At 61.3% G+C, this 57,671-nt stretch carries 48 protein-coding genes, 2 tRNA genes and 1 pseudogene (1 of these 51 only partly in view); 29 read left to right on the top strand and 22 right to left on the bottom strand.

Translation table 11 applies throughout. From position 1 onward, the window contains the following. Positions 1–94: 94 nt before the first annotated feature. Positions 95–964 carry a class I SAM-dependent methyltransferase gene (locus tag CUJ91_RS07640; protein ID WP_107707661.1) on the bottom strand — a complete coding sequence of 290 codons (870 nt, stop codon included), beginning with the start codon at positions 962–964 and terminating at the stop codon, positions 95–97. A gap of 57 nt (positions 965–1,021) precedes the next feature. Further along, entirely contained in the window at positions 1,022–1,555 is a 534-nt protein-coding gene (locus CUJ91_RS07635) for a GNAT family N-acetyltransferase (protein ID WP_006048768.1), read from the bottom strand. A 1,545-nt stretch (positions 1,556–3,100) separates the two neighbouring features. Between CUJ91_RS07635 and CUJ91_RS07630 the strand changes: the two genes are divergently transcribed. Genes CUJ91_RS07630 through CUJ91_RS07620 form a run of 3 tightly spaced genes read left to right on the top strand, consistent with a single transcriptional unit; the run spans position 3,101 to position 6,227 of the window. After that, positions 3,101–3,835 (top strand): Crp/Fnr family transcriptional regulator, encoded by a 735-nt coding sequence (locus tag CUJ91_RS07630; protein ID WP_006048767.1) that lies wholly within the window; start codon positions 3,101–3,103, stop codon positions 3,833–3,835. A gap of 35 nt (positions 3,836–3,870) precedes the next feature. Continuing rightward, positions 3,871–5,265 carry an undecaprenyl-phosphate glucose phosphotransferase gene (locus tag CUJ91_RS07625; protein ID WP_107707660.1) on the top strand — a complete coding sequence of 465 codons (1,395 nt, stop codon included), beginning with the start codon at positions 3,871–3,873 and terminating at the stop codon, positions 5,263–5,265. A gap of 2 nt (positions 5,266–5,267) precedes the next feature. Next, positions 5,268–6,227, top strand: a complete 960-nt coding sequence (locus CUJ91_RS07620; RefSeq protein WP_107707659.1) for a glycosyltransferase family 2 protein — start codon at positions 5,268–5,270, stop codon at positions 6,225–6,227. An 88-nt stretch (positions 6,228–6,315) separates the two neighbouring features. On the opposite strand, the gene CUJ91_RS07615 is transcribed toward CUJ91_RS07620, so the two are convergent. From CUJ91_RS07615 to rnr, 5 genes are all read right to left on the bottom strand, one after another. Then, positions 6,316–6,738: a helix-turn-helix domain-containing protein gene (locus tag CUJ91_RS07615; RefSeq protein ID WP_006048764.1), complete on the bottom strand. Its 423-nt coding sequence runs from the start codon at positions 6,736–6,738 to the stop codon at positions 6,316–6,318. 300 nt (positions 6,739–7,038) lie between these two features. Next, positions 7,039–8,253, bottom strand: coding sequence for a glycosyltransferase family 4 protein (locus CUJ91_RS07605; RefSeq protein WP_107707658.1), 1,215 nt, complete (start codon positions 8,251–8,253; stop codon positions 7,039–7,041). Positions 8,254–8,575: 322 nt separating this feature from the next. Then, positions 8,576–9,271, bottom strand: coding sequence for a ribose-5-phosphate isomerase RpiA (rpiA, locus tag CUJ91_RS07600; protein ID WP_107707657.1), 696 nt, complete (start codon positions 9,269–9,271; stop codon positions 8,576–8,578). Positions 9,272–9,335: 64 nt separating this feature from the next. Next, positions 9,336–10,079, bottom strand: coding sequence for a 23S rRNA (guanosine(2251)-2'-O)-methyltransferase RlmB (gene rlmB, locus CUJ91_RS07595; protein ID WP_006048761.1), 744 nt, complete (start codon positions 10,077–10,079; stop codon positions 9,336–9,338). A 254-nt stretch (positions 10,080–10,333) separates the two neighbouring features. Next, positions 10,334–12,829, bottom strand: coding sequence for a ribonuclease R (rnr, locus tag CUJ91_RS07590; protein WP_006048760.1), 2,496 nt, complete (start codon positions 12,827–12,829; stop codon positions 10,334–10,336). A gap of 317 nt (positions 12,830–13,146) precedes the next feature. Here rnr and CUJ91_RS07585 point away from each other — a divergent pair. From CUJ91_RS07585 to CUJ91_RS07570, 4 genes are all read left to right on the top strand, one after another. Further along, positions 13,147–13,233, top strand: a tRNA-Leu gene (locus CUJ91_RS07585). A 152-nt stretch (positions 13,234–13,385) separates the two neighbouring features. Beyond that, positions 13,386–13,472, top strand: a tRNA-Leu gene (locus tag CUJ91_RS07580). 144 nt (positions 13,473–13,616) lie between these two features. Further along, positions 13,617–14,009: a phage integrase central domain-containing protein gene (locus CUJ91_RS07575; protein ID WP_244230986.1), complete on the top strand. Its 393-nt coding sequence runs from the start codon at positions 13,617–13,619 to the stop codon at positions 14,007–14,009. A 309-nt stretch (positions 14,010–14,318) separates the two neighbouring features. Further along, positions 14,319–14,699 (top strand): hypothetical protein, encoded by a 381-nt coding sequence (locus tag CUJ91_RS07570; RefSeq protein WP_181324911.1) that lies wholly within the window; start codon positions 14,319–14,321, stop codon positions 14,697–14,699. A 289-nt stretch (positions 14,700–14,988) separates the two neighbouring features. On the opposite strand, the gene CUJ91_RS07565 is transcribed toward CUJ91_RS07570, so the two are convergent. The 3 genes from CUJ91_RS07565 to CUJ91_RS07555 all read right to left on the bottom strand — a co-directional run bounded on the left by CUJ91_RS07565 (position 14,989) and on the right by CUJ91_RS07555 (position 18,332). After that, positions 14,989–16,008, bottom strand: a complete 1,020-nt coding sequence (locus tag CUJ91_RS07565) for an aldo/keto reductase (protein ID WP_107708275.1) — start codon at positions 16,006–16,008, stop codon at positions 14,989–14,991. A gap of 81 nt (positions 16,009–16,089) precedes the next feature. Further along, positions 16,090–16,956, bottom strand: a complete 867-nt coding sequence (locus CUJ91_RS07560) for an NmrA family NAD(P)-binding protein (RefSeq protein ID WP_053858245.1) — start codon at positions 16,954–16,956, stop codon at positions 16,090–16,092. Positions 16,957–17,018: 62 nt separating this feature from the next. Then, positions 17,019–18,332, bottom strand: a complete 1,314-nt coding sequence (locus tag CUJ91_RS07555; RefSeq protein ID WP_107708276.1) for a serine hydrolase domain-containing protein — start codon at positions 18,330–18,332, stop codon at positions 17,019–17,021. Between the two features lie 288 nt (positions 18,333–18,620). Here CUJ91_RS07555 and CUJ91_RS07550 point away from each other — a divergent pair, with 288 nt between their 5' ends. The 9 genes from CUJ91_RS07550 (at position 18,621) to CUJ91_RS07505 (ending at position 28,915) form a co-directional block, all read left to right on the top strand. Next, positions 18,621–19,553 (top strand): LysR family transcriptional regulator, encoded by a 933-nt coding sequence (locus CUJ91_RS07550; protein WP_029969346.1) that lies wholly within the window; start codon positions 18,621–18,623, stop codon positions 19,551–19,553. A 324-nt stretch (positions 19,554–19,877) separates the two neighbouring features. Beyond that, positions 19,878–20,198 carry a hypothetical protein gene (locus tag CUJ91_RS07540; protein ID WP_053858247.1) on the top strand — a complete coding sequence of 107 codons (321 nt, stop codon included), beginning with the start codon at positions 19,878–19,880 and terminating at the stop codon, positions 20,196–20,198. A 114-nt stretch (positions 20,199–20,312) separates the two neighbouring features. Next, positions 20,313–20,471: a hypothetical protein gene (locus tag CUJ91_RS34130; RefSeq protein WP_161966568.1), complete on the top strand. Its 159-nt coding sequence runs from the start codon at positions 20,313–20,315 to the stop codon at positions 20,469–20,471. Between the two features lie 137 nt (positions 20,472–20,608). After that, positions 20,609–21,640 carry an acetamidase/formamidase family protein gene (locus CUJ91_RS07530; RefSeq protein ID WP_006050995.1) on the top strand — a complete coding sequence of 344 codons (1,032 nt, stop codon included), beginning with the start codon at positions 20,609–20,611 and terminating at the stop codon, positions 21,638–21,640. Between the two features lie 139 nt (positions 21,641–21,779). Then, entirely contained in the window at positions 21,780–24,155 is a 2,376-nt protein-coding gene (locus CUJ91_RS07525) for an acetamidase/formamidase family protein (protein ID WP_006050996.1), read from the top strand. A 136-nt stretch (positions 24,156–24,291) separates the two neighbouring features. Then, a complete protein-coding gene (locus CUJ91_RS07520) occupies positions 24,292–25,194 on the top strand; it encodes a polysaccharide deacetylase family protein (RefSeq protein WP_006050997.1) in 903 nt (300 codons plus the stop codon). 76 nt (positions 25,195–25,270) lie between these two features. Next, the gene (locus tag CUJ91_RS07515) at positions 25,271–26,122 is read left to right on the top strand and encodes an ABC transporter substrate-binding protein (protein ID WP_232292322.1); all 852 of its coding nucleotides are present in this window, start codon (positions 25,271–25,273) and stop codon (positions 26,120–26,122) included. Between the two features lie 59 nt (positions 26,123–26,181). Further along, positions 26,182–27,885: an amino acid ABC transporter permease/ATP-binding protein gene (locus CUJ91_RS35085; RefSeq protein WP_114156068.1), complete on the top strand. Its 1,704-nt coding sequence runs from the start codon at positions 26,182–26,184 to the stop codon at positions 27,883–27,885. Positions 27,886–27,898: 13 nt separating this feature from the next. Beyond that, positions 27,899–28,915, top strand: a complete 1,017-nt coding sequence (locus CUJ91_RS07505) for an alpha/beta fold hydrolase (RefSeq protein WP_029969339.1) — start codon at positions 27,899–27,901, stop codon at positions 28,913–28,915. Positions 28,916–29,040: 125 nt separating this feature from the next. Here the strand turns inward: CUJ91_RS07505 and CUJ91_RS07500 are convergent, their stop codons facing one another. Next, a complete protein-coding gene (locus CUJ91_RS07500) occupies positions 29,041–30,120 on the bottom strand; it encodes a LacI family DNA-binding transcriptional regulator (protein ID WP_232292323.1) in 1,080 nt (359 codons plus the stop codon). A gap of 342 nt (positions 30,121–30,462) precedes the next feature. On the opposite strand from CUJ91_RS07500, the gene CUJ91_RS07495 reads away from it, so the two are divergent. From CUJ91_RS07495 to CUJ91_RS07485, 3 genes are all read left to right on the top strand, one after another. Continuing rightward, positions 30,463–31,665: a CaiB/BaiF CoA transferase family protein gene (locus CUJ91_RS07495; protein ID WP_006051003.1), complete on the top strand. Its 1,203-nt coding sequence runs from the start codon at positions 30,463–30,465 to the stop codon at positions 31,663–31,665. A 159-nt stretch (positions 31,666–31,824) separates the two neighbouring features. Beyond that, positions 31,825–33,186, top strand: coding sequence for an MFS transporter (locus CUJ91_RS07490; protein ID WP_107708283.1), 1,362 nt, complete (start codon positions 31,825–31,827; stop codon positions 33,184–33,186). 114 nt (positions 33,187–33,300) lie between these two features. Further along, entirely contained in the window at positions 33,301–34,290 is a 990-nt protein-coding gene (locus CUJ91_RS07485) for a D-2-hydroxyacid dehydrogenase family protein (protein ID WP_107708285.1), read from the top strand. Here the strand turns inward: CUJ91_RS07485 and CUJ91_RS07480 are convergent. From CUJ91_RS07480 to CUJ91_RS07470, 3 genes are read right to left on the bottom strand one after another with little or no spacing between them, the layout of a single operon-like run. Continuing rightward, entirely contained in the window at positions 34,265–34,546 is a 282-nt protein-coding gene (locus tag CUJ91_RS07480; protein WP_244230985.1) for a CoA transferase, read from the bottom strand. The two genes, CUJ91_RS07485 and CUJ91_RS07480, sit on opposite strands and share 26 nt — an antisense overlap. A gap of 57 nt (positions 34,547–34,603) precedes the next feature. Then, positions 34,604–36,289 carry a hydantoinase B/oxoprolinase family protein gene (locus tag CUJ91_RS07475; protein ID WP_244230999.1) on the bottom strand — a complete coding sequence of 562 codons (1,686 nt, stop codon included), beginning with the start codon at positions 36,287–36,289 and terminating at the stop codon, positions 34,604–34,606. Positions 36,290–36,348: 59 nt separating this feature from the next. Then, on the bottom strand, positions 36,349–38,340 hold the full coding sequence (locus CUJ91_RS07470) for a hydantoinase/oxoprolinase family protein (protein WP_244230998.1): 1,992 nt from the start codon (positions 38,338–38,340) through the stop codon (positions 36,349–36,351). Positions 38,341–38,700: 360 nt separating this feature from the next. Here CUJ91_RS07470 and CUJ91_RS34735 point away from each other — a divergent pair. Both CUJ91_RS34735 and CUJ91_RS07465 read left to right on the top strand, forming a co-directional pair. Then, a pseudogene (locus CUJ91_RS34735) lies at positions 38,701–38,859 on the top strand (helix-turn-helix domain-containing protein); the annotation flags it as partial. A gap of 105 nt (positions 38,860–38,964) precedes the next feature. Next, positions 38,965–39,636: a LysR substrate-binding domain-containing protein gene (locus CUJ91_RS07465; protein ID WP_006051008.1), complete on the top strand. Its 672-nt coding sequence runs from the start codon at positions 38,965–38,967 to the stop codon at positions 39,634–39,636. A 79-nt stretch (positions 39,637–39,715) separates the two neighbouring features. On the opposite strand, the gene CUJ91_RS07460 is transcribed toward CUJ91_RS07465, so the two are convergent. The 6 genes from CUJ91_RS07460 to CUJ91_RS07435 form a co-directional block, all read right to left on the bottom strand. Beyond that, on the bottom strand, positions 39,716–40,609 hold the full coding sequence (locus CUJ91_RS07460) for an MBL fold metallo-hydrolase (protein ID WP_244230984.1): 894 nt from the start codon (positions 40,607–40,609) through the stop codon (positions 39,716–39,718). A gap of 84 nt (positions 40,610–40,693) precedes the next feature. Continuing rightward, positions 40,694–41,653: a hydroxymethylglutaryl-CoA lyase gene (locus CUJ91_RS07455; RefSeq protein ID WP_107708289.1), complete on the bottom strand. Its 960-nt coding sequence runs from the start codon at positions 41,651–41,653 to the stop codon at positions 40,694–40,696. A gap of 42 nt (positions 41,654–41,695) precedes the next feature. Beyond that, complete coding sequence (locus CUJ91_RS07450; protein ID WP_107708291.1) at positions 41,696–43,063, bottom strand: MFS transporter; 1,368 nt, start codon at positions 43,061–43,063, stop codon at positions 41,696–41,698. A 72-nt stretch (positions 43,064–43,135) separates the two neighbouring features. Then, positions 43,136–43,951: an enoyl-CoA hydratase-related protein gene (locus tag CUJ91_RS07445; RefSeq protein ID WP_006051012.1), complete on the bottom strand. Its 816-nt coding sequence runs from the start codon at positions 43,949–43,951 to the stop codon at positions 43,136–43,138. Positions 43,952–44,812: 861 nt separating this feature from the next. Further along, positions 44,813–45,931: an NAD(P)/FAD-dependent oxidoreductase gene (locus CUJ91_RS07440; protein WP_107708293.1), complete on the bottom strand. Its 1,119-nt coding sequence runs from the start codon at positions 45,929–45,931 to the stop codon at positions 44,813–44,815. A gap of 107 nt (positions 45,932–46,038) precedes the next feature. Further along, complete coding sequence (locus tag CUJ91_RS07435; RefSeq protein WP_029969331.1) at positions 46,039–47,430, bottom strand: MFS transporter; 1,392 nt, start codon at positions 47,428–47,430, stop codon at positions 46,039–46,041. A 120-nt stretch (positions 47,431–47,550) separates the two neighbouring features. Between CUJ91_RS07435 and CUJ91_RS07430 the strand changes: the two genes are divergently transcribed. Next, positions 47,551–48,420 (top strand): LysR family transcriptional regulator, encoded by an 870-nt coding sequence (locus CUJ91_RS07430; RefSeq protein WP_006051015.1) that lies wholly within the window; start codon positions 47,551–47,553, stop codon positions 48,418–48,420. Positions 48,421–48,444: 24 nt separating this feature from the next. Here the strand turns inward: CUJ91_RS07430 and CUJ91_RS07425 are convergent, their stop codons facing one another. Then, positions 48,445–49,230 (bottom strand): IclR family transcriptional regulator, encoded by a 786-nt coding sequence (locus tag CUJ91_RS07425; RefSeq protein WP_006051016.1) that lies wholly within the window; start codon positions 49,228–49,230, stop codon positions 48,445–48,447. Between the two features lie 192 nt (positions 49,231–49,422). Here CUJ91_RS07425 and CUJ91_RS07420 point away from each other — a divergent pair, with 192 nt between their 5' ends. Next, positions 49,423–50,706, top strand: coding sequence for an MFS transporter (locus CUJ91_RS07420; RefSeq protein WP_029969330.1), 1,284 nt, complete (start codon positions 49,423–49,425; stop codon positions 50,704–50,706). A 4-nt stretch (positions 50,707–50,710) separates the two neighbouring features. Then, entirely contained in the window at positions 50,711–51,157 is a 447-nt protein-coding gene (locus CUJ91_RS07415; RefSeq protein WP_006051018.1) for a type II 3-dehydroquinate dehydratase, read from the top strand. 12 nt (positions 51,158–51,169) lie between these two features. Here CUJ91_RS07415 and CUJ91_RS07410 read toward each other — a convergent pair whose 3' ends face one another. Further along, a complete protein-coding gene (locus tag CUJ91_RS07410) occupies positions 51,170–52,165 on the bottom strand; it encodes a helix-turn-helix transcriptional regulator (protein WP_244230983.1) in 996 nt (331 codons plus the stop codon). 158 nt (positions 52,166–52,323) lie between these two features. Here CUJ91_RS07410 and CUJ91_RS07405 point away from each other — a divergent pair, with 158 nt between their 5' ends. The 5 genes in view from CUJ91_RS07405 to CUJ91_RS07385 are tightly spaced (at most 56 nt apart) and all read left to right on the top strand, a layout consistent with a single transcriptional unit that may run on beyond the window. After that, complete coding sequence (locus CUJ91_RS07405) at positions 52,324–53,478, top strand: ABC transporter substrate-binding protein (RefSeq protein WP_107708296.1); 1,155 nt, start codon at positions 52,324–52,326, stop codon at positions 53,476–53,478. Further along, entirely contained in the window at positions 53,475–55,049 is a 1,575-nt protein-coding gene (locus CUJ91_RS07400; RefSeq protein ID WP_107708298.1) for a sugar ABC transporter ATP-binding protein, read from the top strand. The genes CUJ91_RS07405 and CUJ91_RS07400 overlap by 4 nt, the downstream gene beginning before the upstream one ends. Further along, entirely contained in the window at positions 55,033–55,986 is a 954-nt protein-coding gene (locus tag CUJ91_RS07395) for an ABC transporter permease (RefSeq protein ID WP_053857966.1), read from the top strand. Before CUJ91_RS07400 ends, CUJ91_RS07395 begins: the two co-directional genes overlap by 17 nt. After that, on the top strand, positions 55,983–56,954 hold the full coding sequence (locus tag CUJ91_RS07390) for an ABC transporter permease (RefSeq protein ID WP_053857965.1): 972 nt from the start codon (positions 55,983–55,985) through the stop codon (positions 56,952–56,954). The genes CUJ91_RS07395 and CUJ91_RS07390 overlap by 4 nt, the downstream gene beginning before the upstream one ends. Before the next feature lie 56 nt (positions 56,955–57,010). Then, positions 57,011–57,671, top strand: the 5' portion of a protein-coding gene (locus CUJ91_RS07385) for a 2,3-butanediol dehydrogenase (protein ID WP_029969320.1). Its footprint extends 410 nt past the window's final position; the window shows 661 of its 1,071 coding nt (coding positions 1–661); it begins with the start codon at positions 57,011–57,013; the stop codon falls past the right edge of the window.

Raw genomic sequence — 57,671 nt, 5'->3', positions numbered from 1 at the left:
TGCAATCGATCATGGGTTGCCGCAAGCGGCGGACCTGGTGCCTGTGTGGTTGCTGGTGCGACTGCCCGTGAGTCTTTAGTGCGCTCACCGCTCTTCAATTCGACACACGTGAGCATGCATGGCCTCGCTCGTCATCAAGGCGATGCGCCGCAAGCGGCTTGTGCGCGATGAAGTGGAACCAGCACGCGCCGCTGTTCTCGACGCCGTCGGAAATACGGTTGCCCGCGCAACTATCAAACACCGCATCGCATTGCAAGCCAATCTGCGCAAGTTGCCGGCGCTGTTCGGCAAGTGTCGTGTAGACGATCACAATGCCGAAGTTGTGAGCCGCCGCTGTCTTGACCGCATAGCCGCCATAGTCGCGATTCAGCTTGACGTTGTGTATATAGTTGAGCGTGCCGAGCTGGAAGCGGCGCATCGAGCGCAGCGTACGCCAGCCGAGCGTCAGCGGATTGAGCGTGAAACGCGGCAGCAGATGCCAGATGCCCTCGCGGTAACCGGGGCCGCCGCGATTGTGCGACGAGAACAGCACATAGCCGCCTGGCCGCACCACGCGATACATTTCCTGAAGGATCTTCACGCGATCGTTGTAGTCGACGCAGTCGATACCGTTCCAGCTAAATGCAGCGAGCCCGTAATGATCGGACGGCAGTTCGGACATATCGCGTGCATCCATATGCCGCAAATCGCAGCCGGGATAGCGCGATCGCGCCGTCTCCAGCAGGTTCGGCGCGTAGTCGACGCCGGTGTATTCGTTCGAGATACTAAGCATCAGCGCAACGGTGCGTCCGGTGCCGATGCCGATATCGAGCAACGGCGTGCCCGAACAACGCGGCGCGAGCCATCTGAAGGCGGCCTCTTCGCCCGCGTCGGAGAAGCTCTTGCCGGTCGTGAAAACGCGGGCCGCGTCGCGCGAATTCCAGGCGAGGCGATTGATGCGGTCCAGCTCCGATTGACTATTCACGACACGTCTCCAGTGCGATGCAAGAGCGCGGCGACAGCGCGATCAGCAGCGGCTTCCTCACAGCATCTCAAACGTGTTGACGAGCGCGGCACGATCGCGCTCGCGGCGCCGCAATGCGGTGAGCGGTTGCGAGGCGCGCACTTGCCGCGTGAGACCGATGAACGGCACGCCATGCTCGAGATACGGACCTTCCGTCTTGCGAAAGCCGAACTGCTCGTAGAACTCGCGCAAACTGAGCGGCGCGCTCACGCGTGCGGCGTGTCCCGGCCAACGCTCGGCAATGGCCTGCAATACGCGCTCCATTAGCATTTCCGCGGTGCCGTCGCCGCGGCGCAGCGGACTCGTCAGCACCTTGTCGATCATGATGTCGGGATCTTCCGCATCGCCGGGCTGCACACGGGCGTACGCAAGAATCGGCATCGGCCGCGCCATGTCTTCGACGGCGAACACGTGCAGCGAAGTTTCGTCGCGTCCATCGGCATCGAGGCACACATGCGATTGCTCGACGACGAACACTGCGCTGCGCGCCCGCAAGATCAGGTACAGCTCGCGTGCAGAAAGCTGCTCGAATTCCAGCGTTTTCCAGTTCATCACGTTCCCCAGCGGATTCTTTAATGTTCGGTGCGGCGAGCGCACAGGTTGCCCTCGCGGGCCTCGCACGATTGGCGGGCCGGTTTTGACGCCTACACGGTACGGCCGCCATCCGGCTGTTTCCGTTCGCCATCGCACTCACGCTGGAGGTTGCCGAATCTTCATACGAGGCACCGATAACGCGGCGCGAACGGAGACGCTGCACACCAGATCGTGACGGCTTTAGAGTTGCTGAGTGATGCGCGCCACGCGATCGGAAACGTGGACATCGCAAGCAAAATAGACGGCGACAACGGCGTTGTTTCGCTGACGCTACATTTCGCTGATTTGCACGGTGCCGCGACAACGGCGCATAGACATGGCCGCGAGGCTCGTTCGGCTCTCGCGAGATCGGAGTCGAACGCGGCGCGCACGGCACCGGACTTCGCGCCGCGTATCACCGACGTGCCGGTGTTCTTCCACGGCACCTGTCGGACGAATGCCGATCCCGTCAGCCGGAGAAGCAGCGAAGCGCAACCACAACACGCCTTCGAGCCGGCCCGCGACGCACGCATGAAACATGCTGCGCGCGAGCAGGACAATGGCGTACGAATCGGACAGGTTCTATGCGCTAGCCGACGAGCACGGCCGTGCGCATCTGGCCACACGTCGCATTGGCGAATTTCGACTATGCGAATGACGCGGCCCGCGCGCCCACTACAGACGTCTGGCCATTTTCAACTAATAAGGGCATCACTCATCACCACGCGTGGCGCCCTGCCCGACGCGATCCCACTCTCGCCACCCACATCACAAAGCGCGGGCTGTTGCGTGCGCATCCATCATTCAGCTTTAAAGCGGATGCAACACTTGCGGCACGGGCCGCCGAAGTCCGGGCGCTCGATGACGCATCCGCCACTTCTACGGATACCCGTACCATCCGCCCGCCATTTGCCCGCGATGTCTTCGCGAAGCGCGTAAAACCTCGCGCTGCGCGAACCCATTGGTCGGGCTGCGCCCATCACTGTCGTTTTTTTTGCGACTCCTGACAGCCATAAATGATGAACCGTGCGGCAACCGACGCAAGCGGTTGAACACATCTGAATCAATTCCGGCACATCGCGGACACCGCGCCAAAAGGCGCTCACAAAGCGCGGAACAACCCTGGCGCTCCAATCGCAAAACCGCCGCCACGCGCAGCGAACTCAATTGGATCAAGCACTTGGCCCGTATAAAAAGACCATCGCGCGCACGGTCGACGCAAACGTCGGATGTACAGAATTGAAACAAAAAGGCGCGCACAGGGGGTTTATTTCGCCCGCCCGTCGTCGCTGCGCCGCACCAGTCACGCTTTCCCCTATGGTTGGCACAGTCCTCGCTAATACAAGGACGCAACACCGCGGCGCCGTGAGGACGACCACAACGGCGGCGGCGCACCAACCAATACGGGGCCGACTCTGTTCACCCTGCGCTGACTGCAATGCAGAGCGCGCGTTATCAAAGGGTGCAGGAATCGGATCAAAAACAGGAAGACGCGAGACCCGCGGCTTCACGCGAGGACCGATCATGTTGACACTTCAATCAGATCTGCACGGAAACCATTTGCTCGGCGCATTGCCGTCTCACGAATGGCAAGCGCTTGCTCCGCACCTCGAACTGGTTCATCTGCGCACGGAACAGTTGCTCTGCGATTCCGGCCAACGCATTCATCACGTGTACTTCCCGACGACCGCGATCATTTCGATGCTGTCGACGATGGAAGACGGCAGCTCCGTCGAAATCGCCGCGGTCGGACGCGAAGGCATGACCGGCGTGCCCGTGCTCACGGGCGGCGAAACCATGCCGAACCGCGTGCAGGTGCAATGTGCGGGCTTCGCGTATCGCATGAGCGCGCAGGCCCTCAAGCAGCAATTCGCCCGCTCCGACTTCCTGCGCCGTCTGATGCTGCTCTACATGCACGCGCTTCTCACGCAAGTCGCGCAGACCGCCGCATGCAACCGCCATCACGCACTGAACAAGCAACTGTGCCGGTGGCTGCTGATCGAAGTCGACCGTGTCGCGTCGAACGATCTGACGGTGACGCAGCAATTGATCGCCGACATGCTCGGCGTGCGCCGCGAGGGCATCACCGAGGCAGCCGGCAAGCTGCACGACGAAGGCCTGATTCACCACAGCCGCGGACACATCAAGGTGCTCGACCGCAAGGGGCTCGAAGCGCGCGCGTGCGAATGCTACGGCCTCGTCAAGCGCGAATTCGATCGCCTGCTGCCGCGCCTGCGCCAGGCCGAAACCGTCGAATAACACGCGGCGCGATTGCCGTCCTCGCAGAGTCGATAATGTTCAGGAATACTGCGCGATGCCTCGACGCATTCCTCGTGATTGCGGGAGGCCTGCTCGCCCACTGGATGCGCTTTGCCACGCTCGCCGCTTTGCCGGACACCGAACGCCTGCTGATCGCCTTCAACTGCGTGCTGGTGCTGTTGATGTTTCCCGGCTTCGGCGTGTATGAAACATGGCGCGGCAAGCCGTTGACGGCGATGCTCGCACGCGTGGCCGCGGCGTGGCTCGCGGTCGTCGCGGCGGCGTTGCTGCTCGCCTTCACGCTGCATCGCATGGATGCGGTGTCGCGGCTGTGGTTCGTCTACTCGACGTTGATCTCGGGCGCGTTGATCGTCGCGACGAAGTGCGCGGTGCATGTCGCGTTGCGCAGTGTTCGCCGGCGCGGCATGAATTTCCGCACCGTTGCGATTGTCGGCGCACCTGGCTTTGCGCGCACGCTGCTCGCGCATCTCGAGCATGCGCCGCAAGCGGGCTTCAAGCCGGTCTGCGTGTTCGACACGAGCGTGGACAGCAGCGTTGAACGGGCAGCGTATGGCGCGCGGCTTAATCGCCTGCCGGTGCTGACCGACCTGACTGCATTCGCCGCCAAAGTGCGCGACGAGCGCGTGAACGAAGTCTGGCTCGCGCTGCCGCTCTCGGAAGAACGCACGATCTATCGCTTTCAGCGCATGTTCAGGCATGACTTCGTGAACCTTCGTTTTATTCCTGACGTACGCAGCCTCTCGCTTTTCAACCACTCGCTCGTCGATGTGGTCGGTTTGCCCACGCTAAGTCTCGGCGCGCCGTCGCTCTCGCCGCCGCAGATGTGGCCGAAGCTGATCTTCGACCGGCTCTTCGCCGCAGGTGCGCTCGTCACGCTCGCGCCGGTGTTCATCGTGCTCGCGACGGCGATCAAGCTCACGTCGCCGGGGCCCGTGTTCTTTCGCCAGACGCGCAAGGGCGCCGACGGCGAGCCGTTCTCGATCTACAAATTCCGTTCGATGACCGTGCATCATGAAGCGCAGGGTCAGGTCACGCAGGCCACGCGTCACGACGCGCGCGTGACGAAGCTGGGCGCGTTCATGCGCCGCACGAGCCTCGACGAGCTGCCGCAGTTTCTCAATGTGCTGCTCGGACAGATGTCGGTGGTCGGCCCGCGTCCGCATGCGCTCGAACACGACGATCTCTACAAGGACCAGGTGTACGGCTACATGCACCGCTACCGCATCAAACCCGGCATCACCGGATGGGCTCAGGTGAACGGCTATCGCGGCGCGACCGCCAAGGTCGAGAAGATGGAAGCGCGCGTGAAGTTTGATCTCTTCTATATCCACAACTGGTCGTTCTGGTTCGACATGAAGATCGTCTTCATCACGATTTTCAAGGGCTTTATCAGCCGCAACGCGTTCTGATCATGCCGCTACGGACGCCGCTCCTGAAAGTCTCCGTGATCGTGCCGACGTATCGGCGCACCGCCGATCTCGCGCGGTGTCTCGCGGCACTCGACGCACAGGAGCGCCGCGCCGACGAGGTAATCGTCGTCGCGCGTCACGACGATCACGCGACGCTCGACTGGCTGCGTACGCGTGAGACCACACGCCCCGATCCGCGCCGCTGCGTCGTGCTCGTGCACAAGCCCGGCGTCGTGGCCGCGTACAACCTCGGGATCGACAGCGCATGCGGCGACGTGCTCTGCTTCACCGACGACGACGCCGCTCCGCATCCTGACTGGGTCGCGCGAATCGCCCGCACATTTGGGGGCGATGCATGCCTCGGCGGTCTCGGCGGCCGGGACATCGTGCATGAACGCAACGGTATTCCGCAGGGGCGGAAACCGTGCGTCGGCATCGTGCGATGGTATGGCCGCACGATCGGCAACCATCACATCGGTCATGGCGAGGCGCGTGAGGTGCACGTACTCAACGGAGTGAACATGGCGTTTCGCCGCGAGGCGATCGGCGCGCTGCGTTTCGACGCGCGGCTGCTCGGCAGCGGCGCGCAGGTTCATTGCGAAATGGCCTTCAGCCTCGACGTGCGCCGGCGCGGCTGGACGCTCGTCTACGATCCTGCGCTGCTCGTCGAGCACTTTCCCGCTCAACGCCGCGACGAGGACCCGCGCTTCGTCTTCAACGATACGGCGTTCTATAACGCGTCGTTCAATCTTCGACTCATCATGTGCGAACACCTGACGCCGCCAGGCCGATGGGCGTTCGTCGTTTACTCGACGCTGATCGGCGATCGCGCGGACCCGGGGTTCCTGCGCGCGTTGTCGTTGTCGTTGGCGTTCGAGCGCGGCGGAATGGCGCTTGCGTTTCGCAAATGGCGAGTGGGCTTACGCGCAATGCGCGGAGCGTGGCAGGAAGCGGCGCGCTAACGCCCGCAAGCCGAAGTAATTTGCGTTGCAATAGATAGCCGGTCAAGGGCTGCGCCGCATGAAGGCGCAGCCTTTTTTTTTTACGCCACTACAAAAACGCGCTGACGTCCGTCTGAAAGCGCTGCGCCAGCGCCTTCGCGACCTTCTTGCTGATCGCCCGGCGGCCCGCGAGGATATCGCTCACCACCGTCGGCGATGCGATGCCCATCAGATCTTTTTGCCGCAGCCCGTGCGTTTCGAGCAGATGCCGCAACACCTCGCGCGGCTCCGCTTTGGGCAGCGTCACGTTCTGCGCCTTCCAGCTCCGAACCAGGTCCGACACGATCGCGTGAAGATCGGTGAGCGGCTCGTTCTCCTTGCCGTTCAGATGATCGGCAAGGGCACTGGAGAGTTCGACCATCGTCTGATAGTCTTGTTCGTTGCGAATGGGAGTAATGGGCAATTGGGCCTGTAGCGCGGCCCAGCTTCGAGCGATGTCGGGAAAAGAGCCCGGAAGGCGATCGGCATTCATGAGTGTAGAGTCTTCCTCGTCCAAAGGTCGCGCATCGCATGCGTCATCGCGTGACGTACGGATTAACGACTGCCTGTTTTAGTAAATCGCAGCGACGATCCGTGATTGTTTGCGTTACCACGGCGGTTACGATTCGTCGCCTGCGTCGAATATCGCGTATTGAGGCGGCTTATGATCCACGCTGCCGCCTGCCCCCGATAGCCGCTCCGGTGGCATCGCCCGAACGGCTTGTTGATGGTGCTGCCCTGCTGAAACACGAGAGGATCGCCGAGCCGCGAAGCCGGCGAACGCCTCGGCTAATCATCCGCAACTGCTCTGCGCCGCCGGCTCGACCGGCCATCCGGCCGGTTCGGCGAGGCGCTCAGCGTCGATCCGCTGCACGGTTGCGGACTCGCCGCGTAAATGCTCGGAAGCGATCGTGCGCGTGACCTCGGCCATGAACGCGCGACGAAACACGGCCGCCGAAAACCGCTCGGCGTTCGCGCGGCACGCGGCCGGCGTGATCTGTTCATGCTGCCGTTCGAACCGGTCGATTGCGTCGAGCATCGACACAACAGTTTGTGATCCGAAATAAATGCCGGTGGGATGCGCGTCGCCGACGGGCACCACGGTCTCGAGCGACCCGCCCTTGCCGAATGCGATCACCGGCGTGCCGCACGCCTGCGCTTCGAGCGTGACGATGCCGAAGTCCTCTTCGGCGGCGAATACGAAAGCTCGCGCACGCTGCAAGTAGCTCTTCAGCACGCCGATCGGCTGATAGCCGAGTATCGTCACATTCGGCCCGGCCTTCGCGCGAATCGCAGCCATCTCCGGTCCATCGCCGATCACGATCAGCTTGCGATGCGGCGTGGCGCTGAACGCCTCGACAATCAGATCGATGCGCTTGTACGGCACCATTCGCGAGGCCGTCAGATAGAACTCTTCCTTATGCGTGCACAGTTCGAATTCGTCGACATTGACCGGAGGTGGAATCACGGCGGCGTCGCGCCGATAGGTTTTCATCATGCGCCGCGCGACGAATTGCGAATTCGCGATCAGGCGGTCGACGCCATTCGCCGAATGCGAATCCCAGCCGCGCAGATAATGCAGCAACGCACGCATGAGCCAGGACTTCGGCCCGCGCGTCAAACCGGCTTCGCGCAGATACTCATGCTGCCGGTCCCACGCCTGACGCATCGGCGAATGCACATAACTTATGTGCGTTTGATCGGGGCCGACGAGCACGCCCTTTGCGACCGTATGCGAACTCGTGATGATCAGATCGTAGTCCGCGAGATCGAACTGCTGGACCGCGAGCGGCATCAACGGCAGATAGCTGTCATAGCGACGGCGCGCGAACGGCAGGCGTTGAATGAAGGAAGTGGTGACGGGTTTGCCGTGCAACGGTCGACGGTCTTCGAGAAAATCCACGAGGCTGAAAAGATCCGCGTCGGGAAAGCATTCGATAATCTGCTCGAGTACCTTCTCGGCGCCGCCAGGTGCGACCAGCCAGTCGTGCACGATCGCAACTCTCATGATCTCCCTATCCTCGTTAACGCCTCCTGGGCATAGCGACGAGTGTAGGTGGCGCGTGCTTTACTGTGCGTGCGCGTGACCACATTCGACGCACGACAGCACGGGAATAATTCATTCGCCGCCATTCGCTTCTTGCGAATGCACGGAACAAATTAATTCGCTTTCCTATGCGCCACGCGTTCGATGTTTCGCTCGACACGGCAATGCAGCGGCCCGCCGGCGAGCTAATGCTCAGACGGGGCCGCTGAAGCGTGTTTCGGTGAACGGAAAACGAAGGGCCGCAGGTGCCCGCACGATGCGATGCGGGCGCCTGGGTTATTGCTCAGACCTTGCGGTACTCGATGGTCTGTACGCCGGTGTCCGTGCCGAGCAGGCACAGATTCGCGCCACGGCCCGCGAAAAGGCCCACTGTCATGACGCCCGGCCACGCGTTGATATGCGTCTCGAGCGTGCGCGGATCGCTAATGCGCAGACCTTTGACGTCGATGATTTCGTTGCCGTTGTCGGTGATGAACGGCGTGCCCTCTTTCGTCACACGCACGACCGGCACACCGCCGAGCGCGGTCACACGGCGGCCGATCGCGGTGCGCGCCATCGGCACGACTTCGATCGGCAGCGGGAAGTTGCCGAGCGTGTCGACGAGCTTGCTGGCGTCCGCGATACAGACGAATACGTCCGACACCGACGCGACGATTTTCTCGCGCGTAAGCGCACCGCCGCCGCCCTTGATCATAGCGCCGCTGTGATCGATCTCGTCGGCGCCGTCGACATAAACCGGCAGCGAGTCGATCTCGTTCAGATCGAGCACCTTGAAGCCGTGCGATTGCAGGCGCGCGGTGGTGGCGAGCGAACTCGACACCGCGCCGCGATAGCGCGCCTTGTTGGCGGCCAGCGCGTCGATGAAACAGTTCGCGGTGGAGCCGGTGCCGACGCCGATCACCGAGCCTTCCGGCACGTTCGCGTGGACATAATCGGCGGCGGCCTGACCGACCAGTTGCTTGAGTTCGTCTTGAGTCATGAGAATGCGGGCGAGCTGTAAAAGACGCTAGTTTACCGGAGTAAGCGGCGGAAACCGGGCGAAATTACTTCTTCACCGCCCGCTGCCTGACCGCCTCGAACAGACACACGCCGGAAGCTACGGAGACGTTCAGGCTCTCGACCGTGCCCGCCATCGGAATCTGCATGACGATGTCGCAGGTGTCGTGCGTGAGGCGGCGCATGCCCTCGCCTTCGGCGCCCATCACGATCGCAACGGGGCCGTCGAGTTCCGTCTCGTAGAGGCTCTTCTTGGCCTCGCCCGCCGTGCCGACGATCCACACGCCGGCCTCCTTCAGTTCACGCAGCGCGCGCGCGAGGTTCGTCACGGTGATGTACGGCACCGTGTCGGCCGCGCCGCTCGCGACTTTCGCGGCGGTCGCGTTCAGGCCGACCGCGCGGTCGCGCGGCGCGATCACCGCGTGGGCGCCGGCGGCATCGGCGACGCGCAGGCAGGCGCCGAGATTGTGCGGATCGGTCACGCCGTCGAGCACCAGAAGCAGCGGCGAGCCGTTGATGCCGTCGAGCAGTTCCGCGAGATTCTGCGCGAGCGGCATGTCGCCCGCGCGCGCCACCACGCCCTGGTGACGCTCGGTGTGCGCGAGCCCCCACAGACGCGTTTCGTCGGCGGCGATCAGGCGCACGCCCGCTTCCTTCGCCGTGTGCAGAAACTCCGTCATGCGGCGGTCCTTGCGCGTGGCGTCGTAATAAACATCTTCGACGGTCGACGCGTCGTGCCGGATGCGCGCGGTGACTGCATGAAAACCGTATAGAACCTTGTGACGTGCCATGACTGATACAACCTTTGATTGAGCGCAGCGGAGAAGCCGCGCTGCTGTGATGAATACGTGTGCCTGTCCGCGATCGGGCCGGCGCGTTACTCAATGACTGCCTGATGAAGCGTGCTGAGGCTGCATGAAGCGCCGATCAAACTCGAATCAAGCGCGGACTAAACTCGAACCAAGCGCGGACCAAACGAACACCGCGCGCAACCGGCACGTCTTCACGTACCCGCTGCGCGCGGTTCGGGCGCCGACGCGCGGCGTTAGCGCTTCTTGCGCGCGGTCTGCCTGGACGCCGCCTTGGCCGACGCGCCGCCCTGCTTCTTCGCGGCGCCGCGCGCTTCCTTGACGGCCGCGCTTTGCACCGGCGCGGCCCGCTTGCGGCGCGCACCCGGCGCTGCCGCGCCGCCTTCGGGCGACGACAACTCGCGCACGCGCGGGCCGCCGTTGTCCGCGGACGACTTGTCTGCCGACACGCTGCGAGCCGGATGCGGCTTGATCGGCGTATCGCGCACGAGGCGGAAGTCGATCTTGCGCGCGTCCAGATCCACGCGGCTCACCTGCACGCGCACGCGATCCGAGAGCCGGTAGCGAATGCCCGTGCGTTCGCCGCGCAGTTCGTTCTTGATTTCGTCGTACTGGAAGTAGTCCGAGCCGAGTTCGGTGACGTGCACGAGGCCTTCGATAAAGAGCGAATCGAGCTGCACGAAGATGCCGAACGACGTGACGCCGTTGACCATGCCGCCGTACTCTTCGCCGAGCTTGTCGCGCATGAAGTAGCACTTGAGCCAGGCTTCGACGTCGCGCGATGCTTCGTCGGCGCGGCGCTCGTTAGCCGAGCAATGCAGGCCGAGCTCTTCCCAGATCGCGACGTTGGTGCCGCGCGTGCGGCCGGTTTTTTCGTCGTCGGCCTGCTGCATGGCGCGAGCGCGCGGCGACAGCGCCGTGTTCAACACGACGCCTGCCGGCGGCTCCGGCTGATACTTGCGGCCTTGCAGAATCGCGTAGATGGCGCGGTGCGTGAGCAGGTCGGGATAACGGCGGATCGGACTCGTGAAGTGCGCATACGCCTCATACGCGAGACCGAAGTGGCCGATGTTGTCCGGGCTATAAACCGCCTGCTGCATCGAGCGCAGCAGCATGGTTTGCAGCATCTGCGCGTCGGGCCGGTCGCGGATTTGCGCCATCAGCGCGGCGTAGTCGCTGGCGTGCGGCTTGTCGTTGCCGCCGAGCGTGAGGCCCATGCCGCGCAGGAACGTGCGCAGATTCTCGAGCTTCTCCGCGGTCGGGCCGGCATGCACGCGGAACAGACCCGGATGCTTGTTGCGCTTCAGCAGGTCGGCAGCGCACACGTTCGCGGCCAGCATGCATTCCTCGATCAGCTTGTGCGCCTCGTTGCGGGTGCGCGGCACGATCTGCTCAATCTTGCCCTGCGCGTTGCAGACGATGTACGTCTCGGTCGTATCGAAGTCGATCGCGCCGCGCTTCTGCCGCGCGGCGAACAGCGCCTTGTACACGCCGTAGAGGTTCTGCAATTGCGGCAGCAGCGCGGCGCGGCGCGCGGCTTCCGGACCCTTGGTGTTTTTCAGCACCGCCGCGACTTCCGTGTACGTCAGACGCGCAGCCGAATGCATCACACCAGGATAGAACTGATACGCCTTAACTTCGCCGCGCGCGGTGACGATCATGTCGCACACGAGCACGCAACGGTCGACGTTCGGATTGAGCGAGCACAAACCGTTCGACAGTTTCTCCGGCAGCATCGGAATCACGCGGCGCGGGAAATAGACCGACGTGCTGCGCTCGATCGCGTCGGCATCGATCGCGCTCTTCGGATGCACGTAGTGCGAGACGTCGGCAATCGCGACGATCAGACGGAAGCCGTCGCCGCGGCCGACCTTGATCGGCTCGCAATACACGGCGTCGTCGAAATCGCGCGCGTCTTCGCCGTCGATCGTGACGAGCGGCACGTCGCGCAGATCGATGCGATGACGCACGTCAGTGGGACGAACTTCGTCGGGAAGTTTCGCGGCTTCGGCAAGCGCGTCGGGGCTGAACTCATGCGGCACGCCGTATTTGCGCACCGCGATTTCGATTTCCATGCCGGGGTCGTCGATATCGCCCAGCACTTCCGCGACGCGGCCCAGCGGCTGCGAATGACGGCTCGGAAAATCGGTCAGCTCGACCACCACCACCTGGCCGACCTTGGCCTTCTTGGTGTTCTGCGTGATGAGGATGTCGTGGCCGATGCGCTTGTCTTCGGGCGCGACGATCAGCGCGCCGTTCTCGTTCAGCAGACGCCCGATCACGCGCTTGTTCGCGCGGTCCGTGACCTCGACGATGTGCCCTTCCGGCCGGCCGCGCCGGTCATAGCCGACGATGCGTGCAAGCACGCGGTCGTTGTGCATGACCTTCTGCATTTCGGCGGTGGGCAGGAACAGATCGTCCTGACCGTCGTCGCGAATCAGGAAGCCGTAACCGTCGCGATGACCCTGAACGCGGCCTGCGACGAAGTTCGACGGATGAGTCAGCTGATAGAGATTGCGCTGATCGAGCCGGATCTGGCCGTCGCGCTCCATGGCGCCGAGGCGCTTGAAAAATCCTTCGCGCTCCTGGCGCTTGATGGACAGGGCTTCGGCGATCTCGTTGGCGGCGAGCGGCGTTTCGCTCGTACGCAGGACGCCGAGGATTTCCTCGCGGCTCGGAATCGGATACGGAAATTTGCTCAAGGGCTTGTCGATGATTTTTTCTCGTTGCATGGACGTCGGTCGGCGATCTGGCTCGGCTTAAGAAGCGTTTGCGTGGCGCCTGAATGGCACTTGCTGCTGCACTAAAAGACTCTCTCGGGTCCGGCTTGTTCAAGGCTGAGTCCGACGGGCTTGTGTACCGTGCCAACGAACTACTGCGAGGCATTCTAACACCCGTCTCGCACGCCACGCGGGCCGTCAATAGTCGCCAGGAAGCGTCGCCGGCAAGCCCGCGCGGGCTCGTTTGCGGCGTGTTTAAGCAGCTTTTGAGAAACGCTTGACAGCCTCGATGCTGTCGCTATAATGTCGGTCTTTGCTGTTCATCACCTGCCCAGGTGGCGAAATTGGTAGACGCACTAGGTTCAGGTCCTAGCGGTGGCAACACTGTGGAGGTTCGAGTCCTCTCTTGGGCACCAGGATTCAAAATTGAAGCCGCCTCGGTTCATCGGGCGGCTTCAGTTTTTATGTAGAGCGGTAATGTTGTTTGTTTCGGTTCAAGGCGTGGGTTGGCGGCGGGGATTGACACGCTGCATCATCCCGCTAAAATAGCGGTCTAGCTTCAAGACGTGCCCAGGTGGCGGAATTGGTAGACGCACTAGGTTCAGGTCCTAGCGGTGGCAACACCGTGGAGGTTCGAGTCCTCTCCTGGGCACCAACAGTTGTTCCGGCTTGGTTTTAGCTCAAGCCGCAGTAGTTCGAGAAACCCCGTAAGGTTAAAAACTTTACGGGGTTTTTTGTTTTTGCAGGTCTCGGGCGTTGCACCGACATCGGTGATTTTTTGCGTTTAGACGCAATCGGGATGTTGGACCATGCTGGTCAGACGACAACAAAACCTGACTGCTCCGCTATCGACGACCGAATACGGGCGGACGAAACCTACCGGAAAGCGGAGTTTGTCGTGCGCGAGTACCTGACTTACGCACTCCGCAACAAGCCCATCTCGACGCTTGCCACATCTGAGGTCAAGCCCGTATTCGAAGCGATTGCCTCTCATGCGCCTAACCTCGCGACCAAGGCACGGCAGTATGTCGGTGGCATCGTGACGTACGCCGTCAAGAACGGACTGCACGCAGATGGCGCCCCCTTGATACCGACATACGCCGCTTTTTCACGGCCTCCGGGCTTCGTCCACTGCGCCAACGAGTTTTCGAAACCGGTAGGCGCACGCATCGTACTTTTCCTTCATGGCTAACTACGCGCGTCTGATACGCCGAAAGCCGGTGCACGCGCTGAAAAACGAATAGTGCAGTACCTGGACGCTAAAGACCTGTCGTCCATAGCCGATATTCAGTCACCGCGCGACCGTACAACGTGGGTAAGTCCTGGCAAATACGCCGACTCCACCGCAAGCCTTTGACCCGGATTTTCCGCCGGCCCCACATCCCTAAACTGGAAACTATCAATGCGTCTCGTCCCGATTTCAGCCATCTGCGTCGTCCTTCTCTCAGCGTGTGCGGGAACTCCGACCACGAATCCACTACCTGCCGACCGCGGACACGAAGTGGCCACGGTGCTCACTGCCGGTGTAAGCGATCTGCAGATCGATGCAGGATCGTTCGACATTTCTGCCGAAGCGAAGCAGGAAGTCGTCGGGGCATTCCGTGCCGAGTTGACGAAGATCGGTGTGCCCGTCGCTGCGTCCGGTGCGCCGGTCGTTCTTCACGTCACGGAATTCAAGACGCGGCCCGCCGCGGCACGAATCATGTTTGGTGCACTGTCCGGCAGCGACCACATCAAGGGAACGGTGACGGTCGCGGGAGCCACGTTTGAGGTGGCCGACACAGGCGTCACCATGATGGGCGGCCTGGGTGTCGTCGCGAGAAACGTGGGCAAGCAAACGGCAGACGGCGTAGGACAACTCGCCGGTGTGGCCACCCGATAGCAGGCGGAACATTCGCGCGCGGTCAGCGCATCCGCAGACCGCGCATAACCGTTGAAGAGACGATGAGAAGGAAGCCATCACCGGACATGTGCGATGCGCAAACCGAATCTTCGGTCGATGCGGCGATGCTTCGACGGGCGCTCGCTCCGGGGAACGTCCCCCACAGTCTCATGAGGCCGCAGTCGCCCCCTTCCGGTCGGCCAGCCGCAGACTTCGAGCGGCGGCTATTCGAGGATGAGCTGCCGCACACGGCCACAGGCACTCCCCATTCAACCGCCTCCCCCGCCACTCATCCGCAGATGCGGTCGCGGTCATGAAAGCGTTGCATCCAGTAGGGAAAGGGAACCGACGGCTCAGATACTTTATCGAGCCGGGCACACTGTTCGGCGGTTAATGCGAGATTCTGTGCGTCGAGGTTGGCTGCGAGTTGCTCGCACGTGCGGGCTCCGACGATGACAGAAGTGATCGGCTCGCGCGCAAGCAACCAGCCTAACGAGACTTGAGCCGGCGTGGCCGCCAGTTCGCCGGCGACTTCACGCAATACTGCGAGGATCGGCTCCGCCCTGACTAGATCGACCGGCGGAAAGTCGAGTTTCGCACGCCGCCCGGCAGCTTCGCCATTCTGCGCGTACTTGCCGCTCAGGTAGCCACCTGCGAGCGGACTCCAGACCAGAAGGCCCATTTTGTTTGACGCGGCAACCGGCATGATTTCGTGTTCGATATCGCGGCTCGTCAGCGAATAGTGCACCTGATTGCTCACGACATGAGCCCGATCGGTACGGGACGTTATGCCGACGGCTCGTTCGAGATCGGCTGCACTGAAATTGCACACGCCAATGTGACGGACCTTGCCTTGGGTGACGAGATCGTCCAGCACACGAAGCGTCTCGTCGAGCGGAACGAGCGCGTCACGGTCATGCAACTGGAACAGGTCGATGTGATCGCGACCGAGTCTCTTCAGGCTTGTCTCGACCGAGCGCATGATGTGCGAGCGGCCCAGTCCCACTTCGTTCTGGCCCGTGCCGGTGCGTAACCGAACCTTGGTCGCGACGAGCATTCGATCTTCGTCCAGCCCCAGCGCTTTCAGCACATGGCCAACGACCTCCTCTGAGCGGCCCTGCGAATAGGCGTCCGCCGTGTCGATCAGATTGACGCCACGCTCCACGGCCATCGCGACGAGCCGGGCGGCCTGATCGCTTTTCAAGCCGGCAATATTGCCCCAGATGCCCGAGCCGGCACCGAAAGTCATTGCGCCCAGGCTCAGCCGTGAAACGCGTAGACCAGTTCTGCCAAGCGTGCTGTATTCCATCGTGTATTCCTTGTTTGAACGAAAACCTGATGCATCGGTAGAGCAAGGCCCTGAGTCCACGCGCCGCGCTATCGGCTCTGGTCAGGTTCGACGCGACACAAGCTCGCCCAGAACGGTCTCCAGTTCGACGTGGCCGCGCAAGATTCCATCGGAACTGTTTTCGAAATCGATCCAGCCTTCGTTGAAGCCGTCCAGCATGCGCATGCGCGGTAGAGGATGCTTCATGCCCTGCGTGCGGAACAGCGCTTCCCACGTCTGCCTTTCGACGACTTCTGCACGTACCTGACGACGCAACACGCCGGCGAAAGCCGCTGCGAGATCGTTAGGACTGACCCGGCGTGGACCTTCAAGCTCGACGACGCGCACCCCGCGCCACGTCTGCTGCAGCAGTTCCGCAGCAACGCGGCCTACGTCCGCGGTGGCGACCATCGGCACCGGCTTGTCGAGCGGCTGCAGGTAACTGGCGATGACGCCATCGTCGCTTGCAGACGCAACATCCCATGCGGCGTTCTCCATGAACCAGCCAGGCCGAAGGAACGTCACGGGCATCGGCATCTCGCGCAGCGCCTGCTCCATCAGCGTGCGTTGAGTGAGCAGGTTGACTTCGTCGGCCTGTGCGCCGATCGTCGAGAGGCAAACAACCTTGTCGGGCCGTGCCTTCAGTAGTGCTGCGGACACAGCGTCAATCACTGTGCGCGCTTCCGGAAACCCGGGCTCCGGATCGAACTCCGAAGGCGGCAGGATGAAAACGCCCGTCGCGCCTTCGAACGCGGCGGCGAGTGACGAAGCGTCTTCCATGAAAGCCGTCGCGATCTCGCAACCTCGTTCTGCCCACGCCTGTGCCCGCGTCGCATCGCGCACGACTGCGCGCACCGGCTGACCAGCAGCCAGAAGTTCGCGGGCCAGTGCGCCGCCCACCTTGCCGGTGATTCCTGTGATTGCATACATTGCTCGTTCTCCTGTGTGGATATATCGGGTGACGCAGCGTCGACGTGCCGACGGCCAATCGCTCACGCGCGACGCAAACCGTCGTAAAACGCCTGCTCGAACTGTCCGTAGAGATTCACTACGCGCGCATCGTAGAAGGGCAGCATCTGCGTAAAGAGTGATCCGGCGACACGCTTGACCGGATCCACCCAGAAGTAGGTGTTCAACAATCCGGCCCAACTCACGCTGCCTGCGCTTCGTCCGTGGGGTCCTTGCTCTGTATTGATGTCGAACGACAGCCCCCACTTGTGCGCGGCGCCCGGAAACTGATCGAAGCTGTTCGACCACGACGGCTGCGCCGTCCTCATTTCCGTGACCTGCAGATCGCCAATGTGATTGCGGAACATCGTCGCGACGGTGTCGCCGCGTAGCACGCGTTCGCCGCGATACGTGCCGCCGTTCAACAGCATCTGCAGAAACGCCATGTAGTCGCGCGGCGTGCTGAAGAGCCCGCCTCCGCCCATGAAAAATTCGGGGCGCTGGTTGATCTCGAACGGCTCGGGCGCGAGTGAGCCGTCCGCCTGACGCCTGTGCATGGTGGCGACGCGCTGCTTCTGCTTGCTGCCGATGAGAAAGCCCGTGTTGCGCATGCCCAGCGGATCGAAGATGTGCTCGCGGAAGTAGACTTCCAGCGACTGATCGGTCACGGCCTCGACCAGTTTGCCGACCCAGTCCATGCTGATGCCGTACTCCCAGCGCTCGCCCGGCTCGAACTCCAGCGGCGCCGCGAATGCACCGTTCATCGAATAGCCGATGTCCGCCATGCCCGTTACCTTCTCGTACCGGCTGAGCTCGTCGCTCCAGATGCTGTACGTGAAGCCGGAGGTATGCGTGAGGAGATGGCGCACCGTGATCGCATTGCGCGCAGGACGCAGCCTGGGCTGCCCGGAGACGTCGAATCCGTCGAGGATTTGAGGCGACTTCAACTGCGGCAGGATGTCGCCCGCAGGTTGATCCAACCGCAGTCGGCCCTGTTCGATGAGCTGCATGCACGCGGTTGCGGTGATCGCCTTTGTCATCGACAGGAGCCAGAAGACTGTGTCAGGACTAATGGCCTCGCCAGTGCGGGCGTTCGCCCGGCCACACGCTCCCTCGTAAACCAGTCCGCGGTCGGTTGCGCCCATGGCGACAACAGCGGCAACCGTGCCGTCGTCCACCGCCCGTTGCAAGCATTGATCGATCGAACTGTAGGCCGGGTGATGCGCCAGCGCGGCGTCGCCACGAGCGCGCTGCGATACTGCCCGCGCGTCGCGGCTCGCGACGCCACCAAGTGTCGCGAGAGCCAGCAGGCTCGACGCTCCCTTCAGAAGACGGCGACGATCTGTTTGAACTGCCATTTTTCGTTTCTTCCCGAATGAGTGAATGAAGCGCGGCATCGCAGTGCATCAGTGATTGGCGAAAAACGCGCGCTGTGAGCGGTTCCCGTTGAGGCGTCCAGCGGATGTCTCGGTGAGACGTATTCTGGACAAGCACCAAACAAAACAAAATGACATGGATGTCATCAGATAAGTGACAATGAGTCACCTATTTGGCATGATCAACGGAGACTCCGAACTGCTGCGCGGCGCAGCGTTCGCTTTCACCTGGTCGATCGCGCTGCGCCACGCGCATTAACTCGAGTAACCATGAGATCCAGTAGCGAGAAGCTTTCCGGCAGCATTAGCGTGTTCGCCGCCGTAGTGGATGCGGGAACGTTTGTGGCCGCTTCGGAGGTGATAGGAATGACGCCGCCGGGCGTCAGCCGGGCGATTGCGCGGCTGGAAAAAAGGTTGAACATCCGGCTCTTCAGCCGGACAACGCGCTCCGTCTCCCTGACTGAAGAGGGCCGCCGCTTTTACGAGCAGGTCATGCCCCATCTCGCCGGATTGGAAGAAGCAGCGGCCGCTGCGGCAGGTGGCGCGTCCGCTGTGCGTGGAAAGCTGAGAATCAATCTGGATCCTGTCGTCTACCGGACCATTCTCGGGCAACAACTCGATGCGTTCATGGACGCACACCCCGAACTCGAAATCGAGTTCATCGCGCGAGACAGTCTTGGCGACCTCGTCATGGACGGCTTCGACCTCGCCGTGCGATTCGGCGAACCCAAAGCGTCTACCCTGATCGCGAGAAAGCTGCTCGACACCCGCATCGTGACGGTCGCGGCGCCCTCGTACATTGCTCGCTGGGGACGGCCGTCAAGACCCGAGGACCTCAAAGGCCGAAGCCACCGATGCCTTGAATTTCGCAACCCGGAGACAGGCAAGCCGTTCCAGTGGGAATTTCATCGCAAGCGAAAACGCATTGTGGTCGACACTCAGGGACGACTCACGGTCAACGACCCGGGCGCTTTGCTCAACGCATGTCTCGCCGGTTCCGGAATTGCGCAGATGTTGCTGCTCGGCGCCGAGCCCCTGATTGCCGACGGCCGGTTAATCAATCTCTTTCCCGAATGGGTAGACGAACGGTATCCGTTATACGTCTACTACGCATCCCGGCACCACGTGCCGGCAAAGACCCGCGCTTTTCTTGACTTCGTGATCGAGCTGACGCGCAATCACGCGCGCCTCGGCACGCGCTAGCGCCGTTGCGGGGTACATCGGCACGAATGTCTATAGCCGGACCTCGTCAAAACCTGGCAGCGCCCCGTCCGTTGAGCAGGTCATGCGGGAGTTCGGCAGTCTCTATGACGCGTATGACGCAGTCGGGCACGTGCCGAAGCTCGCCCCGAGCGCTCTGCAAACAGGCATGCAGAAAGGAAGTCTGGTCCTGGGGCATTCACCGTTGTCTGTCGCCACGGACAGACGTTCCACCGCGCGGCGTCCGGCACGTGGATTGCTGCATACGTAATAAGAATGCGGCCGACGGCTGCATCTCTATTCTCTCTGACTAAGGAGGCAGAAATCATGAGCAAGGCAACGAGCGCGTTACTCGCGGCTGTCGCCGCACTCACGCTGTCCGGCGGCGCCTACGCCCAGGCCGCCGGTGGCTCCAGCGGTAACGGTTCGACAGGCAGCACGGCTAGCCCCGCAAACCAGGTGAATAGTGCAACGGGCGGCTACGGCACACCGGGCACCACCAATTCGGACAGCGGCATGTCGGGGCATCCCAATTCGGGGCTGCCGAGCAGCGTCAATAGCGATTCGACTTCCGGCGCTACCGCACCCGTGGGTGGCAACAACACCTTGGCGACGCCGAGTGTGAAGTCGCCGACATCGGGTAAGTAGAAGCAATTTAGTTGACTATCGGTGGCGATGAAGCCACCGTCGGGACCCGCTGTCGCGGTCTGGCACGAAATGAGACTGTTGCCCGCGCGACAGCGGGCAGCCCCCCGCGTCGTCGTGAAATTCCCCCATTTCGCATCGAAGGCGGCGGTCGATGATCTGTTACTCCTCAAGCTCGATCCTTCCTACCGCAGCGAACTGCTGCGCCGTTGCGGCGCAAAGGCGCCTATCGAACTGCCGCTGCGCGCGCGTTCGCTGAAGTCGCTACTGAAGTAAGTCAGGGCCGGTAGACGTGATTCGCTCATGCACAAGCTTTTGTGCGCAGCCGCCCAAGTCGTTGCATTTTGTCGCCCGTACGATCTGCCATCGGTAGCGCCGCACCGACCGCATACTCTTACGGAGCCAAGCCAAGCATGCTTCACGAACTGCCAGCCATTACACGGAATGTCCACTGGGGCTACTTTGACGCGGCGCTAGCGCCCGCACTGATCGTCGAGAGCGGCGACTTCGTGCGCGCCGAAGCAATCACGCATCATGCGGGCGACGCGCCGGACCTGATGATGGACGACACGGTGCGGGCGCTTTACGACACGATTCCGGAATCTGACCGGCAACCTGGTGTGCATCTTATGACGGGGCCGATCTTCGTGAGAGACGCAAGACCCGGCGACCTGCTCGAGGTGCGTTACCTGCAAATGAACCCGCGCTTCAATTACGGCTCGAATCTCGCCGCGCACTGGGGTCATCTGTTTACCGACTTCGACAAAGAGCGCGTCACGATCTATGAACTCGATCAGACGTCCAATACGGCTCACGCATTGTATGCATACGACTACCCGGGAAAATATCTGGTGCCGGGCAAACGATCGGAGGTCCGGGACTGCTGCCGCGAACTCGCGCTCGAAGGCATTCGTGTGCCGGTGCGCCCTCACCTGGGCACTGCAGGCGTCGCGCCCGACGTGGCTGGCCGCGTGAGCACCGTGCCTCCCGGCGCGCATGGCGGCAATATCGATAACTGGCGCATCGGCGCTGGATCCACCATGTATTACCCGGTCGCGGTGGACGGCGGTCTCTTCTCGATTGGCGATCCTCATGTATCGCAAGGCGATGGCGAGATTAGCGGCACCGCAATTGAGGCCTCGCTCAATGTGATGTTCCAGATCGTGCTGCGGCGGGACTTTACATTTCCTTCACCGCTGCTGGAGACACCGGATTACTGGATCGTCCACGGTTTCGATGAAGATCTGAATATCGCAACCAGAAACGCTTCACGCGACATGTTGCTTCTGCTTACCGAACGGCAAGGCTTATCACGCGACGACGCCTATTCGCTGATGAGCGTTGCGGCCGATTTCTCCGTGACGCAGGTGGTCGATGGCCGTCAGGGCATTCACTGCAAAATCCCCCGCAGCATTTTTCCTCCGAAGAAACAACCTCGCGCGTGAGCTGTGCGTGCGCGCTACGGCGGTGCGTCCACGCACTGCCGTAGCGCAGCGCTGCGGCGCCAACCGGGCTGTTATCGATGGCACGGACATTGCCCTTGAACAACTCGACTGACGTTCGTCAGCGTACGGGAGCCTTGGGTTGGATCTACAGCGTTTCACCACCGAGTCATACGCCGAGACAGATCGCCTGCGAGCATGGAAAGCGGAGCTGGGCCGATTTGGCCTGCGTTCCGGCGCGCCTGGGGCAGCCGCGCCCCACTTGCATGGCACGATCAGGTCACGCACGTCGACCAACGGCTTCGAGTTGATCGCACTCGCCGCTTTCGCGCAAACCATCGAACTCAACGTCGACGGCGCCGACAGTCTCCTGATCGCGCTGCATATCGACGGCTGCCTGACGCTTGTCGCCGACGGTGCGAGCGAGAGCGTTGCTACCGGCGATATCGTCTATGCTTCCTCGCGCGAGGAAGCGCTCCTGTCGTTCGCGTCAGACTTTCGAGCGTTTGTGATCCGCGTGCCCCGCGCTGCGATCAACGCACGTCTTCTTACACCGTTTTCATTGCGTGCCGGGCGGTTGCCAGGAGACGCCGGTATCGGCCATGTGTTTTCCGGCTTTCTGCGCTCGGTTGCGGAAAGCGTGGAAACGTTGTCGCTCGACGAGTTGCGTCCGCTGGAACTCGCGCTTGCGGAGTTCCTCGTCGCGTCTCTCGTCGGTCATGACAAGGAAGGCAGCTTCAGTGGCCTCACTCCCTCTCAAGCCGCCCTTTTTTCGCGGGTGTGCCGAACCATCGAGGCCAATTTAGCGGATCCGGATCTGGGGCTGACATCGATAGCAAAACAGGAGCGCGTCTCGCCGCGTTATCTACAGAAGCTGTTCGAAGCCGTCGGACAGAACTTCTCGACTTATCTGCGCTCGCGCAGGCTGGAGCGTTGCCGCGCGGATCTGGTCAATCCTCTATACGAAAAGCTTTCCATTGCCGATCTCTGCTTCCGCTGGGGTTTCAACGACGCTGCGTATTTCAGCCGCGCCTTCCGGGAGCAATATCGGGCATCGCCGCGCACGTTCCGGCACGAAGCGGGTCTCGAACTGGCGCGCCATCTCGTGCAGCGTATCTCGCGCGGCTTGCCCGTCAACGCGGGGAACCTGCTCGTACATGCACAACTCGCCGGCCAGGGTGCCGTTCAGGAAACCGCGGACGAGCCGTACTTTACGACGCAACCCGAAGCTCCTTCCCCATCGCCCACCCGCGAGTCCAGCAAGCCGCGTCATCATCTATTGCGCGCGACGGCCAATACAATTCATTGGGGTTACTTCAGTCACGATCTGAAGCCCGTGCTGGAAATCGACAGCGCAGACACCGTGACTATCGAAACACTCACGCAACACGCGGCGGATGACTGGGAGCGGATGGTGCGTGGCGATCCTGGCGCAGAAAGCGTGTTCCACTGGACCGCGGCGCGCAAGAACGTGAACCGCCGCGGCGCGGGCCCCATGGACGCGTCCATTTACGGACGTGGCGCAGGAGAAGGCTTCGGCGTGCACATCTGCACCGGACCTATCGCCGTGCGCGGAGCGCAACCCGGCGATGTGCTGGAAGTGCGCATCCTCGACATTCACCCGCGGCGTTGCGCCAATCCAAAATTCGCCGGCCGTGCGTTCGGCAGCAATGCTGCCGCGTGGTGGGGATTTCACTATCGCGAGCTGTTGACCGAGCCGAAACCGCGCGAGGTCGTCACCATCTATGAGCTCGATGCGGACGCAACCGACAGTGAGACCGCCTGCGCCCGCGCCGTCTACAACTTCCGCTGGACGCCGCAGCGTGATCCTTTCGGCGTGATGCATCCGACAATCGATTATCCTGGCGTGCCGGTCGATCATTCGACAGTGGTCGAGAATCACGACATCCTGAAGAATGTCCAGATTCCGGTGCGTCCGCATTTTGGCGTGATCAGCGTCGCGCCGCAGCAGGATGGGCTAATCGATTCGATTCCGCCTTCCACCTTCGGCGGAAATCTCGACAACTGGCGCGTCACCCGCGGCGCTAGCGTGTTCTTGCCGGTCGGGGTGCCCGGCGCCCTCCTCTCCATTGGCGACCCGCATGCGTCGCAAGGAGACTCGGAACTCTGCGGCACCGCGATCGAGTGTTCGCTCACCGGCGAATTCCAGGTCGTGCTTCACAAGAAAGAAACGCTCGGCAACGAGGTGTACGCCGACCTCACGTATCCATTAGTAGAAACCGCAGACGAATGGGTACTCCACGGCTTCAGCTATCCGAACTATCTGGCCGAGTTCGGTACGAGCGCGCAAAGCGCCGTGTACGAGAAATCCACGCTCGACCTCGCGATGCGCGACGCTTTCATCAAAACGCGGCGCTTCCTGATGACGACCAAGGGCCTGTCCGAGGACGAGGCGATTTCGCTGATCTCAGTCGCGATCGACTTCGGTGTCACCCAGGTGGTAGACGGCAATTGGGGGGTGCACGCGATCATCCGGAAATCGCTGTTCTCCGCGTGACGTAGCAAGCGGCGGCCTCGATACGCGCGCGTACAAGAGTTTGTTCGCAGCAAGCTCGATGCGGCGATTTTGGCTTCCGTACGATGGGTCCTGACGTGAACACAGGCGTACGCGCCGTTCGACAGGACACTGCACCATGGATTCTCCCGCATATCGCGCGCTGGCCGGCCACGGGCGCTTTGATTATTCGCCGATCGGCGGCCGCCCCGTCTATCGCTGGCCCGACGGTTCCCGCCTCGCCGTCTATATCGGTTTCAACATCGAACACTTTGCGTTCGGCGAAGGACTTGGCCCGACCATCGGTCCAGTGATGCCTGAGCCAGACGTACTGAATCACGCATGGCGCGAGTACGCCTTGCGCGTGGGAGCATGGCGCTGTCTCGATCTGTTCGATGAGCTCGCACTGCCGGTAGCGGGCATCATCAATACGGCGCTCTATGATCACTGCCCTGACCTGGTCGCCGCGTTCGCCCAACGTGGCGATGAACTTGTCGCCCACGGCCATACCAATTCAGACAGACAGGGAACGCTGTCCGAGGCCGAAGAACGTGCGCTGATCGTGGCATGTCGCGAGCGGATCGCCGCGGAAAGTGCACAGCAGCCAGCGGGCTGGTTATCGCCATGGTTGTCCGAGAGTCATGTCACCAGCGATCTCGTGGCGGAAGCGGGTTACCAGTACACGCTCAACTGGTGTCACGACGATCAACCCACGCGCCTCGTTACACGCAACGGTCAGCCGCTGTGGGCAATTCCGTATCCGGAAGAAGTCAACGATATTCCAATGATCCTCGCGCGTCAGATGGACGCAAGATCGTTCGCCGATCTGGTGATAGATCACTTCGAGGAGATGCTGCGACAATCCGCCCGCGAGCCGCTGGTGATGGGCATTGCCTTGCATGCGTACCTGGCAGGACAGCCGCACCGCCTGCTTCACTTGCGGCGGGCACTCGAGCATATCGTCCGCGCGCGCGACGAAGGCCGGATCTGCATCACTACGCCGGGTTCGATCGCAAGTCACATGGACTTCCTTGGCCACTGACTCCCCCTCTTCCCGCATCGCCATATCAGCCGTTTAACCGATGTTTTGTTCAACCTCATCAAGGTTCGCCATGTTCATGCCAAAAGCATTCAAGCTTCTCTTATGCGCTGTCACCAGCCTTCTTCTCGCACAAGGCGCGTCCGCGCAATCGTGCGAACCGTCCAAAGTGGCCCAGAAATATCCGTCGCTGGCCGGAAAGACCATCAAGATCGGCGTCGATCCGGAGTCGCCGCCTTATGCGTTTCGTGACAGCAAGGATTTCAACAAGATTATCGGCGCCGATGCCGACATGGCTCGCGCCGTGTTCGATTGCGCGGGCGTGAAAACGGAGTTCTTCACCGCCGGCTGGCCCGGGCTGCTGCCGGCCCTGCGCGCCGGACAGATCGATGTCATGTGGGACTTGCTGTACTACACGCCCGAACGCGCGAAGGAAACGACTTTCGTCACGTATATGCAGGCCGGTACCGGCGGCCTGGTGGCCGCCGGCAACCCGAAAAAAATCGATGACATCTCAAAGCTCTGCGGCCTCACCGTCACAGCAGGCATCGGCACAGTCGAACTCACGATGGCGCAAGCGCAGGCCGCGAAGTGCAAGGCCGAAGGCAAATCCGACGTGACCATCATGACTTCAGCCGATATCGCCTCGGGTGCGCGCCTCGTCGCCAGTCATCGTGCCGACGTGATGATGTACGACCTCGCGCTCGTCGACGGTCTCGCGAAACAGAACCCGCAGCTCTACACCCGCGGCTTCATGGTGACGAGCGGCATGAAGATCGGCGTGGGCGTGAAAAAAGGCAACGCCGACATGATCGCTGCGGTGTCCGATGGACTCAGAATCATGCAGGCCAATCAGACTCAGAAGAAAACGTTCCAGCAGTACGGCGTGGATCCGTCGCTGGAAATGTCGACCACGTTGCTTACTCAATAAAGGCTGCCTGCGCGGCACACCGTCCAGTGTGTCCGTAGCGTCATGAATCAGGTTCTGACATGAAGGCATCGCGTATCAAACAAAACGTCGTCGGCACGCTCGTTGCGGCCGCCATGCTGGTCTTTCAGCCGGCCATGGCGGCCGGCCTGAATGGCGTCCAGGTGCTCGACGGTTTCAGGGAACTGGCGGGTTATGTCGGCTCGCCGTTCCTGCTCGGCGGCGCGTGGATCGCGGTGAAGATCACGCTGATAGCGATGTCGATCGGGCTCATGCTCGGCCTCGGCCTTGCACTGATGCGGCTCTCGCGATTCAGGACTTTGAACTCGGCGGCGTGGGGCTATATCTGGTTCGTGCGCGGCACGCCGCAACTGCTGCAGCTCGTATTTATTTTCGACGCGTTGCCGCTGATCGGTCTGCGCTTCGACGAAGTCTCGACTGCGGTTATCGGCTTCGCACTGAACGAGGCGGCGTTCAGCGCCGAACTGTTTCGTGCCGGCATTCTGTCGGTGAACCGCTCGCAATCCATCGCGGCCGCGGCGCTCGGCATGGGACCGTTGCTGACATTACGCCGCATTATCCTGCCGCAGTCCATGCGGGCGGTGATCCCCGGCCTCGCCAACGACACCATCGGCATGTTGAAGCTAACCTCGATCGCCTCGGTCATTTTCGTCAACGAACTCACCTTTCGCTCGCAACAGGTCGTCGGCCAGAACTTCAAGTTTTTTACCGTGTTCGGCGCAGCGGCGGTGATCTATCTGTTCCTCACGAGCGGAATTTCACTGGTTCAGGTGTGGCTCGAACGCATCTTCGATCACGAGCGCGACCGGAAACTCACATTCTCGTGGTTCGGACTGCGCGTTTCGACGCCCGATGCGAAACCGCCCGGCGCTCCGGATCTCGCGCCAGTCGCCGCTCAGGAGATGGAACCGAATGGTCACGCGTGGATCGGCACGCTGCTGCCCGCAGAAAGCCGCACGCCCCGGCATCGCGACGAACCGTTTGTCGCATGCAGGAACGTCTGGAAGTCGTATGGCAAACGCGAGATTCTGCGGGGCGTCGATCTGTCGATTGCGCATGGCGAAGTGGTCGTCATTCTGGGTCCGAGCGGCTCAGGCAAAAGCACGCTGCTCAAGCTCATCAACCATCTGGAACCGCTCGACTGGGGAACGATCAAGGTCGATTCACGGTATGTGGGTTATCGGGAAGTGCCGGGCGGCGGCGGCACGGTTCGGCCTCTGCACAACCTCGCACGCGCACGCGCCGAAGCGCGCGTCGGCATGGTATTTCAGCACTTCAATCTGTTCAGTCATTTGAGCGCGCTGGACAATATCGTCGAAGCACAGCGGCAGGTCTATGACGTGCCGCGCGCCGAAGCACAAGCGCTCGGCCGCGACCTGTTGAAAAGCGTCGGCCTCGCCGCCCATGCGGATTTTTTGCCGCATCGGTTATCAGGCGGACAGCAGCAGCGGGTGGCGATTGCGCGGGCGCTCGCGATCAAGCCCAAGCTGATGCTGTTCGACGAGCCCACTTCGGCGCTCGATCCAGAACTTGTCGGAGAAGTGCTTGGCGTGATGCGTGGCCTCGCCGATGCCGGCATGACGATGATCGTGGTCACCCACGAAGTCCGCTTTGCCCGCGATGTCGCCGACCGCGTCGTTTTCATGGATGGCGGCGAAGTCATCGAGCAGGGGACGCCGCAGCAGGTCATCGACAACCCGGTTCACGAGCGCACCAGAAAATTCCTTAACGTCGTCGCTAATTGAATATGAGGCTCTCATGACGGACTTCGAAACTTTCAACCTTGGTCGCGTCGTGCTGCAGTCCGGCGCGACGCTGCCCGACATGCTGCTCAGCTACAAGACCTATGGCCGGCTGAATGCGGCACGCGACAACGCGATTGTCTACCCGACGTTTTATAGCGGCAGCCATCTGGACAATGAATGGTTGATTGGCGAGCACATGGGACTCGACCCGCGTGAGTACTTCATCATTGTGCCGAACATGTTCGGCAACGGCGTATCGAGTTCGCCGAGCAACAATCCGCCGCCTTATGACCGTGGACGCTTTCCGCGCGTCACGCTATACGACAACGTCGCGATGCAATATCGCCTTGTGACCGAGAAGTTCGGCATTGAGTCGCTCAGGCTCGTCACCGGCTGGTCGATGGGCGCGATGCAGGCGTTCCACTGGGCGGCGATGTATCCGCGAATGGTCGAGCGCATTCTGCCGTTTTGCGGAGCGGCACGGTGCTCGCGGCACAACTTTGTGTTTATCGAAGGGCTCAAGGCACCGTTGCTGCTGGACCCTGCATTCCACGACGGGTTCTACGACACACCGCCCACGCGCGGAATGCGTGCCGCTGCCCGTGTGTTTGCGGGCTGGGGATTTTCGCAGGCGTTTCTGCGCCAACGGCTCGACATGGAAGCAATGGGATATGGCTCCCTCGAGGACTTCATTACCCAGTTCTGGGAGGGCGATTTCCTGAAGAAAGACGCGAACAACATCCTGTCAATGATGTGGAGCTGGCAACACGGCGACATATCCGCGAATTCGCTGTATAACGGCGATTTCGATCTGGCGTTGGGCAGTATCACCGCCAGGGCAATCGTGATGCCCGGGCGCACCGATCTATATTTTCCGCCGGAAGACAGTGAGTATGAAGTGTCGAAGATGCCCAATGCACTGCTGCGGCCTATCGAGTCAGTCTGGGGGCATTTTGCAGGCGGCCCAGCGGCCAATCCCGTCGACGTCAAGTTCATCGACAATGCAGTAAGGGAAATTCTGGCTATGTAACGCTCCTGGAACATATCGACCTATTCGCTGATGATCGAGCAGTTCGCTTGCCGGAACTCAGGAGACTCGGAGACCGTTAAGTTGATGATGCAGCGGTTCGCCGGAACGCCAGGGGGAACGGTACTTCAGTGCCGTATGCGCGGTGCCGCGCACGAGCCTCGCATCACCAGTTCCGCGTCCACCGTCAATCTTCGTCGCGGCAGTTTTGGGTTGTCCAGCCGCTCCATCAGGAACCTCCCCGCCGCCTTGCCCAACTGGTCATGACTCCAGCGCACCACGGTGAACGCAGGCGTGGCGAGAAGCGCAACGTCGCTGTCGGCCCCCGCGATGACCGATAGGTCTTGCGGTACCACAAGTCCGCATTCCCGCGTCGCCTGCATTACACCGGGAAGCAGTGACGTTCCGCCGGCAACGATGGCCGTGGGCGGCTCGGCCAGCTCGAGCAGATGGCGTGTCTCTGTATAGCCGGCGTCGCGTGCAAACGTGGCGTGTCGAATCAATTCCGGTTCCAGCGTCAGCCCGCGCTCGTTGAATGCATCGCCGAACCCCTTCAGGCGGCTTTGAGTCGGATGCACGCCTGGCTCGCCAGAAATGAGTGCAATGCGACGATGCCCAAGGTCGGCAAGATGATGCACCGCTTGCCGAACACCCGCGGCATGGTTGACCGTGACCGAATCCAGCTCGGCAGGCATCTCACGGTCCAGCAGCACGACTGGAAACTGCACCTCGCGCAGCATTGTCAGAAGGGCCGGGTCTTCTTCCGACGAGGTAGCGATAACGAGGCCATCAATCCGCCTCTGCTGGAATCCGAGCAGCAGTTCCAATTCCCGCTTGATGTCGTGATAGCTGGACGCAACCATCAGTGAGAACCCGAAACCCTCGATCTCCTTCTGCATCGAGTCCACGAACATACTCAGCACGGGCACGGTGAAGTCGCGCATCACGCAGGCGAATGTCATCGACCTGTGATTGCGCATGCTTTGGGCCACCATGTCCGGCACATAGCCGAGTTCGACGATGGCCGCCTTCACGCGCTTGCGCGTATCCTCGCGGACGTTCGGGTGCGCGTTTATCACGCGCGAGACGGTTCCGAGACTTACGTCGGCCAGAAGCGCTACATCACGGATTGAAGGCTTGCGCTCGTCGTCAGAAGCCGTATCCGCCGAAGTCCGGCGTGGAGAAGTGCCTTTCGATTCTGTGCTCATTGGTTGGAACAGGCCTTTGTCAAGCCATTGGAAGAAGCGCCTGGGACTCACTCGCCCGGCCTCCCTCGGTACGAGCTTGCGGCTTTTGCCAGCGTGGCTCCTGCCCGCCGGTTTGCCCTGCGGCATGAAACGTTCCCAATGTTCCGGGCTCGGCCGGCTTTGTCAAGCAGGCTGTAAAAAGCCGCTTTTCCAGGGAACCACCGCCTTGACAACGATAATTGACGCTCTATATTGGAAACGTTTCATTGAAGATCCGCATCGAGTGCAAAAGCTGCTTCTCTTCAGATCTTTTATTTTGGAAACGTTTCATTTCAATAGCGAGACACCGTGACGGGCATTACCATGACTGAACAACGAAGCACCCGAGGGCTCCCGCTCGAAGACATCTGTGTGGTGGAGATTGGGCACAGCCTTGCGGCACCGTACGCGGGCATCATCCTGGCTCACCTTGGCGCCCGGGTCGTGAAGATTGAGAACGCTGCCCAGGGAGATTACGCCCGCGGATGGGGGCCGCCCTTCATCGACGGCGCGTCCGCGCTCTTTCACGCAATGAACCACGGCAAGGAAAGCATCAGCGCCGATTTTGGCGACCCGGCCTGCGCGAGATCGATTCGGGACTTCATCGTCGAGAATGCGGACGTGGTCCTTCAGAACCTGAGGCCCGGCAATCTCGACCGTTATGGCCTGGGTGCACAGGACCTGACGGAACTCTGTCCGTCGCTCGTCTATTGCAACCTTGGAGCCTTCGGAGCCACAGGCCCTTTGCGCAACAAGCCCGGTTACGACCCGTTGGTGCAGGCCTATAGTGGAATGATGAGCATCGTCGGACATGCAGACGATGCGCCCAGCCGCGTCCCCGTTTCGATCAACGACATGGGCACGGGGATGTGGGCCGTCATTGGAGTTCTGGCCGCGCTGCGAGATAAAGGCCGTGACGACCCAGAACGCGGTCGGATTGTCGACGTGTCGCTCTATGAAACCGCCCTCGCCTGGATGACGGTACCTCTGTCGGACTGCCTCGCCGGCGGTCCGGAGCCCACCCGCATTGGTTCCGGTAGTCCGAACATCGTGCCTTATCAGGTCTTCGACTGCACCGATGGCGCAATCCTCGTCGCCGCGGGTAATGACACGCTGTATCGGCGTCTGTGCAATGTCATGGACCTGCCCTCGCTCGCCGACGATCCTCGATTCTCCACCAACGGAGACCGCGTTCTGAACCGGAAGGTGCTCATTCCGCTTCTCGAAGCCAGGTTCGCGCAGAAGCCCGCGGGAGACTGGCTTAATGCGCTCGAGGCCGGATCGATTCCATGCGGCCCGTTGCAAACGGTCGATCGCGTGGTCACAAACGAACAGACCGCGTCTCTCGACATTCTTCGCCGGACGCCCGACGGACGCACTACGACCGTCGCGCTTCCCGTTTCTTTCGACGGCCGGCGCCCACCGTTGCCCGGCAATACACCGGGGCTCGGCGAACACAACCATCTGCTGATCAGGACGCCGGCACACGACCGTGCTGACGACCTGTTGCGGCAGGAAAGCGATTGACGCCAGTTGCATCCTCAAAGAGGCAGATAAAGACCCAGGTAAACGCCGAAGTGAAGGTCCGGATAACGATTCAAATAGAGTTGCACACACACTTCCATCAAGGATTCCCGGACGTCGGCCTCATGCGGCAGGCGAACCGGGACAATCAGGAGACAGCAATTGAGCCAGACCTTTCTTGAACCCACGCCGGCGCCATCGGACGAAATGCCGGCCGTCACGGCCGTGAGCGCGGATGAACACAAGCTTTATCTCCGCGTCGCGCTTCGCATCGTGCCGCTGCTCTTCGTTTGCTATGTGGTCGCATTCCTCGACCGCATCAACGTCGGCTTCGCGAAGCTGCAAATGCAGGACGCCCTTGGTTTTAGCGATGCGGTATATGGTCTGGGCGCGGGCATCTTCTTTCTTTCGTATTGCCTGCTCGAAGTGCCCAGCGCTTTGCTTCTGAAGCGCATGGGTGCGAAGAAAACCATCGCCCGGATCATGATCTGCTGGGGGATTGTGGGGATGTGCACGGCATTCGTCACCAACGTGACCGAGTTTTACATCGTCAGGCTGCTGCTGGGCGTATTCGAGGCGGGCTTCTTTCCTGGCGTTATTTTCTATCTCAGCTCCTGGTTTCCGGAGAACCGGCGCGGCGTCATCATCTCCTGCTTCATGGTTGGATTCCCCATCGCCGGTCTTGTCGGCGGTCCCGTTTCCGGCTGGGCGATGACGGGGCTGGCGAACGTCGCGAACATGGCGGGATGGCAATGGCTTTACATCGTCGAGGCACTGCCCGCGGTCGCGCTCGGCATCCTCACGCTCTTTATCCTCGACGACAACATCGACAAAGCCAAATGGCTGACCGACGCGGAAAAGAACACGCTGCGGGAAGGCTTCCGGGTCGAAACCGAACGCAAGCGCAAGAACCACCAGGACGGGCACGGCACTCTTGCGCAGGCTCTTGCGGACCCGAAGGTCTACATGCTTGCGTTCATCGACTTTGCGTTTGTTTGCGGCACCTATTCCGTCACGTTCTGGTTGCCGACCGTCATGAAGAGTTCGGGCATATCCAATCTGTCGCAACTCGGGTGGCTATCGGCCATTCCTTACGGAATGGGCGCGCTGGGAATGATCGTCATCAGCCGAAGTTCCGACCGGATGCTCGAGAGGCGCTGGCATGCAACCATCGCCGGCGTGATAGGCGCGATAGCGCTTCTGCTGGTATCGCAGTCGATGAGCTCGGCCGTCGTGACCCTCGCGCTGCTGACCGTCGCGTGCGTCGGCATCTTTTCGATAAACGTGCTGATCTGGTCGATTGCTGCCGACTATCTTCACGGTTCTGCCGCGGCAGCGGGCAGCATCGCGTTCGTGAACTGCATAGGTTTGCTTAGCGGGTTTTGCAGCCCATTCGTCATCGGATGGTTGAAGACAATGACAGGCACGCTCAATAGCGGCCTCTACGTCATGACGGCCGTTCTCTTTCTTGGAATCATCGTCATGTTCGCAGGATTCAAGCCCAGGGCGGTCAGGTCAGCGTAGACGCCCCAGAGGCCGCATCCAGACGTAAGCAGCAGCAACCGGCCTGTTTTCCCTGAACGATTCACCGGGTGGGCCTTCGCAAGCCCATTCAGGATCAACGGTAAAGAAACTCTCATGCACAAAATCGCCATCCTCGACGACTATCAGAATACATCGATGAAGTTCGGTAACTGGCACGGTCTACGTGAGCATGCCGAAATAACGGTCATCACCGACCATATCGACAATGAAGACGCTCTGGTCGAACGGCTTGAGCCGTATGACATTCTGTGCGTCATGCGGGAACGGACCTGGTTTCCGGGAAGCGTCCTCTCGCGACTCAAAGGCCTCAAATTGCTGGCAAGCACCGGGCCGTGGAACGCCGCGATCGATATCGAAGCCGCGGACGAACTCGGCATCACGGTCTGCGGGACGGCCTCGTCGCTCACCGCCGCGGCTGAACACACATGGGCGCTGATTCTGGCCGCGGCACGCCACATCCCGACAGAAGTAAGCTCGTTCAGAAACGGAGGATGGCAAGTTACCGTCGGCCGGGACCTGAACGGCAAGACGCTCGGTGTGCTTGGACTAGGCTATTCGGGAAGCGTGACCGCACGCGTCGCACAGGCCTTCGGCATGAAGACAATCGCATGGAGCCAGAACATGACTGCGGAGTCCGCGGCGAGCCATGGGGCTCAGTACGTATCGAAAGAAGAATTGCTCGCCTCCAGTGACATTCTGTCTATTCACGTTCGCCTTTCGGAGCGCACACGCAATATGATTGGTGAACACGAGCTTTCTCTGATGCAGCCTCACGCGCTGCTCGTCAACACCGCGCGCGGCCCGATCGTCAACGAGCAGGCTCTGATTGCCGCGTTGAACCGCAAGCAGATTGCGGGTGCCGCCATGGACGTATTCGATGTCGAGCCATTGCCCGCGAATCATCCATACCGGACCATGGACAACGTCATAGCAACTTCACATATCGGCTACGTCACCGAAGGTTCTTACGAGTTCTACTATGGCGAATCGGTGGAAAACATCCTTGCCTGGATTGAAGGCAAACCGATTCGCACGCTGACCGCAGCGAAGCGCGAAATCAGCTACCAGACGGTTCCCTCCTGACAAGGTAATCTACCGGAAAAAGCGGCGGTGTCCCGCCGCATTTCTTCGACAGGCAGGCCGACAAACGTAGCTGCACCGTCTTGTGTCGTCCGCTCGATACGAGCGCCCTTGTCTGTTCGTGTGCGACCACCTGATCGACCGTTTGAATCGGGCCACAAGAAATACCGGCCTCGTCGAGGCGTTCAAGCCAGTAAGCAGCGGCCTTCTTGCCAAAGGCACGCTGCAACAGGTCGATAAGTTCTACACGGTTACTCACTCGTCGAGTGGAAGCTGCCTGGTCATCTGCATACTCCGTTTATATGCTGTCACCGGCTTACGTTGCCTCCACGGCGACTTCATATTTCTCCGGCTGGATCGGCCCCAGGTCGAGCTGATAGATGCGGACTGCCGCCTCGCGACTGATGTAGCCGTCGGCAACATCGGCGAGCACCCGCGCGCGCTCGCGCTGCCGTGGCTCGCCGAAACCGCCGCTGCCTGCCGGCTGCACGACGACCCGGTCATTCCGGTAGACCACCGTCTGGCCGCCCTTTGCAGGTACGGCCACCTCCTGGCCGTCCGCGCGCCGTACCTTGCACACAAACGGGCTGCCGGCGAGGCCGCCAAAATGTCCTTCAGGCGCCGTATAACCGCGCTCTCCCGAGACCGTAAAGGTGGCTTCGTCATATTCGACCCGGTACACGCGGCGAGAGGTCAGCCCACCGCGCTGCCGGCCGGCGCCACCCGTATCCGATACGAGCGACCACTCTTCCACCAGCAACGGCGATGTCCGTTCGATCATCTCGATCGACTGGCTGCCAGCGTTGCCGACATAGACCCGGATCCCGCTGACCCCGTCCTTGTCTGGCCGCGCACCCATGCCGCCGGCGTGAACGTCATGCATCGTGACGAATTTTTCTCCAGTCTCCGCCACTCGCCTCTGATTCGTATCGCGTCCGCTAAAGATTCCCGCGCAGGCCGCGCAGTTGCTTTGTCCGAGGATGCGATCCGGGACGGCAGGCGCAAGAGCCTTGAGAAGAAGGTCGATCACTCGCGGCGAGGTTTCGGTGTTGCCCGACACGACAGAGGCCGGGTACTCGCAATTGAGGACACTGCCTTGCGGAGCAATGATGGTCACGGGCCGATAGCAGCCCTGGTTGATTGGAATGCTAAGGTCCGTCAATGCCTTGACTGTGAACCAGGTGCTGTTGCAGGTGACTGAAAACGGACAATTGATCCCGCCGCGCACCTGAGCGCCTGTCCCCGTGAAGTCGAAGGTAATGTGGTCGCCCTTCACGGTAACGTTCACCTTCAGGAGCGGTCGCTCGTGCTTCCATCCTGGCGCCTCGATCGGGTCGAGGAATTCCTCAGCTTCATAGACGCCGTCCGGGATCTTCGCAATCTCCGCGCGGATGAGCTTCTCCGAATGGTCGAGACTCTGGCTCATGACTTCGCGCAATGCATCGGCGCCATATTTCGCCACCAGCTCGGCAATGCGCCGGTCGCCCACGTACGTGCCGGCGTACTGCGCCTGGATATCGAGCCTTAATTCATGCGAGTTTCTGCTGTTGCGCGTGAGTATTTCCAGTACGTCGCGCACCGGCTCGTCGTTCCGGTACAGCAGAACCGGCGGAATCCGGATTCCCTCGGCGAAGACGTCCCACGTCGCAATCGCATAGCTGCCCGGCGACTGACCGCCAATATCGGTCCAGTGGCCACGCGTCATCACGAAGGCGACGATCTCGCCGCCGACAAAGACAGGGCGCGTGAACTGCACGTCCGGCTGGTGATTGCCGCCCCCCACGTACGCGTCATTGCTGACGATCACATCGCCAGGCCGCAGATTGTCGCGGCCGATCGCCTCCACCGACACGCGCGTGGAGATCACGGCCGAACCCAGCATCGTTGGAATGTCGTTGCCTTGAGCCACGAGTTGCATATCCGCGTCGAAGATTGCGGCCGACGAGTCGCCACTCGCATGCATCAGCGGACTTCCCGCCGTGCGCATCATTGCAATCTTCATTTCGCGCGCAACCGCATACAGGCTGCTACGGATGATTTCGTATGTCACGATGTTCATGTTCAGGCCGCCAGTTCGATCACAAGGTTCAGGTCGTCGTCGACGCGTGCTGTATGCGATTCTTTCAGGACCGCGCAACTGCTGTGCTCTTCGATGACGGCCGGGCCGTCGATCTGGGCGCCGACCGGAAGCCGGCTGCGAGCAAAGACCGGCAAGGCCCTGACAGTTCCATCGATGTACACATCGCGTGTTCGCACAGGAGTAACCGCTGCTTCCTCATCCGAATGCGCGACGCCGCCTTGCCAGCCGCTCGTCGCAATGAGTTGCAGCCGCAAGTTGGCGACCATGATCGTCTTGTCCTTGCTTACGAAGTTCCATAGACGCTGATGCGCCGCCTCGAAGTCGCTCGCGAGCGCAGCGCACGATGCGCCTTCCGGGACGTCTACCGTGATGACATCCGGTTGACCGACGTAGCGGCAATCCGCGAGACGCACAGCGCGGGTCGCATTTGCCTCGACACCGTGGCGCCCTGCTTCGCTTCGCCCGAGCGCAAGCAGTTCGCTGAATTCCGCGTGCAGTCTTTCGTCGCCGAGCTGGGCGAGGTCGCATTCGACCGGGCGTTGATAGTCGTACTGCTGGTCGGCGACCATCATGCCGAACGCGCTGAAGAGGCCCGGCAGCGGCGGAATCACAACGCGGCGAATCCCCATTTCATGAGCGAGGTCTACCGCATGTACAGGGCCCGCGCCGCCATAACAGATGTACGAGAATTCACGCGGGTCGTAACCCCGCTCCACCGTCATGATGCGGACCGCCTGCGCCATCAGTGCGTTGGTGACGGAGCGAACCGCCTGCGCCGCCTCCGGCACGCTCATGCCCAAAGGCCTGGCAATGACTTCGTCGACGACGCGCCACGCCACCTTGGCGTCCAGCTTGAATTCGCCCCCGAGAAAATTGTCCGGGTCGATATAGCCAAGCACGAGATTGCAGTCGGTGACGGTCGGTCGGGTACCGCCGCGGCCATAGCATGCGGGACCCGGGTCGGCGGCGGCGCTCTCGGGTCCGATGCGTACGCCGCCACCCGCGTCGATCCAGACGATGGAGCCGCCGCCCGCACCCACGGAGTCGATGTCGATGCTGGGAGAGCGCACTGTGTAGCTGTGCAACAGGCTTTTGTTCCGGATCTCCGGTCTGAAGTCGCGGATGAGCGAAACGTCGAACGTCGTGCCGCCCATATCGCCAAGAATCGCATTGCGCAGGTTGCCCCGCTCGCAATTGCGGATTGCAGCGCTAACACCGCCCGCAGGCCCCGACTCGAGCAGCACGATCGGACGGTCAGCGACGCGCGCCGGGCTCGCGAGCCCACCGTTGGATTGCATGAACAGAAACTTGCCGGCAAAGCCAAGCTGCGCAAGCGCATCCACCAGACGGCCGATGTAGCGCCCGCACACCGGTCCGAGCATTGCGTTAATGACGGTCGAACTGGTCCGCTCGTACTCCATGGCTTCAGGGTTGACTTCGTGCGAGGCGCACACGAACCGGTCCGGCAGCATTTCGCGCAGCGCGCCAACGGCAGCCCTTTCATGCTCGGGATTGACGTGCGCGTGCAGGAAACACACAGAGACCGCTTCAACGTCTGAGTCACGGATGTGCGCGGCGATCTGCGTCAGTTCCTCGTGCGAGAGCGCTGTCTCGACGCTCCCATCGAAACGCAGGCGCTCCGTTACCTCCAGTCTCCAACGACGCTCGACCAGCGCCCTTGGGTTGTCGAACAGCAGGTCGTACAGGTCGGCACGGTCGTGACGGGATGCACGCCTCAATTCAAGAATGTCCCTGAACCCGCGCGTGGTGACCAACGCAGTTTTCGCGCCCGTGCCTTCGACCACCATGTTCGTGGCCATTGTCGTTCCGTGGCCAAGGAATGAAATATCGCCGCTCTTCGAGCCCGAGATTTCGAGAATCCTTCGAAAACCTTCGACCGTCCCCAGGACGCGGTCTTTAGGCGTCGTCGGCACCTTGGTCGACCACACTTTTCCGGTCGAGTCGTCCACCATGACGACGTCGGTGAAGGTCCCGCCGACGTCTATTCCTATTCGTTTCACGCTTCGTTGTCTCCGTTGACAAACATGAGCCTCCTCGAATACCGGTCGGACGTCGACGAGCCATTCGCGGAATGAGCCTCCCGGCGCCGTCTGCATGCATCGAGGCGGAAATCGCGAGTACACTGCGCGACAGTGATTCGCGTGAGTTATCGCCTGGCGTCGAATGCATCGTGTGATCCGTCCGAATACGTTGCATCGACGTGCGCGCCTTGCAGATCGCGTACTCGTCCACCGGCAAGTCCAGTGTACTGATGCGTCGTCCAAGGCAGATAATGAAAGGTTCGAATCAGGTGAACGTCTGAGGTTATATCCGTGATAACCAGTAACGATGCGATTCTCAGGCGCCTTCGGGGAGCCCACATTGCGCTGCTGATCGCGCTCGACGACCACGGGTCTTTGCGCAAGGCAGCGCAGCAGATCTCCTTGTCGCAGCCGGCGATAACCAAATCGCTGCAAGAGCTCGAAGCCATATTCGGTGTTGAACTGTTTTCCCGCTCGCCACGTGGGATTGTTCCCAACGACCTGGGGCGATGCGTGATACGTCACGCACGAACGCTTCGGGCGGACGTCGGAACGATGCGCGATGAGATGGCGGCAATCCTGCGAGGCGGCGGCGGAACACTCGCCGTTGGCGCAGTGATGGGCTCGTTGCCGGTGTGGCTGGCGCCTACTGTAAAAGCGCTACGCGAGAGTCAGCCCGATACCTCGATCGAGGTATGGGAAGACAACAGCGCGCGGCTGCTCGCCATGCTCGACCAGCGGCTGCTGGACCTCGTGATCGGGCGGTCCAGTGTCAGCGTTCATCCGGAGGCCTACGACTTCATTCCGCTAGAGGTGGAAGAGATATGCGTGGTGGTAGATGGCGCCGACCCTCTGGGCGACAGAACCGGCGTGCAACTAGCCGACATTATTGGTAACCCGTGGATCGTTCCGCAGGCAACACTGCCGATGCGGTCACTCTTCGAGCAGCTTCTCGATGACGAAGGTCTCGGCTTTCCACGCTACGCGATGGAAACCTCGTCCACCTTCGCCACACTCGCTCTGCTCCAGACCGGAGGCGGCACGGTGGGCCTGATACCTCGCAAGGTCGCGGAGTATTTCGCGGTGGGCGGGCTCGTAAAGATATTGCCGATTTACATCGAGCGGCGTGGAGCGCCATACGGCATTGCAACGCGTCGTGGCGCCACGCTGACGCAACCTGTGTTGAAGTTCATCGAACTTTGCCAGAGCCGCATCGCACAAAAGTGAGGGGCGGTTATTCACGGCTAATCCCGGCTCACGATAGGCGCACGCAATCTGCGTCTTGCGCGCGCATGCCCTCTACTGCTTATTCCTTGTCGAAAGCAAAGCGGAAGCTGTCACCGTGGCTCACCACGCGACCGGCCGTTGGCGACGGGAAGTGAGCCGTCAGGATTTTCGTTGACGTGTCCGCGTAGCGGCTCATCACACCCAGCCGCGCCTGATGGGCCAGCCCGGCGTCGAAATCCGCCGCGTTCGGGAGCGAAGGGTCGACAAACTGGATTGGATGGTGGATCACGTCGCCGGTCATTACGGCATGTTCGCCATGCTCATGCCCGACATGAATCAGCACATGGCCCGCAGTGTGGCCCGCTGCCGGAGTGAACCACACATTCTCGCCGAGTTCGTGCTCGAACGAATGGTCCATTTCGACAAACCTCGCCTGGCCGTGTTCGACGACAGGCAGCACGCTATCGACGAACGAGCCGCGATTCACCGGCAATTCAGGATTCGACTGATGCAGTTTCATCAGATGGTCGTACTCGGTGCGCGAGAAGATGTATTTCGCACGCGGGAAGGTCGGAACCCAGCGGCCATCTTCTAGACGAGTGTTCCAGCCGACATGATCGGTGTGCAGATGCGTGCACATCACGTAGTCGATGTCTTCCGGACGGATGCCCAGCGCCGCCAGGTTATCGATGTATGGCGTCTGCAGGTTGCTCCATGCCGGCATCGACGGACGTTGCTTGTGATTTCCGTTGCAGGTGTCCACAAGAATGGTGTGATGGCGCGTTTTGACAACGTAGCTGTGGAAGCTGAGATACAGCTTGAGGTCGGTCGGTTCGATCAGGCGCGGACCGAGCCAGCTGCGCTGCTCCTTCACGAAGTCGCGCTCGACCGTGGGGAAAAGCCAATTCGGTTCAAACTCCAGGCTATCGATCTCGCTGAACTTGCTGATCTCGACGTCGCCGATTTTCTGCACGTGCACTGCGTTCTCCTTCTTCCGCTTCAAAAACATTTCATGCCGGGGCGCGGACCGACGCGCACACGTGGCAATGCATTACCGTCACTGCCCCGCCGGGAACATCTCCGCCTCGCGCAGATCGAATGTCTTGGGAACGCCTGCTCGCGCAATGGCACCCGTGAACGGCTCACCTGGTAACCAGCCCGCAATCGTCTCCCTGATTGCAAGCAGCGCATCGATATTTATGCCCGTATCGAACCCTTCGGATTCCAGGAGAAAAATAGTGTCTTCGGTATTGATGTTCCCAGTGGCATTCGGCGCGAACGGACACCCGCCAAGACCGCCTAGCGAAGAGTCGAAGCTGCGCACACCGGCATCGAGCGCGGCGACAACATTGGCAAGACCGAGGCCCCGGGTGTCGTGGAAATGACAGGCGACCGGCACATCCCTGGTGATCGCGAGAACCTCGCGCATCAGCGCCTTCACCTGGCGGGGATTCGCATAACCGACCGTATCGGCAATCGTGATCTCGTCAGCGCCTGCTTCGAGGAGTGTTTCCACGAGACCGAGCACCCCGCTTTCTTCGACGCGGCCGGAGATCGTGCAGCCGAACGCGGTCGCCACGCCCGCGCCGAGCGTGATTCTGCGCGCTGTGCGTTCAACGGTGTCGCGCTCGAGGACAATCCGCGCGAAGTCTTCCACTGACTCCGCCGTCGTCCGGCGCACATTTTTCAGGTTGTGTTCGTTACTTGCCGACAGCACGTAATGCACCTTGCTCAGACCGACTTCAAACCCGCGTTGCGCCCCCTTCAGATTCGGAACCAGCGCCGCAGCGTGCAGTCCGGTTATATCGAGCGCGCCCCGAGCCACTTCCACTGCATCGGCAAACTGCGGGACGATTTTGGGAGGCACGAACGACGTCACTTCGATTTCGACCGAGCCGGCCTCCACCATTCGCCGGCACCACTCCAGCTTCTGCTCTGTCGACAGAATCGTCCGGACCATTTGCAGGCCATCGCGCAGCCCTACTTCCCGCACTGTCACCTTTTCACGCGTCGTCATTCCTGAATCTCCTTCGTCACCAGATGACCGCATGGGCATCTGTCAAAGCATTACGTTCGCTGCCGCGGAGTCGTCCAGCCTGTCAGCGGCAAGCTCCTCGAGCGACCTGGCACCCGTCGTTTTCGGAGCGAGCACAATTGCAGCAAGCGCGCCGATGAGCATGAGCAGGGAGATGGCGCCGAGTCCTCCAGCCATGCTGTTGGTCGCCGTCTTGATCGAGCCGATGATCATGGGACTGACAAACCCTCCGAGCAGACCGATACAGTTCACGACGGCGACTCCGCCTGCTGCTCCGCTGCCGCGGATGTAGTCCGTCGAAATCGCCCAGATCAGAGGATTGGGCGCAAGAATCCCCGCCGTCGCGATCGAAAGCGCCACCAGCGACCATGCAAGGCTGCCGTGAATCAGACCCGCCGCAAACAGACCGAGGGCACCGATAATCATCGTGATGCCACAGTGCCAGCGGCGCTCCATCGTGCGGTCGGAGTTCCAGTTCATCCCGATCAGCGCAATCCAGCTCACAAAGTACGGAATGGCCGAATAGATACCGATTTCTAGCGGACTCGTCAGCCCCGTACTCTTGATCAGCGTGGGTAACCAGAAGCCGATCGCAAACACACCCGCAATCTGTGCAAACCAGACGAAGCCCATCACATACACGCGTGGGTCGCGAAGTGCATTCATGAAGGTGTGTTCCGCGTGCGTCCCGCTCACACCTGAACTGTGCTTCAGGTCCGCGAGAATCTGCGCCTTCTCGGCGTCACTCAGCCACTTTGCTTTTTCGGGGCCGTCGTCCAGGAAGAAAAATGCGGCAATGCCAAGGAAGCTTGCCGGCAAGCCCTGTACGATGAACATCCATTGCCAGCCATGCATGGCGCGGATGCCCTCCATGTGCGTCATCAGCCAGCCGGACATCGGGCCGCCAAGCAACCCGGCTATGCCCGTTGCACAAGTGAAGATAGCAATGGCTTTGGCACGGCGCTCGACGGGGTACCAGCGCGTCAGATAGAAAATGATGCCCGGATACAGACCGGCTTCGGCAAGACCGAGCAGAAAGCGTACGGTGTAGAAATGCGACGGGAGGGTCACGAATGCGGTCGCCGCAGCCAGGATGCCCCACAGAACCATGATTCGCGAGAAGGTCCGCTTTACGCCGATTCTCGTCAACAGAAGGTTGCTCGGCACTTCCATCAGCACGTAGCCGAGAAAGAAAATGCCTGCGCCAATGCTGTAGGTGAAGTCGCTGAAGCCGACGTCGTGTTTCATGTCGAGCTGCGCGATTCCGACGTTCACACGGTCCAGGAAAGCGAACACGTAACAGAGGAACAGGAAAGGAATCAGGCGCCGCGTGATTTTTCGATATGCTTGCTCTGCCAGCGGACTAGCCGCGGCACTGATGGGCGAGTTCATGCATGTCTCCTCCGGCGAAAGGCCGGTTAGTTGGCCGCCACGCGCGACTGGCGGCTTTCCTGTGCGGTGCGGCTAGCGTCCCTTGAAGACAGGCTGCCGCTTCTCGTTATATGCACTGATACCTTCGAGACGGTCTTGCGTCGGGATGAGCCGGTTGTAGGCTTCTATTTCGATGAAGAGACCCGTGTTCAGATCGCTTTGCATCCCGAGGTCGATCGCCTTCTTTGCCTGCGCAACTGAAAGAGGTGCGCTCGTGCAGATGTCACGGGCGGCTTCGATCGCGCGTGCCAGCACCTGGTTCGGCTCGTACAACTGGTTCACGACACCCCACGCGAGCGCTTCTTCCGCTGAGAACTTCGAGCCGCGAAAAATCAGTTCTTTCGAGCGTCGCGTACCGATCGTGCGAGGAAGCTGCTGGGTACCACCGCCCCCCGGCATGATTCCGCGTTTCACCTCTGTAAATCCGAAGACGGCCTGATTCGATGCGTAGGCGAAATCACACGCCAGCAGCAGTTCGAGGCCGCCTGCAACTGCCGATCCATTGACGGCGCAGATAAGAGGAATCGGGCAATGGGTGATTGCGCGCACCATGCGTTCGAACAGATAGTGCTGCGTGCCGAACTGCTCGTCCGTCATGCCTTCGCGTTGCTTGAGATCCGCTCCACCGCAGAAGGCCCGCTCGCCCGTACCCGTGAGAATCGCGCAACGATATTGAGTGGGGTCGACCTCCAGCGCACCGAAGACCTTGATCAGCTCCTGGCCCATTGGTGTGCTGATTGCGTTCGACACTTCTGGACGGTTCAACCGGATCACGAGAATCTGGCCATCGATTTCTTCAAGCGCCAACGTCCTGATCGTGGCCGGGTCGAGGTGTTGAGCTATCTTCAATGTGACTCCTGATGCGTATCTATCAATGAAAAACTGCACCGGCGAGACGTGGGCTGCTCACCGCTCCGATGCCTGTCACTACTGGATGCGGGCAGCGCCGAGCGCAACGGCGCCTGATCGTTTCATGTTGTGAGCGGATCAGCAGGCCGGAACCATTTCCCTGATATCGGTAAGCTGCACGGTCACGGACTCGGCGACTGATAGCCGCGCCTCGCACTGACAACCGAGTGTACTGATGCGCCCTATGTACGGGTAATGAAACGTTGCAATCACGTGAACGTAATAGGTTATATCCGTGATAACCAGTAGCGATGGCCCGGCACTGGCAAAGAATCTTTCCCCGTCTATCGGACAAGTGCGACGAAAACAGGCGTATCGCATGCCGCACGGGCCGCATCGAAGTCAGCCGCCGCGCGATCGTACTCAGCTATTGGTGAGTCCATTTCAGCCTTAAGCGCAGGCGTAGGGGTAGGCGTAGGAACGTAGTTCATCTGCGGAATTTGCCGTCCAACCCGCACTTGTTCTTGAGCCTAACAATGCAGCGTGTTCGCGCACCGCTGCTTATGTTGAAGTGCTGCGTTGCTCATGATTTTCCGATCTCAGTTTGCCACCGGCACGGCGCTCATGATCGCCACGCTCGTTACCTTCGGTTTTCACGGCCGCGACAATCGCGTTCGTCATGGTTTGGTTTTCCTGGCGTGCCTCAGTCCAGGATTCAATCCAACACCGGACGCCGCCGGATAGACGACGTCCGGTCTCCCGAGCAAAGGTTGAGCGGAGCGGGCGGCCGCGCGGCCTCGGCAGGTTCATCCACCGAGGCCGCTTCATGGCGATGCGCCTGGGCAGACGTCAAAGCATTGCTTAGCCGACAAAGCGCTCTGAGCGATAGGGGTCCAATAGCTTCACAGTCACGCCGTCAAGCAGTTCCGTGGTGATCAGTTGCGACAATCCGGCTGCCAGACTAATGCCTGCGTTCGTCGTAATAGAAAGCACGCCGGGAAGTTCTTTAGAGCGGCTCACGACAGGCAACCCGTCAGCCGGAATGACGCGACGCGTTTCGGTGACTTTCTCGACAATGGCGTTCTTCAAACCTGGTAGCACTCGGGCGGCGACACGCACGAGCTCCTCCGGGTCGGGCGTGCTTGGATCTCCAACGGGTGAACCGGAGAAGTGCTTGGCGATGACCACGCGACCGTCGATGCGCTGAATCGCATGAACGTGTGCGCCAAGAATGACCGAATCGAAAAGCCGCGGCAACGGCGCGAGGTGGACGACGCTGCCCGTGCTGTGGATGAGCGGTGCCTTAAGCCCCGTACCTTCGACGAGCTCCGGGTTCGCAATGCCGCCCGCGAAGATGAGAATATCGGCCTCGCGCTTGCCACTTCCGCTCCGGATTTCGTAACCGCCCGCCGTCTTCGTAAAGCCCTGATACGCGTCGTGCGGCGAATACTGCGCCCCGTGTGCGACCGCGGCCTCGAGCATCATTGACGTCAGTTGCACAGGCGACATCATCCCTTCGTCAGGCGTGTAGAAAATATCCGTCTCGGCGCCTGGTTCAAACCCCGGCTCAATGTCGCGTGCCTCGGCCGTGGTGACGCGATAAGTCGGGCTGCCCCACCGCAGGCGCCGGTCGAGTTCCGCCGCGAGTTCCGCTGCCTCAGCGGTATCCGGCTCGGCGCTTTGCAAGCAGCCAGACCAGCGGATCGGCAGACCGTCGATCTCGCTTTGCAGATAACGCCAGCGCAAGTGCGACAGTCGATGCAGATTGAAGTAATGCTGCGCGCCGACTTCGCCGAGCGAGTCCGCGTTGCGGAACTTCGTCTGGTTCGTAATCCACGCGAAGGATCCCGATGTCGCGCCTTTCGCGACCTCGTGCTTGTCGAGCACGGTCACGCGCGCGCCGCGTTTCGCGAAATCATAAGCGAGCGTGGTGCCGATGATGCCTGCACCGATGATGACCACTTTAGGTGCCGAATTCATAGAGTGCCTCTTTTCGTTGATGCAAATAGCGTTGCCAAGGTGAGATTCTTAAAATTTGAGTTTCCGTGGCTCCCCAGTGTCAAGGAAGGCTGCGCCGTTCCTACCGGTCAGCTGCGAGCCTCTCTTCGCTGCAGAGCGTGTTCGCCGGCGCTCGCGTCCACCGTCGGAGCGTTTGCCGCGCCAAGCGACACATGACGGGTCTCGGGAGCCATGCGAGCAGATACGAGCAGGCCAACCAGGCTGATCCCGCCCGCGATAAGCAGACCAGTCGCGCTTCCGAAATGGACGAGTACCGTAGGAAGGAGGAAGGTTCCTGCCGCGGCTCCGATGCGGCTCGCAGACATGGCGAGTCCCATACCGGTTGCTCGAAGGTCAGTCGGGAAAATCTCGTTCGGGTAGATGAACTGCAGCCCGGAACCGGCAGCTTCGGCCACCGTGAAGAGAATGAATAAACCAATCGCAACAGTGGCAATGCCCGACATCGGCGTCGCGAGAAGAAACAGCGCGAGCGTTGCAAGAACGAATGAGGCAAGACAAAGCGTGCGTCGACCGACCCGGTTGACGACGAACATGCCGATCGCGGTTCCGACGATCGCAAACGAAATGATTACGAGCGAGCCGGCGAGTGGCCTGGTGACGCCGAGCGACTTCAGCAACATCGGTTGAAACGTCTTGATTGCGAACGAGGGCGCAATCTGGCACATCCAGAAGATCGAGCAGAACACCAGCATGCGCCCATAGCCCCGCGAAATCAGTTCGCGGATTTTTGACAGTCCGAGGCCACGCCTTGAAGTGCTGACACGCGTCTCAGCAACGAGCGCATCAAAGTCAACCTGGGGCCCAAGATGCTGTTCCACGATGCCACGCGCCGCCTCTACCCGTCCTACGGAAATCAACCAGCGCGGCGACTCGGGGATGTTAAGGCGCAGCAGCAGGAAAAGTGCTGAAGGGATGGCAGCGCTCGCAAGAATGTAGCGCCATACACCGCTTTCGCTACCGCTCACGATCAAACCCGTTGCAAGGCTTAACGTGTATCCGACCCAGAGCAGAAGCACGAGGCTCGCGAGAACCGGCCCGCGAAGCTTCCGGGGCAGGAATTCAGCTGCGAGCGCGGTGGCGATGGGATAGTCCGCGCCCAGCGCAACCCCCATGATGAAACGAAGGATGAAGAGCGTCGTCACGTCATGCACGAACAAGTGCGCGAGTGAGCAGATAACGAATACGGCGAGATTGAGCACATACATCTTCTGGCGGCCGAAGCGGTCCGTCATTGGTCCGAAAACGACGCCACCCGCGAACATGCCAATGAGGCTGGACGCGCCGATCAGACCGATCTGCAGCGCGCTCAGCGCGAGATCCTTTGCAATGAACGGCAGCGCTACAACAATGATCCCTAGCAAATAGCCGTCGCAGAACGGCCCCCCTGCCGCCACAACGGCAATCCTCCTGTGGAAGCGGCTCGTAGGTAAATCTTCGATGCCGACGAGTGTCTTTGCCATATGTGCCTCCAAACCTTGCCGAATCAGATGACGGAGATGTTGTTCTGTTCGAGTAGGCTAAGGTTCGGCACAATATCGGTCAATGTCGGATTTTATTCACCGAATATCGAAGGGCTAAATATGTTGTTTAGCGAGGAGATCAACACATTCCTGGCGGTGGTCCGCTCGGGAAGCCTGCTTCAGGCGGCCGAGATCGTATCCACGACGCAGTCGACTGTCTCGTATCGGATCCAGTCCCTCGAGCGCCGGATAGGACATCTGCTGTTGCTGCGCTCGCGGGGAGCGCGGGGCATATCGCTGACCGCCGAAGGTGAGCGGTTTCTCGACATTGCCGAGCGCTGGAAAATGCTCGAAGTCGAGGCTGAGCAACTTCAGGGCAATCAGGTAAGACACCTTGCCGTCGGTTCGGTCGACGCGGTTGCGATCAACGTCCTTCCGCCGTTTATCGCTGCGCTCTGCGACGAGACACCGCCCGTTCGTCTGCACATGGAAAGTTCGCGCTATTTCCAGCTCGCTAACCGCGTTGCATCTGGTCACCTGGACGTAGCCTTCACACTGACCCCGTCCGAACACGTCGACCTTGTCTCAAGAAAGCTCCGCGATTACGCGATGCTTGTGGTCTATGCTGCGTCGGGTAAGACATCTTTGCCTGAAGCGCTCGACATGACGGATCTCGACCCATCGAGAGAAATTCATTTGCCGTGGTCGCCTCAGTTCGATTTATGGCGCATTCGGCGCGGGTTTTCGCGGCACGTAAATTGGGTTGAGAAAGCACACATGCTCGCGCCGATGCTCAGAAATGCGGCGTGGGCAATCGTCCCGAGTTTTTTGACGGCGCCATTGGCGAAGGAGACCGGATGCACGATCCACCGGATCGCGGTAGATCCCCCCGAGCCCCTTTCTCTTTTCATGATTTCGCGCAAACAGAGTAGCGACGCAACCAGACGTCACGAGCAACTCATCGAAATGGCGCTCGCCGCCCTCGACTGATTGGGTGATTTTTCGAGGAGTCGATCACCCCTTCCCAAGCGGCGGCCGACCAGGAAACCCGGCCATGTTGCTCAACTGCGCAAGTTCGTTCGCAGCCTCGCGCAGCGGCACCGAGTACTCGTGAATCTTTTCGGCGGTCAGCCGCACCCGCGGCCCCGCCAGACTGATCACGCCCACGCAGCGCGAGCCGCTCACCACGGGCACCGCCACCGCCGACATGCGCGGCGCAAACACCTCGTCGATCATCGCGTAGCCGCGCACTCGCGCAGCGTGCAGGAAACCGAGCAGTGCCTTGATCGTGGTCGGCGCATTCGGCCCGAACTCGTTCGGCTGACCGAAGCCCTGCTTGATAACCAGCGCCACCGCCTGCTCGTCGGTCATTGTCATGAGCCACGCGTGACCGGTCGACGTGCATGACAGCCGCGCCGCGTGGCCCATGTCGGGATCGTAGCGAAAGCCGACGCGCTGCCCGTCCGCCTTGCCGACCCAGATAATGGCGTCACCGTCGACGAGCGACAGCCGCGCCAGTTCGCCGGTCTTTGCGGCGACGCGCTCGATAATCGGCTGGGCGATATCGGCAATGCCGGTGAGGCTCAGAAACTCGAGTCCGTTCGACGTCATCCGCATGGTCAGGATATAGCGGCTGTGATCGACGAGCTGCCGCACATACCCGCCTTCGACGAGGTCCGTGAGCAGACGGTGGCACGTGCTGCGCGGCAGGGACAAGGCGTCGGCAATCGCCACGAGGCCTGCGCCCTCGCCTTGCGAGGCCAGCCAATCGAGAATCCTGAGACCGTTCTTCAGCGACATGTCGCGTCCGCTTCCATCATGTGAAAAGCAGTTCCAGCGTGGAACGCCTCGTTTGGAGAGCGCAAACAATAGCATTTGTTCGTCGCCAGAACGAACGTTTCAACACATCGGGATTGAGGAGACAACATGTCGTCGTTCGCAGATTCAGACTCAGACGTGGCCGCGGGGAAACAGTCCGCGCAGGCCCATTTGATGGCGCGCCGCGCGGTAGCGGGCGCAACCGTCGGCACCGCACTCGAATGGTTCGACTTCGCGCTGTATGGCGTGGTCGCGGCCACGATCTTTCCAAAGCTGTTTTTCCCTTCACTCGACCCGACCGCGTCGCTGCTCGCATCGCTGGCGAGTTTCTGGGCGGGGCTCGCCGCACGGCCGCTCGGCGCGGTGATCTGCGGGATGCTCGGCGACCGCTGGGGACGTCGCAAGCTGATGCTGATCACTGTCTCGGTGATGGGCGTGTCGTCGTTTCTGATGGGCTTGCTGCCCACTTACCAGCAGGTCGGCATTCTCGCGCCGACGTTGCTGGTGTCGCTGCGTATCATCCAGGGCTTCGCGCTCGGCGGCGAATCGACCGGCGCGCAACTGATGGCAGTGGAGCACGCATCAGCCAACCGGCGCGGCTGGTATTCCGGACTGCTTGGCATCTGCTCGCCGCTCAGTCAGATTCTCGCCAATCTCTCGCTCTTTACGATGGCCGCCCTGCTTTCATCGGACGACTTCAACGCCTGGGGATGGCGCGTTCCGTTCCTCGCAAGTTTTGTCCTCGTGCTGCTCGGCATCTACATCCGCAGGAAGGTCAGCGAGACACCGGCCTTCGAGGCGCTCAAAAAGACGGGCGCTCCGGTGCGCGCCGCCAATCCGCTCGGCACCGTCTTCAGGTATCACTGGCGCACCGCCCTTCGCCTGACGCTGTTCTTCTGCGGCCCCGCTGCGCTCTTCTATCTGATCGTGGTCTTCTCGCTCAGCTACCTGACGAAACATTTGGGCGTGCCCAAGCAAACCGGCTTCATGCTGCTGATGGTTGCAAATGTCTGCGCGATTGCCGGCGCGCTGCTGGGCGGCTATCTGAGCGATCGGATCGGACGCAGGCGTGCGCTGATGATCGGCTCGTTCTGCACGCTGATCTGCTGCCTGATCTATTTTCCGGTTCTGAACCAGAACTCGATTGGCATGACGATGGCGGTGATGGGCGCCTTCCTCGGCTTCACACAATTTCAGAGCGGCATCCAGCCGGTCTGGTTTGCCGAGTCCTTTCCGACCGAGGCACGCTACACCGGCTCTGCCCTATCGTACTCGGGCGCCAACCTGCTCACCGGCGGGCCGATGCCGATTGTCGCGGTGGCGCTGCTCAATGCATTTCACGGTTCTCCGTGGGCCATCGTCGCGGTGTGCGGCTCGCTGAACCTGCTCTCGTTCCTGATGATCGCGATATCGCGCGAAACCAGAGGCACCGCGCTCGAAAGCTCTTCTACACATTGAAACCATGACCCGCAAACTCTATATCCTCAACGGCTCCAATCTGAACATGCTGGGCGCAAGAGAGCCCCATATTTACGGCAGCACCACGCTCAAGGAGATCGAACAGAACTGCCTGACGTTGGCCGACACGCTCGAGTTCGACTGCGTATTCCGTCAGACCAACAGCGAAAGCCAGTTGATCGACTGGATTCAGGAAGCATTCCTGCAGGACGCCGCGCTCATCATCAATCCGGCGGGCTTCTCGTTCGGCCGGATTCCGGTGCTCGACGCAGTCAAGCTGATTCGCCGGCCGGTGGTGGAATTGCACATCACCAATATCCATAAGCGCTCGGAAGAATACCGTCACTCGACCATTTCGGTGGCGGCCACCGCCGTGATCTGCGGGGCCGGCGCAAACGGCTATTTGCTGGCGATCCGCGCAGTCGACGATCTGTGGGGCAGCCCGACTTAAGCCAGTCCTTTCTTATCCGCGATGTCCTGCTTTCGGTGCCCGTGCTTTCCGAAAAGTATCGAGTACCGTGGCAGCCGGAAATGGAATGGCATCGACGTGGCCGGTTCTCATCAACGCCTCGATACGCTGCGCCGTATCCGTCGACGGCGCGGGCGTATAGACCATGATGCGCATGCCGGGCGCGTCCGGCACCTCGAGCGACAGCGCATCGAGTTCGAGCACGCCCGCAACGGGGTGCTCGATAACCTTGCGCCAGTCGCTTCGCTTGAGCACCTCATGCTCCGCCCACCAGCGGCAGAAGTCAGCATCGGTATCGTTCAGTTCTTCGACGAGATCACGCAAAAACACTTCACCCGACGGGCGAAGAATATAGTCGCCGCGAAACTGCGCAAGCACGCATTTTGCGTAGGCATCCCAACCTTGAAAGAGCGAGCGCGCACCGTCCTGCTGGAATGTGAACCACAGCAGATTGCAGCGGCCCGCAGGCATCTTGCGGAAATCGGTAAACACACGCACCGCCGCTTCGTTCCACGTCACATAGTTCCAGTTGCCGTCAACCACGTAGGACGGCATGTTGCCGAGCTGATCGAGCATGCGTCGAACGGTATCTGTCACGTTTTGAGCAATCGGATACGGACCGGGCGGCGTGTAGTGGTTGGCCAGTTCGAACAGATGTGTGCGCTCGTGCGGCGATAGCTTCAACGCATTCGCAAGACTTTCGATCGTCTTGAACGACACATTCACTTCCCTGCCCTGTTCGAGCCACGCATACCAGGTGACGCTGATGCCGGCGCGCTCGGCCACTTCTTCGCGCCGCAGTCCCGGTGTCTTGCGACGGCTGCCGCTTGGAAAGTCGATGTCCTCGGGTCGAAGACGGGCGCGACGCGTCCTCAGAAAATCGGCCAGTTCGTCCAGACGCTGCTGCTTTTCCATGTTTCGTGTCCTCCTGCGTTCCCTGTTACTGCCATTACTAGTAATGGCAATTGCTAGATGCGCTCCGTCAACCATGCGACATTGGCGCCGTCGGGAAGCACGCTGTATCCAGCATCGGTAACGCCAGATTATAGAACTCGTTACCCGCGTAGGTGCCAGCCAGCCGCGTCGAAAATTAGCGGCCACAACGCGTGCGTCTCCCGACAGATATCAGAACATTTACGGAGACATTCATGCGTCGTTCGACCCGCTTTCACCGTGCGAGCGTATTCGCCGCCGCGGCCTTCATTCTGACAGTTTCGTGTGCCGCGCGTGCGGACTACACCGGTGCGCCGCGTACGTTTCTGTTCAATCCCGCCGTGCAGATTCCGTTCGCCGACACGGCGAAGTTCAAGAAGAAGCCGCCCTATGTGATCGGTTTTTCGAATGCGGGACTCGGCGATAGTTGGCGCGTCGTGATGCAGCACTCGCTGATGAAGGCGGCGGCCGACCATCCCGACCAGATCAGGCAACTGCTGATCACAAACGGAAACATGGACGACGCCAAACAGGCCGCCGACATTCAGGATCTGATCTCGCGCGGCGTGGATCTGCTGATTGTCAGCGCGAATACGCAGAAGGCACTCGACCCCGTTGTCACGCGTGCGATGAAACAGGGCATACCCGTCGTGATGGTCGACCGGCGCATTTCATCCGACAACTTTGTTTCGTTCGTGACGGGCTCCGACGCGATGATGGGCCGTGTGTGGGCGCAATGGATCGTCGAGAAGTTGCATGGCAAGGGCAACGTCATCATGCTCGCAGGCCAGGCGGGGTCGAGCGTCAGCGCTGACCGCGAGGCGGCCGCGCACGAAGTGTTCTCGCAATACCCCGGCATCAAGGTGCTCGACACGGTGTATTCCGACTGGAGCCCCGTGAAGGCCAAGCAGCAGATGCAGGCCATGATCGCGAAGTACGGGCACAACATCAACGCCGTGTGGTGCGCACACGGCTTGCCCGTCGCGGGCTCGATCGAAGCGTTCGTCGCGGCCGGATTCAAGCCAGGCGAAATTCCGCCGCATACGACAGCCGATCTGAACGGCCCATTGCAACTCGCGTTGAAGTACAAGATTCCGATGCTCGAGATCGGCTATCCGCCTTCAATGGGCGGCACGTCGCTCGATGTCGCGCTCAAGGTGCTGCAAGGTCAGCCCTTGCCCAAGATCTACGAGATCAGTCCGCAGATCGCATTGACGCGTGGCGACGAAACGGCATCGGTCCCGCATCCCGACCAGTACATCGATCAGGTGGTCGACGCGAAGGGTCCGCCCGACAAGATCATCGACGGCGGCATGGGCGCGGACTATAACCCGTCGACCTTCAAGATCAAGTTGCCGGGTGAAAAATGAACCAGCCCACATCCAGTCCGGCAGGCGAAAGCCTGGACGCGCAGCCCGACGTGATCGAGGTCACCGGCATCACGAAGCAATTTCCTGGTGTAAAGAGCCTCGATGCCGTGAACTTCGGTGTGCGTAGCGGTGAGATTCACGCACTCGTCGGCGAGAACGGCGCAGGCAAATCGACGCTGATGAAAGTGCTTGCGGGTGCCTATGTCCCCGACGAAGGCGCATTGCGATTCGAAGGTCAGCCAATGGTGTGGAAGTCCCCCGCCGACGCAAAGGCGCACGGCGTTCACATCATCTATCAGGAACTCGTGCTGTTTCCGCAATCGAGCGTGGCGCAGAACATCTTCGCCGGAATCGAGCCGCGCACGCGGCTGGGCACGATCGACCATCGCGCGATGAACGAACGCGCCGCCGCCTTGCTGCACGAACTCGGCGTACAACTCGATCCGCGCGAGCGTGTCGGCGCGCTTTCGGTCGCCAGTCAGCAGATGGTCGAGATCGCGAAGGCGATGGCCAGCGAGATACGAGTGCTGATACTCGACGAACCGACAGCAGTCATCGCGGGCAAGGAAGTTCAACTGCTGTTCGCACGGCTGCGCGTGCTGCGCGAGCGCGGCGTCGCGATCGTCTATATCTCGCATCGGCTCGATGAAATCTTCGAACTGTGCGACCGCGTGACCGTCATGAAGGACGGCCGCAAGATCGGCACACAGCCCGTTTCCGAAACGACGCGCGCCGATCTCGTGCGCATGATGGTCGGCCGCGAAATGAAGGACATCTATCCGCCAAAGCCCACGCTGCAACCGGGCGGCACGGTGCTGATGAAGGTCGAAGGGCTGCAGGTCGGCAATCGCGTATTCGATGCTTCGCTTTCGGTACGCGCCGGCGAAATCGTCGGGCTCGCCGGCATGGTCGGCTCCGGCCGCACCGAACTCGCGTCGGGCGTATTCGGCGCGCTGCCCGCGCGCGGCACGATCGAAGTGCGCGGCGCGCGCCATACGCGCATGACACCGGCAACGGCAATCCGCCTCGGCCTCGGCTTCGTCACGGAAGACCGCAAGTCCGAAGGCTTGCTGATGTACCTGAACGTCGCGCAGAACGTCACGGCGACAACGCTCAAGCATGTGTCCCGTTTCGGATTGCTGAAAGCGAAACACGAGCGAAGCGCGGGCGCCGATGCAATCCGCGAATTCGGCATTGCGGGCGCGCGCCCCGCGGGCAGCGTCGCGACACTGTCGGGCGGCAATCAGCAGAAGGTGCTGATCAGCCGATGGGTGCGCGTGTGCACCAGCGTGCTGATTCTCGACGAACCGACCCGCGGCGTCGATATCGGCGCGAAGGCGGAAATCTATCGCCTGATGCGCGAACTGACGAATCGGGGACTCGGCATCCTGATGATCAGTTCCGAGTTGCAGGAAGTGATCGGCATGTCCGACCGCGTCCTCGTGATGCGCGAAGGACGCATCGCGGGCGAAGTCAGCGGCAACGAGATGACCGAGCACGGCATCATGGCGCTCGCGACCGGCGGCGGGCAATTCGTTCGAACGGGAGGCGCACATGCATTCGCTCATTAGGCGTCATGTTCCGCTGAACGCAGCCGCGTATATCGTGGCCGGTTTGATCGTCATGCTGTTCGTCGCCGGGGCCAGCGTGAATGACCGCTTTTCGACGCTGTCCAATCTGCTGAACGTCCATCAGCAGGCGACGGGACTTGCGCTCGTCGCACTGGGGCAGACACTCGCCGTGCTGACGGGCGGCATCGATCTGTCGGTCGGCTCGCTGATCAGCGTGTCGGCCACGCTCACCTCCGGTTTGTCGGAAGCCACACAAGGCGGATGGGCCGTGGCGATCGCAGTGGCGATTGCGCTGTCCGTCCTCGTGGGATTGGTCAATGGCCTGCTCGTGCTCTGGCTGCGCGTGCATCCGCTGATCGTCACGCTCGGCATGGGCGCGGTGCTGCAAGGCGGCATTCTGTACTACGCGAACGGCCCGGCGGGCGGCGTGCCGGACGGCTTCGACGCACTCGCTTACGGCCGCTACGCCAACGTGCCCGTGACCGCCACCGTCGTGCTGCTGCTCTACGGCTGCGTATCGTATTTCATGCGCAATACGCGCCTCGGGCGATACGTCTACCTCGTGGGCGACGACGACAACTCGGCGACGCTGTCGGGCATTCCCCGCAAACGCGTCATTCTGTTCGTCTACACGTTCTCGTCCCTCTGCGCGGGTCTCACGGGCATCTATCTGGCTGCCCAGTTCGGATCGGGTCAACCGTATCTCGGCGCCAACTACACGCTCGCGTCGATTACGCCGGTTGTGGTCGGCGGCACGATTCTGAGCGGCGGGCGCGGCGGCGTCATCGGCACGCTGCTCGGCGTGTATCTGCTCAGCATGCTCAACAACCTGATCAACTTCGCGGGCGTGCCGTCGCAGTATCAGCTTATCGTGCAGGGCGTCGCGATCATTGCCGCCGTCTGCGTGAATGTCCAGCAGAAACGGAGGCTCGCATGAACTCGGTTGCTCCACGCACGGACGCCTCGCCTGCGCGCAAGCTCTCGCTCGGTGTCGCGCGACGCTATGGAATCTATCTGTTTCTCGTGGCGCTGATTGCGCTTTCGGGTGCAAGGTCGCCGACGTTCCTTCGTGCCGACAACGTCGTCAACATGCTGGTGCAGTTCGCGCCGCTCGGCATCGTCGTGATCGGCCAGGTGTTCGTGATTCTTGTCGGCGGACTCGATCTGTCGGTTGCCTCGGTGATGGCCACGGCAGCCGTCATCGCCACCGCATTCGACGACACCAACCATTCGGCGCCCGCCATCTTCGGCGTCACGCTCGTGTTGTGCATCGGCGCCGGTCTGCTCAACGGCCTGCTCGTGACGAAGCGCCAGGTGTCGCCGTTTCTCGCGACATTTGCCACGGCGGTCGTGCTCGACGGCCTGCGCTTCGCCTATACGCAAGGCGCGCCTTCGGGCAACGTGCCACCGCTTTTTCACACGCTGGGAACGGGCTCGGTCGCGGGCGTGCCCGTCAACGTGCTGTTGCTGCTCGCGTGCGCGATCGTGTTCGGCACGCTGCTGCATCTGTCCACCTTCGGGCGACGCGTGTACATGGTGGGCGGCAATGCCGTCGCCGCGAGACTGGTCGGCGTGAGCCCCGACACCGTGCGCATCGCGTGCTACGCGATCAGCGCGCTGCTTGCCGGGCTGGCGGGGCTGATCCTGTCGGGCTATGTCGGCATCGTCGACAACTGGGTGGGACGCGGCTTCGAGCTCGATTCGATCGTCGCCGCGGTGATGGGCGGCCTCGCCCTTTCCGGCGGCCGCGGCTCGCTGCCAGGCGGACTCGCGGGCGCAGCGATTCTCGTCGTCGTCTTCAACATCGTGCTCTTGATCGGCATGCCCGTGCAGGCGCAGATCATCGTCAAGGGCGTCATCATCATCGGCGCATCCGCGTGCTACGTGAGCCGCCGGCAGCGCTGAATTTACCCATTCACACGAGGCCATACGAAATGGCCCGGCTAACCAAGGAGTCGAACATGAGAGCAGTGCGTTTTCACTGTGCGCACGATGTCCGGGTCGAAAACGTACCGGACCCGACGGGCATGGGCGCGAACCAGATGATCGTCAAGCCGCTGTGGTGCGGCATCTGCGGCACCGATCTGCACGAGTATCAGGCGGGGCCCATCGTGGTGCCGACCGAACCGCATGCGCTGACAGGCGCGAAAGCGCCTCAGGTGCTTGGCCATGAATTCAGCGCGGAGGTCGTCGAAGTCGGCAAGGACGTGAAGAACGTGCAACGCGGCGACCGCATCTCGGTGATGCCGCTCGCGTCGTGCGGACAGTGCTATTACTGCGCGCGCGGCATGCGCCATCTGTGCTCGAAAATGGGCTGCGTCGGGCTCAGTTGGGACGGCGGCGGAATGGCCGAATACACGCTGCTCAACGACTATCACGCGAACCGCTTGCCCGACACCGTGAGCGACCAGCAGGGCGCGCTGATCGAACCGGCCGCTGTCGCGCTGTATGCCGTCGACCGCGGCGGCGTCACGGTCGGCTCGACCGTGCTGATTACCGGCGCAGGCCCGATCGGCGTACTTGCCGCCCTCGCCTGCCATGCAGCGGGCGCCACGAAGATTTTCGTGAGCGAACCCAATGCGGCGCGAGCCGACAAGATGGCCGGCTTCGGCGTCACGACCG

Origin of the sequence: Paraburkholderia graminis (assembly GCF_003330785.1) — a bacterium.
In the GTDB taxonomy this organism is placed as follows: Bacteria; Pseudomonadota; Gammaproteobacteria; order Burkholderiales; family Burkholderiaceae; genus Paraburkholderia; species Paraburkholderia graminis.
The sequence above is the reverse complement of the archived record's forward strand: the minus strand, read 5'-3'. Positions and strand labels throughout refer to the sequence as shown.

Excerpts from the sequence above, each read along its gene's own strand:
- CUJ91_RS07390 (WP_053857965.1), top strand. The coding sequence starts at position 55,983 with ATGAACTCGGTTGCTCCACGCACGGACGCCTCGCCTGCGCGCAAGCTC.
- CUJ91_RS07495 (WP_006051003.1), top strand. The coding sequence starts at position 30,463 with ATGACTGAACAACGAAGCACCCGAGGGCTCCCGCTCGAAGACATCTGT.
- rpiA (WP_107707657.1), bottom strand. The coding sequence starts at position 9,271 with ATGACTCAAGACGAACTCAAGCAACTGGTCGGTCAGGCCGCCGCCGAT.
- CUJ91_RS07455 (WP_107708289.1), bottom strand. The coding sequence starts at position 41,653 with ATGACGACGCGTGAAAAGGTGACAGTGCGGGAAGTAGGGCTGCGCGAT.
- CUJ91_RS07560 (WP_053858245.1), bottom strand. The coding sequence starts at position 16,956 with ATGTATGCAATCACAGGAATCACCGGCAAGGTGGGCGGCGCACTGGCC.
- CUJ91_RS07505 (WP_029969339.1), top strand. The coding sequence starts at position 27,899 with ATGACGGACTTCGAAACTTTCAACCTTGGTCGCGTCGTGCTGCAGTCC.
- CUJ91_RS07430 (WP_006051015.1), top strand. The coding sequence starts at position 47,551 with ATGTTGTTTAGCGAGGAGATCAACACATTCCTGGCGGTGGTCCGCTCG.
- CUJ91_RS07515 (WP_232292322.1), top strand. The coding sequence starts at position 25,271 with ATGCCAAAAGCATTCAAGCTTCTCTTATGCGCTGTCACCAGCCTTCTT.
- CUJ91_RS07420 (WP_029969330.1), top strand. The coding sequence starts at position 49,423 with ATGGCGCGCCGCGCGGTAGCGGGCGCAACCGTCGGCACCGCACTCGAA.
- CUJ91_RS07540 (WP_053858247.1), top strand. The coding sequence starts at position 19,878 with ATGAGCAAGGCAACGAGCGCGTTACTCGCGGCTGTCGCCGCACTCACG.
- CUJ91_RS07470 (WP_244230998.1), bottom strand. The coding sequence starts at position 38,340 with ATGGTGGACGACTCGACCGGAAAAGTGTGGTCGACCAAGGTGCCGACG.
- CUJ91_RS07550 (WP_029969346.1), top strand. The coding sequence starts at position 18,621 with ATGAGATCCAGTAGCGAGAAGCTTTCCGGCAGCATTAGCGTGTTCGCC.
- CUJ91_RS07615 (WP_006048764.1), bottom strand. The coding sequence starts at position 6,738 with ATGAATGCCGATCGCCTTCCGGGCTCTTTTCCCGACATCGCTCGAAGC.
- CUJ91_RS07605 (WP_107707658.1), bottom strand. The coding sequence starts at position 8,253 with ATGAGAGTTGCGATCGTGCACGACTGGCTGGTCGCACCTGGCGGCGCC.
- CUJ91_RS07500 (WP_232292323.1), bottom strand. The coding sequence starts at position 30,120 with ATGAGCACAGAATCGAAAGGCACTTCTCCACGCCGGACTTCGGCGGAT.
- CUJ91_RS07635 (WP_006048768.1), bottom strand. The coding sequence starts at position 1,555 with ATGAACTGGAAAACGCTGGAATTCGAGCAGCTTTCTGCACGCGAGCTG.
- CUJ91_RS07555 (WP_107708276.1), bottom strand. The coding sequence starts at position 18,332 with ATGGCAGTTCAAACAGATCGTCGCCGTCTTCTGAAGGGAGCGTCGAGC.
- CUJ91_RS07575 (WP_244230986.1), top strand. The coding sequence starts at position 13,617 with ATGTTGGACCATGCTGGTCAGACGACAACAAAACCTGACTGCTCCGCT.
- CUJ91_RS07520 (WP_006050997.1), top strand. The coding sequence starts at position 24,292 with ATGGATTCTCCCGCATATCGCGCGCTGGCCGGCCACGGGCGCTTTGAT.
- CUJ91_RS07425 (WP_006051016.1), bottom strand. The coding sequence starts at position 49,230 with ATGTCGCTGAAGAACGGTCTCAGGATTCTCGATTGGCTGGCCTCGCAA.
- CUJ91_RS07400 (WP_107708298.1), top strand. The coding sequence starts at position 53,475 with ATGAACCAGCCCACATCCAGTCCGGCAGGCGAAAGCCTGGACGCGCAG.
- CUJ91_RS07530 (WP_006050995.1), top strand. The coding sequence starts at position 20,609 with ATGCTTCACGAACTGCCAGCCATTACACGGAATGTCCACTGGGGCTAC.
- CUJ91_RS07625 (WP_107707660.1), top strand. The coding sequence starts at position 3,871 with ATGTTCAGGAATACTGCGCGATGCCTCGACGCATTCCTCGTGATTGCG.
- CUJ91_RS07465 (WP_006051008.1), top strand. The coding sequence starts at position 38,965 with ATGCGCGATGAGATGGCGGCAATCCTGCGAGGCGGCGGCGGAACACTC.
- CUJ91_RS07435 (WP_029969331.1), bottom strand. The coding sequence starts at position 47,430 with ATGGCAAAGACACTCGTCGGCATCGAAGATTTACCTACGAGCCGCTTC.
- CUJ91_RS07440 (WP_107708293.1), bottom strand. The coding sequence starts at position 45,931 with ATGAATTCGGCACCTAAAGTGGTCATCATCGGTGCAGGCATCATCGGC.
- rnr (WP_006048760.1), bottom strand. The coding sequence starts at position 12,829 with ATGCAACGAGAAAAAATCATCGACAAGCCCTTGAGCAAATTTCCGTAT.
- CUJ91_RS07415 (WP_006051018.1), top strand. The coding sequence starts at position 50,711 with ATGACCCGCAAACTCTATATCCTCAACGGCTCCAATCTGAACATGCTG.
- CUJ91_RS07405 (WP_107708296.1), top strand. The coding sequence starts at position 52,324 with ATGCGTCGTTCGACCCGCTTTCACCGTGCGAGCGTATTCGCCGCCGCG.
- CUJ91_RS07630 (WP_006048767.1), top strand. The coding sequence starts at position 3,101 with ATGTTGACACTTCAATCAGATCTGCACGGAAACCATTTGCTCGGCGCA.
- CUJ91_RS07475 (WP_244230999.1), bottom strand. The coding sequence starts at position 36,289 with ATGAAGATTGCAATGATGCGCACGGCGGGAAGTCCGCTGATGCATGCG.
- CUJ91_RS35085 (WP_114156068.1), top strand. The coding sequence starts at position 26,182 with ATGAAGGCATCGCGTATCAAACAAAACGTCGTCGGCACGCTCGTTGCG.
- CUJ91_RS07410 (WP_244230983.1), bottom strand. The coding sequence starts at position 52,165 with ATGGTTGACGGAGCGCATCTAGCAATTGCCATTACTAGTAATGGCAGT.
- rlmB (WP_006048761.1), bottom strand. The coding sequence starts at position 10,079 with ATGGCACGTCACAAGGTTCTATACGGTTTTCATGCAGTCACCGCGCGC.
- CUJ91_RS07450 (WP_107708291.1), bottom strand. The coding sequence starts at position 43,063 with ATGAACTCGCCCATCAGTGCCGCGGCTAGTCCGCTGGCAGAGCAAGCA.
- CUJ91_RS07620 (WP_107707659.1), top strand. The coding sequence starts at position 5,268 with ATGCCGCTACGGACGCCGCTCCTGAAAGTCTCCGTGATCGTGCCGACG.
- CUJ91_RS07395 (WP_053857966.1), top strand. The coding sequence starts at position 55,033 with ATGCATTCGCTCATTAGGCGTCATGTTCCGCTGAACGCAGCCGCGTAT.
- CUJ91_RS07485 (WP_107708285.1), top strand. The coding sequence starts at position 33,301 with ATGCACAAAATCGCCATCCTCGACGACTATCAGAATACATCGATGAAG.
- CUJ91_RS07565 (WP_107708275.1), bottom strand. The coding sequence starts at position 16,008 with ATGGAATACAGCACGCTTGGCAGAACTGGTCTACGCGTTTCACGGCTG.